This window comes from Limimaricola pyoseonensis, from assembly GCF_900102015.1.
Classification (GTDB): domain Bacteria; phylum Pseudomonadota; class Alphaproteobacteria; order Rhodobacterales; family Rhodobacteraceae; genus Limimaricola; species Limimaricola pyoseonensis.
The window spans coordinates 1-57,671 of sequence record NZ_FNAT01000012.1; the positions used below are offsets into that span (position 1 = coordinate 1).

The 57,671-nt window shown below is 69.2% G+C and carries 40 protein-coding genes (1 of these 40 running past the window's edge); 22 read left to right on the plus strand and 18 right to left on the minus strand.

The genetic code is table 11. From position 1 onward, the window contains the following. The coding region (locus tag BLT43_RS17355; protein WP_090114962.1) for an NAD-dependent epimerase/dehydratase family protein at window positions 1–699 on the plus strand (699 nt) is incomplete at its 5' end. Between the two features lie 24 nt (window positions 700–723). Here the strand turns inward: BLT43_RS17355 and BLT43_RS17360 are convergent. Beyond that, window positions 724–1,608 carry a recombinase family protein gene (locus BLT43_RS17360; RefSeq protein WP_090114963.1) on the minus strand — a complete coding sequence of 295 codons (885 nt, stop codon included), beginning with the start codon at window positions 1,606–1,608 and terminating at the stop codon, window positions 724–726. A gap of 296 nt (window positions 1,609–1,904) precedes the next feature. Here BLT43_RS17360 and BLT43_RS17365 point away from each other — a divergent pair, with 296 nt between their 5' ends. Next, window positions 1,905–3,032, plus strand: a complete 1,128-nt coding sequence (locus BLT43_RS17365) for a helix-turn-helix domain-containing protein (protein WP_165612655.1) — start codon at window positions 1,905–1,907, stop codon at window positions 3,030–3,032. A gap of 1,077 nt (window positions 3,033–4,109) precedes the next feature. Here BLT43_RS17365 and rfbA read toward each other — a convergent pair. The 4 genes from rfbA to rfbC are packed head-to-tail and all read right to left on the minus strand — an operon-like array spanning window position 4,110 to window position 7,499. After that, window positions 4,110–4,979, minus strand: coding sequence for a glucose-1-phosphate thymidylyltransferase RfbA (gene rfbA, locus BLT43_RS17370; protein ID WP_090114965.1), 870 nt, complete (start codon window positions 4,977–4,979; stop codon window positions 4,110–4,112). Beyond that, window positions 4,976–5,857, minus strand: coding sequence for a dTDP-4-dehydrorhamnose reductase (gene rfbD / locus BLT43_RS17375; protein ID WP_090114966.1), 882 nt, complete (start codon window positions 5,855–5,857; stop codon window positions 4,976–4,978). Before rfbD ends, rfbA begins: the two co-directional genes overlap by 4 nt. Further along, a complete protein-coding gene (rfbB, locus tag BLT43_RS17380; protein WP_090114967.1) occupies window positions 5,854–6,918 on the minus strand; it encodes a dTDP-glucose 4,6-dehydratase in 1,065 nt (354 codons plus the stop codon). The genes rfbD and rfbB overlap by 4 nt, the downstream gene beginning before the upstream one ends. Beyond that, complete coding sequence (rfbC, locus tag BLT43_RS17385) at window positions 6,915–7,499, minus strand: dTDP-4-dehydrorhamnose 3,5-epimerase (RefSeq protein ID WP_090114968.1); 585 nt, start codon at window positions 7,497–7,499, stop codon at window positions 6,915–6,917. Before rfbC ends, rfbB begins: the two co-directional genes overlap by 4 nt. A gap of 282 nt (window positions 7,500–7,781) precedes the next feature. Here rfbC and BLT43_RS17390 point away from each other — a divergent pair, with 282 nt between their 5' ends. Next, window positions 7,782–10,952, plus strand: coding sequence for a hypothetical protein (locus BLT43_RS17390; protein ID WP_090114969.1), 3,171 nt, complete (start codon window positions 7,782–7,784; stop codon window positions 10,950–10,952). After that, a complete protein-coding gene (locus BLT43_RS17395) occupies window positions 10,949–13,279 on the plus strand; it encodes a glycosyltransferase family 2 protein (protein WP_090114970.1) in 2,331 nt (776 codons plus the stop codon). The genes BLT43_RS17390 and BLT43_RS17395 overlap by 4 nt, the downstream gene beginning before the upstream one ends. A 36-nt stretch (window positions 13,280–13,315) precedes the next feature. Here BLT43_RS17395 and BLT43_RS17400 read toward each other — a convergent pair whose 3' ends face one another. Beyond that, the gene (locus BLT43_RS17400; RefSeq protein WP_165612656.1) at window positions 13,316–14,176 is read right to left on the minus strand and encodes a sulfotransferase family protein; all 861 of its coding nucleotides are present in this window, start codon (window positions 14,174–14,176) and stop codon (window positions 13,316–13,318) included. Then, window positions 14,173–15,135, minus strand: a complete 963-nt coding sequence (locus BLT43_RS17405) for a replication initiator protein A (RefSeq protein ID WP_242652344.1) — start codon at window positions 15,133–15,135, stop codon at window positions 14,173–14,175. Before BLT43_RS17405 ends, BLT43_RS17400 begins: the two co-directional genes overlap by 4 nt. Before the next feature lie 473 nt (window positions 15,136–15,608). Here BLT43_RS17405 and BLT43_RS17410 point away from each other — a divergent pair, with 473 nt between their 5' ends. From BLT43_RS17410 to BLT43_RS17430, 6 genes are all read left to right on the plus strand, one after another. Then, a complete protein-coding gene (locus tag BLT43_RS17410; RefSeq protein WP_165612657.1) occupies window positions 15,609–16,994 on the plus strand; it encodes an AAA family ATPase in 1,386 nt (461 codons plus the stop codon). 107 nt (window positions 16,995–17,101) lie between these two features. After that, window positions 17,102–18,139, plus strand: a complete 1,038-nt coding sequence (locus BLT43_RS17415; RefSeq protein ID WP_090114975.1) for a ParB/RepB/Spo0J family partition protein — start codon at window positions 17,102–17,104, stop codon at window positions 18,137–18,139. Beyond that, window positions 18,139–18,408, plus strand: a complete 270-nt coding sequence (locus tag BLT43_RS18990; RefSeq protein WP_131802687.1) for a hypothetical protein — start codon at window positions 18,139–18,141, stop codon at window positions 18,406–18,408. Before BLT43_RS17415 ends, BLT43_RS18990 begins: the two co-directional genes overlap by 1 nt. A 31-nt stretch (window positions 18,409–18,439) precedes the next feature. Then, window positions 18,440–20,959: a glycosyltransferase gene (locus BLT43_RS17420; protein WP_090114977.1), complete on the plus strand. Its 2,520-nt coding sequence runs from the start codon at window positions 18,440–18,442 to the stop codon at window positions 20,957–20,959. Continuing rightward, window positions 20,956–21,690, plus strand: coding sequence for a CatB-related O-acetyltransferase (locus BLT43_RS17425; RefSeq protein ID WP_165612658.1), 735 nt, complete (start codon window positions 20,956–20,958; stop codon window positions 21,688–21,690). Before BLT43_RS17420 ends, BLT43_RS17425 begins: the two co-directional genes overlap by 4 nt. Continuing rightward, on the plus strand, window positions 21,687–22,478 hold the full coding sequence (locus tag BLT43_RS17430) for a sulfotransferase family 2 domain-containing protein (RefSeq protein ID WP_090114978.1): 792 nt from the start codon (window positions 21,687–21,689) through the stop codon (window positions 22,476–22,478). Before BLT43_RS17425 ends, BLT43_RS17430 begins: the two co-directional genes overlap by 4 nt. 6 nt (window positions 22,479–22,484) lie before the next feature. On the opposite strand, the gene BLT43_RS17435 is transcribed toward BLT43_RS17430, so the two are convergent. Then, a complete protein-coding gene (locus tag BLT43_RS17435) occupies window positions 22,485–23,288 on the minus strand; it encodes an ABC transporter permease (RefSeq protein ID WP_090115020.1) in 804 nt (267 codons plus the stop codon). Window positions 23,289–23,561: 273 nt separating this feature from the next. Between BLT43_RS17435 and BLT43_RS19475 the strand changes: the two genes are divergently transcribed. Together BLT43_RS19475 and BLT43_RS17445 are read left to right on the plus strand one after the other, a co-directional pair. Beyond that, window positions 23,562–24,857, plus strand: coding sequence for a KpsE/RkpR family capsule polysaccharide export protein (locus BLT43_RS19475; protein ID WP_207497637.1), 1,296 nt, complete (start codon window positions 23,562–23,564; stop codon window positions 24,855–24,857). A gap of 5 nt (window positions 24,858–24,862) precedes the next feature. Continuing rightward, window positions 24,863–25,525, plus strand: a complete 663-nt coding sequence (locus BLT43_RS17445) for an ABC transporter ATP-binding protein (protein WP_090114980.1) — start codon at window positions 24,863–24,865, stop codon at window positions 25,523–25,525. 21 nt (window positions 25,526–25,546) lie between these two features. Here the strand turns inward: BLT43_RS17445 and BLT43_RS17450 are convergent, their stop codons facing one another. Beyond that, entirely contained in the window at window positions 25,547–26,485 is a 939-nt protein-coding gene (locus BLT43_RS17450) for a glycosyltransferase (RefSeq protein ID WP_165612659.1), read from the minus strand. A 192-nt stretch (window positions 26,486–26,677) separates the two neighbouring features. Between BLT43_RS17450 and BLT43_RS17455 the strand changes: the two genes are divergently transcribed. Together BLT43_RS17455 and BLT43_RS17460 are read left to right on the plus strand one after the other, a co-directional pair. Beyond that, window positions 26,678–29,284, plus strand: coding sequence for a DUF4214 domain-containing protein (locus BLT43_RS17455; protein WP_090114984.1), 2,607 nt, complete (start codon window positions 26,678–26,680; stop codon window positions 29,282–29,284). A 63-nt stretch (window positions 29,285–29,347) separates the two neighbouring features. Continuing rightward, window positions 29,348–31,450, plus strand: a complete 2,103-nt coding sequence (locus BLT43_RS17460) for a DUF4214 domain-containing protein (protein ID WP_090114986.1) — start codon at window positions 29,348–29,350, stop codon at window positions 31,448–31,450. A 65-nt stretch (window positions 31,451–31,515) separates the two neighbouring features. On the opposite strand, the gene BLT43_RS17465 is transcribed toward BLT43_RS17460, so the two are convergent. The 6 genes from BLT43_RS17465 to BLT43_RS17490 all read right to left on the minus strand — a co-directional run bounded on the left by BLT43_RS17465 (window position 31,516) and on the right by BLT43_RS17490 (window position 41,903). Further along, complete coding sequence (locus BLT43_RS17465) at window positions 31,516–32,928, minus strand: mannose-1-phosphate guanylyltransferase/mannose-6-phosphate isomerase (protein WP_090114988.1); 1,413 nt, start codon at window positions 32,926–32,928, stop codon at window positions 31,516–31,518. A 79-nt stretch (window positions 32,929–33,007) separates the two neighbouring features. Continuing rightward, window positions 33,008–33,997, minus strand: coding sequence for a sulfotransferase family 2 domain-containing protein (locus BLT43_RS17470; RefSeq protein ID WP_165612660.1), 990 nt, complete (start codon window positions 33,995–33,997; stop codon window positions 33,008–33,010). 1 nt (window position 33,998) lies between these two features. Beyond that, window positions 33,999–36,614, minus strand: a complete 2,616-nt coding sequence (locus tag BLT43_RS17475; protein ID WP_090114991.1) for a glycosyltransferase — start codon at window positions 36,612–36,614, stop codon at window positions 33,999–34,001. A 14-nt stretch (window positions 36,615–36,628) separates the two neighbouring features. After that, complete coding sequence (gene gmd / locus BLT43_RS17480; RefSeq protein ID WP_090114993.1) at window positions 36,629–37,642, minus strand: GDP-mannose 4,6-dehydratase; 1,014 nt, start codon at window positions 37,640–37,642, stop codon at window positions 36,629–36,631. 32 nt (window positions 37,643–37,674) lie between these two features. After that, window positions 37,675–38,646, minus strand: coding sequence for a hypothetical protein (locus BLT43_RS17485; RefSeq protein WP_090114995.1), 972 nt, complete (start codon window positions 38,644–38,646; stop codon window positions 37,675–37,677). Next, window positions 38,643–41,903, minus strand: coding sequence for a glycosyltransferase (locus BLT43_RS17490; RefSeq protein ID WP_165612661.1), 3,261 nt, complete (start codon window positions 41,901–41,903; stop codon window positions 38,643–38,645). The genes BLT43_RS17485 and BLT43_RS17490 overlap by 4 nt, the downstream gene beginning before the upstream one ends. 192 nt (window positions 41,904–42,095) lie before the next feature. Here BLT43_RS17490 and BLT43_RS18995 point away from each other — a divergent pair, with 192 nt between their 5' ends. Continuing rightward, window positions 42,096–44,486, plus strand: a complete 2,391-nt coding sequence (locus BLT43_RS18995; RefSeq protein WP_165612662.1) for a rhamnan synthesis F family protein — start codon at window positions 42,096–42,098, stop codon at window positions 44,484–44,486. Between the two features lie 16 nt (window positions 44,487–44,502). On the opposite strand, the gene BLT43_RS18795 is transcribed toward BLT43_RS18995, so the two are convergent. Beyond that, complete coding sequence (locus tag BLT43_RS18795; RefSeq protein WP_110559035.1) at window positions 44,503–45,027, minus strand: CAP domain-containing protein; 525 nt, start codon at window positions 45,025–45,027, stop codon at window positions 44,503–44,505. A 219-nt stretch (window positions 45,028–45,246) separates the two neighbouring features. On the opposite strand from BLT43_RS18795, the gene BLT43_RS18800 reads away from it, so the two are divergent. Both BLT43_RS18800 and BLT43_RS17505 read left to right on the plus strand, forming a co-directional pair. Continuing rightward, window positions 45,247–46,350, plus strand: coding sequence for a hypothetical protein (locus BLT43_RS18800; protein ID WP_110559036.1), 1,104 nt, complete (start codon window positions 45,247–45,249; stop codon window positions 46,348–46,350). 274 nt (window positions 46,351–46,624) lie between these two features. Continuing rightward, window positions 46,625–47,983: a polysaccharide biosynthesis/export family protein gene (locus BLT43_RS17505; protein WP_242652345.1), complete on the plus strand. Its 1,359-nt coding sequence runs from the start codon at window positions 46,625–46,627 to the stop codon at window positions 47,981–47,983. Between the two features lie 33 nt (window positions 47,984–48,016). Here BLT43_RS17505 and nusG read toward each other — a convergent pair whose 3' ends face one another. Both nusG and BLT43_RS17515 read right to left on the minus strand, forming a co-directional pair. Further along, window positions 48,017–48,523 (minus strand): transcription termination/antitermination protein NusG, encoded by a 507-nt coding sequence (gene nusG / locus BLT43_RS17510; RefSeq protein ID WP_090115000.1) that lies wholly within the window; start codon window positions 48,521–48,523, stop codon window positions 48,017–48,019. 186 nt (window positions 48,524–48,709) lie between these two features. Continuing rightward, on the minus strand, window positions 48,710–50,872 hold the full coding sequence (locus tag BLT43_RS17515; protein ID WP_090115002.1) for a GumC family protein: 2,163 nt from the start codon (window positions 50,870–50,872) through the stop codon (window positions 48,710–48,712). A gap of 426 nt (window positions 50,873–51,298) precedes the next feature. On the opposite strand from BLT43_RS17515, the gene BLT43_RS17520 reads away from it, so the two are divergent. The 5 genes from BLT43_RS17520 to BLT43_RS17530 form a co-directional block, all read left to right on the plus strand. Beyond that, window positions 51,299–51,634 carry a MarR family EPS-associated transcriptional regulator gene (locus BLT43_RS17520; RefSeq protein WP_242652346.1) on the plus strand — a complete coding sequence of 112 codons (336 nt, stop codon included), beginning with the start codon at window positions 51,299–51,301 and terminating at the stop codon, window positions 51,632–51,634. Between the two features lie 1,145 nt (window positions 51,635–52,779). Continuing rightward, window positions 52,780–53,634: a glycosyltransferase family 2 protein gene (locus BLT43_RS17525; RefSeq protein WP_090115004.1), complete on the plus strand. Its 855-nt coding sequence runs from the start codon at window positions 52,780–52,782 to the stop codon at window positions 53,632–53,634. Window positions 53,635–53,938: 304 nt separating this feature from the next. Beyond that, window positions 53,939–54,835: a nitroreductase family protein gene (locus tag BLT43_RS18805; protein ID WP_110559037.1), complete on the plus strand. Its 897-nt coding sequence runs from the start codon at window positions 53,939–53,941 to the stop codon at window positions 54,833–54,835. Between the two features lie 5 nt (window positions 54,836–54,840). Further along, a complete protein-coding gene (locus tag BLT43_RS19000; RefSeq protein WP_131802689.1) occupies window positions 54,841–55,950 on the plus strand; it encodes a hypothetical protein in 1,110 nt (369 codons plus the stop codon). Window positions 55,951–56,597: 647 nt separating this feature from the next. Continuing rightward, a protein-coding gene (locus BLT43_RS17530; protein WP_165612663.1) for a polysaccharide pyruvyl transferase family protein crosses the window boundary here: on the plus strand, window positions 56,598–57,671 show its 5' portion. The gene runs 45 nt beyond the window's last position; 1,074 of the gene's 1,119 nt are visible here — the first part of the coding sequence; the start codon lies at window positions 56,598–56,600; the stop codon falls past the right edge of the window.

Genomic DNA, 57,671 nt, shown 5'->3' on the forward strand with positions numbered 1-57,671 from the left:
ATCGGCAGCTTCCGCCTGATCGAGGCGTTGCGCGCCACGCCTTGCGCGCATCTGATGATGGCCTCGACCTCCTCGGCCTACGGCGCCGAGACCGAGATGCCCTACCGCGAGGACATGGCCGCGAACTGGCCCGTCTCGTTCTACGCCGCGACCAAGAAGGCGGGTGAGGCGATGGCGCACAGCTACGCCCATCTCTACGGCATCCCGACCACCATGTTCCGCTTCTTCACGGTCTACGGGCCGTGGGGGCGGCCGGACATGGCGCTGTTCAAGTTCACCCGCGCGATCCTCGCGGGCGAGCCGATCGATCTCTACAACCATGGCCGGATGCGGCGCGATTTCACCTATGTCGAGGATCTCGTCGAGGGGTTGCTCAGGCTCTCGGGCCGCCCGCCCGAGGGCCCCGGTGCGCGCGGCCCGGCGATCGCCGGCGACAGCCTGTCGCCGGTCGCGCCGTGGCGGGTGGTCAACATCGGCCATGGCGCGCCGCAGGTGCTGGGCGATTTCGTCGCGGCGATCGAGGCGGCCACGGGGCGTGCCGCGATCCGCAACCTGATGGAGATCCAGCCCGGCGACGTGCCCGCGACATGGGCCGACACGCGCCTGCAGGAGGCGCTGATCGGCAAGCTGCCGAAGACGCCGCTGGCCGAGGGCGTGGCGAATTTCGTGGCGTGGTATCGCGACCACTACCGCGTCTGAGGTCTGCAAATAGTAGGCATCAGGTTACTCCAGTAACCCCGCCTGCCGCGCCCGCTCCAGCAGGTGTGCGACCGACGAGATCGCCCATTTCGAACGCCCCCTCGGCGTCGGCTCGCGCATCGCCTCGAGCCGCGCCGCGATCTCCCTCAGGGACATGTCGGGCGCCGCGCGCCTGATGCCGGCGACGATCGCCAGGAGCCGGTCGTCGCGCGGCGCCCGCGGCGCGCGGTCGAGCGCCGAAGCCTCCAGCAGCCCGTCCTTCACGAAGCGCGCGCTGGCGCGGCGCAGCCGCTCGACGGTCCAGGGCGCCGCCTCGGGGTGCCGGCTGTTGACGATCCGCACCACGTCCTCCCAGGGCAGGCGCGGCCGGAACTGCCGCACCGCGGGCAGCCAGTGCCGCGCCTCGTCGTTGAGCTTGTCGAAATAGCCGCGGTCGCGCGCGCGGCTGACCTTGGCGATGGCCGCCGGATCGCGGGCGCGCAGGCCCGGATTGCCGCCGACGCGGCCCTCCCTGCGCGCCGAGGCGAGCCCCGCCAGCGTCCGCTCGCGGATCAGCGCGCGCTCGAACTCCGCCGTGGCGCCGAGGATCTGCAGCGTGAACTTGCCCTGCGGCGAGGTGGTGTCGATCGGGTCGCCGAGCGAGCGGAAATGCGCGTCCCTCGCCTCGAGCGTCTCGATCACCTCCAGAAGATGCGACAGCGAGCGCGCCAGCCGGTCGATCCGCACCGTGACCAGCACGTCGCCGGGGCGGATGCCGGCCACGAGCCGCGCCAGCACCGGCCGGGCGCGCCGGGCGCCCGAGGCGAACTCCTCGTGGATCTCGGCGCAGCCGGCGGCCTCGAGCGCGCGGCGCTGCGCGGCGGTGTCCTGGCTCTCGGTCGAGACGCGGGCATAGCCGATCAGGCGCATGGGTGGTGTCCAATACAGTCAGACGCGAGGATACGACCGTTTGCAAACGCCGGCAATCGCATGGAGACGCCCTGCGCCGTGCCGCCACCGGGCGGGCATCGCCTTGCCGGCAAGGGCGCGGGGGTGATGAGCGCGGGCCCGCGGCCACCGGTGCGGGGCGGAGAGGTCTGGACGATCATGGCGGCGCGGCCTGCCGGTTCTGACCGGGCGGCGAAAGATCGGGCTGGATGAAGCGAAACCACGTTCGCTTCACCTCGGCGCTGCATCCCCCTGCAAAACCGTGTAGGCCGCATGTCATGCCTCATGCCCCCGATCCGTCCCGCACCACCGCCCAGATGCTGCTGCGCGCCGAGGTGCTCGCCGCCCGGCTCGAGGCCACGGCGCGGGCCGAGCCGGAGCTGGGCCAGCTCTGGCGCGCCGAGCTGGCGCTGTCGGAGGCGGTGGCCAGCGCCGGGCTCGAGGGCGTCCGGGTCTCTGAGGCGCATCTGCTGCCGCGCGTCGCGTCGAATGGCGGGCAGGCGCCCGAGCCCGGCGGCGCGGAGCTGGCGCTCGGCCTGATGCGGGCGCTGAAGGCGCCGGGCGACCCGCTGGCCGAGCCGGTGGCGGTGCTGCGCCGCTTCGAGCGGCTCGCCGGCTCGGCCCCGGACCCGGAGGCCGAGCGCCCGGACGACGCCGCGCTCGCCGCCCTCTTCGAGGGCCTGCGCCCCGGCGACATGCCGATCCTGGGCGCGGCGAGGGTGGCGGCGGGCTATGGCCGGCTGACCCGCCGCGCGAGCCCCGCGGTCGAGCGGCTGCTGTTCATGGCGGTCGAAGGCCGTCTGCGCGGCACCCCCGGCGGTCCGGCCCCCGGGGCCGACCCGCTGCGCGGCCTCTCGGGCCGCGTCGACGCCGGCTGGATCTGCCCGCCGGCGCTGGCGCTGAGCCACCGCCGCTTTCGCCCCTGGTCGCCGGGCGGCGCCGCGGGCCTTACCGCCCTGGCCGAGGGGCTGAACGGCGTGCTCGAGGCCGAGACCGGGCGCATCGCGCTGTCGCGCGACTGGCTGCGGCGCGGGCTGGCGCTGGCCGGGACGCGGCGGCGCAGCACGCGGATGGCCGACGCCCTGCGCGCCTTCGCCCGCAGCCCGGTGCTGAGCTCGGGGCTTCTGGCCGAGGCGATCGGCGTGTCGCGGCGCGGCGCGCTGAACCTGATCGAGACGCTGGAGGCCGAGGGCCTGCTGCGCGAGATCACCCACCGCCGCAGCGCCCGGATCTGGGCCGTGCCGGGCATCGGCGCGCGGCTGGCCGCCCGGCCGGGACAGGACGCTTTCGCGCGGATGCGGCGGGCGGAGTCGGATGGGTATGCGGCGGAACTGGAGCGGAGCTTCGCCGATCTCGACAGGGCGCTGGCCCGGGCCGACCGCTGGTCGGGGTCGCCGGAGGCCTGAATGGGTTTGGCGGGCGGGCGGCAGCTCGGGGGACCTGTCACCCGGGTTGAACGGGCGACGGGCGGCCGGATCAACGGAAATGTGAGCGGCGCGGCCGCCTGGTTATTCGTGATCACATCGCTTGTGATCACATCCGCTGCGGGTCCTTCCCCGGGAAATCGGACAGCCGCGGGGGGCGCGGAGCGCGAATCTCCACGATTCCTAGCAAAGTCCATAGGTTAGACCGTGAGACTAGGGCAAATGCCTCAGTCTGCTAGGAATCTTGTCCGGGTATCAGGTCACGAGTGCTGACCTTTCCTCCCAAACCTGTCATAATTGTTGACCTATATGCGCCACCCCCGCGCGGAACGGGGCCGGGATCGAGAGGGTATCCGGGCGGTCCTCGCCGGGGTCGATCTGGCGTGCCTGACAGGGCCTATTCCAGTGGGATGTGAAAAGCGGCTGATCTAGTGTGATCTAGTGGCCTAAATTCACTCACTCGCTCAGATAAAGCATTGACCATAAAAGAGAAAATGGCTGCTGATCTAGTGATCTAGTGAACTAACCGATGGAGGACTTGAGGAAAAAGATGATAAGGTAGTTCAATGACTAAACTACACGAGCATCCTCCCAGACGGCTAGACAATAGGCGATTTCACTCAATCACCCGATCAGCGAGGGCGTAAGCCCCGGTAAGTATTGGGATTTCTTCCTGATCCACTGAATCCGGGGCCACTCGACCGGCAGCGCCGTTCGGTGTGCAGCGAGCCGTTTTTCACCACGATCCGTCACATTGCATGTGAAGTTTCAACCTGCGTTGGAGTTTTCAACATGCGTGTGACTCCATTTCGTACCGCGAACGGCCTCAACTCCCGTGTGAAACAACGTCACACGCACGTTGAAACCTTCGTAAGTCGGCTTCACACGAGAGTTGAAAACGTGGGCTCACGAGCCAAAAAAAAACGGCCCCCGAAGGAGCCGTTTTCGTCGTCAGTCGAGCATATCGTCGAGGTCATCTGGCGGGTCCGCTTCGACCTATCACGGCACACCTGACCGCATCCGAAGACCGGCGGTGGGCCGAAACGACCCGCTCCCCGCTCAAAGCCCCCTCAGATACGCCCCGTAGCCGTTCTTCCCGAACACCTCCGCCCGCGCCATCAGGCTCTCGCGGTCGATCCAGCCCAAGCTGTAGGCGATCTCGTCCGGGCTGCCGGTCTGCAGACCCTGCCGCTTCTCGAGCGTGCGCACGAAGTTGCCGGCATCCAGAAGCGAGCCATGCGTGCCAGTGTCGAGCCAGGCGTAGCCGCGGCCCATGGTCTCGACCCTGAGCAGGCCCTGGTCGAGATAGCTCTCGAGCAGCGTGGTGATCTCCAGCTCGCCGCGTGCCGAAGGCTTCACCGCGCGGGCGCGCTCGGGGGCGGAGGCGTCGAGGAAGTAGAGGCCGGTCACGGCGTAGTTCGACGGCGGGACCTCGGGCTTCTCGATGATCGCCTTCGCCCGGCCCTCGGCGTCGAAATCGACCACGCCGTACCGCTCGGGGTCGGCGACGTGGTAGCCGAAGACCGTGCCGCCCTCGGTCCGCGCATCGGCCGCCGCCAGCATCTCGGGCAACCCGTGGCCGAAGAAGATGTTGTCGCCCAGCACCATCGCCGAGGGGCTGCCTGCGAGGAAGTCCTCGGCCAGGATGTAGGCCTGCGCGAGGCCGTCCGGGCTCGGCTGCTCGATATAGGTGAGCGAGATGCCCCACTGGCTGCCGTCGCCCATGAGGCGGCGGAACTGGTCCTGGTCCTCGGGCGTGGTGATCACCGCGATCTCGCGGATGCCGGCCAGCATCAGCGCCGAGAGCGGGTAGTAGATCATCGGCTTGTCGTAGACCGGCAGCAGCTGCTTCGAGACGCCCATGGTGATCGGGTAGAGCCGGGTGCCGGAGCCCCCGGCGAGGATGATGCCCTTGCGGCCTGCGGTCATGTCGTACGGTCCAGTTCGGTGAGGATGCGGTCGAGGCCGGCCCGCCAGTCGGGCCGGGCGATGCCGAAGGCGGCCTCGGTGGCGCGGCAGTCGAGCCGCGAATTGCGCGGGCGCGGCGCCGGCGTCGGGTAGGCGCTGCTGGGAATGTCTTCGATCGCGCAGTCGCGGCCGCCCCGGGGCATGATTTCGCGCGCGAAGCCGGCCCAGCTCGTGTCCGGCGCGCCGGAGAAATGGTAGACGCCGCTCTTCGCCGGGTCGGCGGCGAGCGCCTCGGCGATGGTCACGCAGGCTTGCGCGATCGCGTCCGCCGGGGTCGGGCCGCCGACCTGGTCGGCGACGACGTTGAGCGCGTCGCGCTCGGCGCCGAGCCGCAGCATGGTCTTCACGAAGTTCGCGCCATGCGCCGAGAACACCCACGAGGTGCGCAGCACCGCCCAGCCGGCGGGGTTGCCGGCCCGCGCCACCCCCTCCTCGCCCGCGAGCTTGGTCCGCCCATAGGCGCCGAGCGGCGCCGTGGGCGCATCGGGGGCGAAGGGCGCCTCGCCCGCGCCGTCGAAGACGTAGTCGGTCGAGATGTGGACGAAGGGCAGACCGGCCTCCGCCGCCGCCCGCGCCAGCGCGGCGGGGGCTTCGGCGTTGAGCCGGTGCGCCGCCGCCTCCTCGGTTTCGGCCGCGTCCACCGCGGTCCAGGCGGCGGCGTTGATCACCGCATGCGGCCAGCCGGTCGCGGCCTCGCGCGCGAGGATCTTGGCCGCGCCCTCGGGGTCCGACAGGTCGGCGCTCTCGCGGCCCATGCAGCGGATCTCGTGGCCCTGCCCGTCGAGCCGGGCAAGCTCCGTCGCCACCTGCCCCGAGCGGCCGAAGACCAGCACCCTCATCGCGCCACCGCCTTCTGCCCGGTCCCCAGTCTCTGACCCACGCCCTCGCGCGCCTGCAGCGGCCGCCACCAGTCCTCGTTGGCGAGGTACCACTCGACCGTGCGGCGCAGCCCCTGCTCGACCGTCACCGAGGGCCGCCAGCCCAGCTCGGCGCGGATGCGCGCGGGGTCGATCGCGTAGCGCGCGTCATGGCCGGGCCGGTCGGCGACGAAGGCGATCTGGTCGGCATAGGCGCCGCTCTGCTTCGGGCGCAGCTCGTCGAGGATGCCGCAGAGCGTGCGCACCAGATCGAGATTGGTCCGCTCGTTCTCGCCACCGATGTTGTAACTGCGCCCGACGCGGCCCTTCTCCAGAACGGTCAGCAGCGCGTCGGCGTGATCCTCGACATAGAGCCAGTCGCGGATGTTCTGGCCCTCGCCGTAGATCGGGAGTTCCTTCCCGGCGAGCGCGTTCAGGATCACCACCGGGATCAGCTTCTCGGGGAAGTGATACGGCCCGTAATTGTTCGAGCAGTTGGTGAGCAGGACGGGCAGCCCGTAGGTCTCGTGCCAGGCCCGCACCAGGTGGTCCGAGGCCGCCTTCGAGGCCGAGTAGGGCGAGCGCGGGTCGTAGGGCGTCTCCTCGGTGAACTTGACCTCCGGGTCGGCCGGCAGCGAGCCGAACACCTCGTCGGTCGAGACGTGGTGGAAGCGGAAAGCCTCGGGCCGGCCTTGGGTTTCCCACCAGGCCCGCGCCGCCTCGAGCAGGTGGTAGGTGCCGTTCACGTTGGTCTCGACGAAGGCGCCCGGCCCGTCGATCGAGCGGTCGACATGGCTCTCGGCCGCGAGGTGCAGCACCGCGTCGGGCCGGTGCGCGGCGAAGATCCGGTCGAGCGCGGCGCGGTCGCGGATATCGGCCTGCTCAAAAGCGTAGAGCGGGCTGTCCGCCACCGGCGCCACGTTGTCGAGGCAGGCGGCGTAGGTCAGCGCGTCGAGATTGACGACCGCGTGCCCGCGCGACACGGCGAGCCGCACCACGGCCGAGCCGATGAACCCGGCACCGCCGGTGACGAGAAGCTTCATGCCCGGTCCTCCCAGGGCAGCGGCCCCTCATAGGCAAAGGGGCTGTCGATCTGCGACAGACGCGGCGCGGCGGCGTCCTTGTCCGACAGCACCGGCGCGCCGGACAGCGGCCAGTCGATGCCGAGATCCGGGTCGTCCCAGGCGATCCCCGCATCGCAGTCGGGCGCGTAGTAGTCCGAGCATTTGTAGACGATCTCGGTGTCGGGCTCGAGCGTGACGAAGCCATGCGCGAAGCCCTCGGGCACCAGCAGCTGGTGGCCGTTCTCGAAGCTCAACTCCACCCCGACCCAACGGCCGAAGCTGGGCGAGCCGCGCCGGATGTCGACCGCCACGTCGTAGAGCCGCCCGCGCCCGCAGCGCACCAGCTTGGCCTGCGCATGCGGCGGGCTCTGGAAATGCAGGCCGCGCAGCGTGCCGGTCTGGGCCGAGAGCGAATGGTTGTCCTGCACGAAGTCCAGCGCCATGCCGGCCTCGGCCATGCGCCGCTGGCTCCAGCTTTCCGAGAAGAACCCGCGCGCGTCGCCGAAGCGGCGCGGTGTCAGCAGCACGACGCCCGGCAAGCCGGTTTCGGCGATCTCCATCCGTCCCTCCATGTTCGATCCGGTGCAGCGATAGCAGGCGGAAAGGGAATGGGCCACAGCCCTCGGCAACCGCCGGGGGATCTCGCGGCGCGGACCGGCGCCCGCCGCGCCGGCCCCGCCACCCCGCCCGTTTCCGCCTTCAATCCCATCCCCGGGCATGACATCCATTGGGGTGCGATCCCCGCGCCGCCACCACCGAAGGATGTCCATGGCCCGCCTTGTCATTCCAGCGCGCATCCGCCGGCGTCGCCGCGGGCTTCGGCCATGACCGCGGGGCCTGACATGCCGTACGCCGCCATCGGCCCGCCCGCGACGGTCCGGCTCGTCTCCTGCCTCGGCGTCGAGCTCGACCTCGAGATGCTGCCGCATTTCCTGCGCCACTACGCGGAGATCGGCATCGCCCCCGAAGCCATGCATTTCTCGCTGCATGCCGAGACGGCGCAGTCGCCGCGGCTGGCCGAGGCCGAGCGGATCCTCGCGGAGTTCGGCGCCGCGGAGCCCGCGCGCTGGATCGACACCTATACCAGCGACGCGATGTGGGAGGAGCGGCGCCGCCTGCAGCGCGCCGTCGCCGCGCCGGGCGACTGGATCGTCAATTCCGACATCGACGAGCACTACCTCTTCCCGGCGCCGCTGGCCGAGGTGATCGCGCATTGCGACAAGGTCGGCGCCAACTGCGTGCAGGGCGTGCAGATCGACCGCTTCGCCCCGGAGGGCGCGCTCGCCGCCGTCGCGCCCGAGCCCGCGCTGGCCGAGCAGTTCCCGGTCTCGGGCGAGGCCTCCTTCCACGTCTTCCGGGCCGGCAAGCATTACGGCATCTCTGGCACGACCAAGCTGATGCTGCACCGCGCCGAGGTGCTGCCGCGCCGCGGCGGCCACAACCCCGAGGGCCTCACCGCCAATTCGCGCCAGGCCGAAAGCGACGGCCCGCGCTTCCTGCTCGGCCGGCCGCTGCACACGCTGCCGCGGCTCGCCGACCCGGCCTTCCGCTTCGCCTTCCCGTTCCAGAGCCTGCATTTCAAGTGGACCGCCAGCCGGCTGCCCACCGTCGCGCGGCGGGTCGAGACACCGGGCTCGAGCCCGGCCGAGGCCGAGAACGGCGAAAAGGTCCAGGCCTACCTGACCGAGCATGGCCGGATGCCGCTCGACAAGGTCGTGCTGCGCGGGGCCAAGGCCCCCGACACGGCCGGCTGGCGCGACACCATGCGGGACTTCCGCGAGAAGACCGCGCCGGCGGAGGCCGCCCCGGCCGAGAGCGCGCCCGACCCGGCGCCGCTGCTCCTCTCCTGCATCGGCGTCGACGGCCCCTGCGACGGCGACCTGCCGCTGCTGCGGCACTGGCTCGACCACTACGCAAAGCTCGGCATCCCCGCCGCGCGGGTCCATGTCATCCTCAACGCCGAAATCGCGGGCAGCCCGAACCTCGCCCGCGCCCGCGCGACCCTCGCCGCGGCCGGCTGCGCCGCGCCCGAGCTCTGGATCGGCCCCTATACCAGCGGCGAGATGTGGCGGCGCCGGCGGGCGCTGCAACGGCTGGTCGCCGGGCCGCAGGACTGGATCGTCAACGCCGACGCAGACGAGTTCCACGACTACCCCGCGCCGCTGGCGGAGGTGATCGCGCTCTGCACCGAGAGAGGCGCGCGCCACGTGCAGGGCCCGTTCGTCGACCGCGTGGCCGGGGACGGCACGCTGCGGGCCGTCGCGCCCGACACCCCCCTGCAGGAGCAGTTCCCGCGCGCCGTGGAGGCCGGGCTCTCGATCGGCAAGCGCCCGGGCGTCGACGACGCCACCGGCACCGTCAAGCTGATGCTGCACCGCGCCGACATCCTGCCCTCGCTCGGCGGGCACGCGGCCGAGGGCGCGCCGCCGGAAACCGGTCTCTACGGCCTGCCGCTGATGCGCTTCCCGCGGATCAAGTCGCCCGGCTGGCGCGCCTCGCTGCCGTTCCGGGTGCATCACTTCAAGTGGACCGCCGGGCTGAAGGCACGGCTCGAGGCGCGCCGCGCCGCGCCGGGGGCGAGCCCGGCGGGCTCGCTCTATGGCGGCCGGATCATCGAGGGGCTCGCACGCGGCGACGGCCGCCTGCCGCTCGACGCCATCGCCCCCGCGCCCGAGCGGGACGCCGCGCAGGACTGGCGCCCCCGCATCGACGAGCTCGCCCGGCTCGGCGAGACCCTGCGCCCCGCCCGCGCGCGCGCCGGCCGGCTGCGCGCCGCGCGCGGGAGCCTTGCCGCGCACACGGCCCAAGGCTGGCGGGTGCGGCAGCTCACCTTCGGCAGCGGCGCCGGCCGCTTCCACGCCCACAGCTACTACGACATCCCCGTCCTGACCCGCGACGCGCGCCGCGTCGCGGCCCACCGCATGGGGTTCGAGGGGCGCTGGATGACGCCCGACGACCCGGTCGAGATCGGCCTCGTCGACGTCGAGCGCGGCGGCTTCGCGCCGATCGGCACCAGCCGCGCCTGGAGCTGGCAGCAGGGGCCGATGGCGCAGTGGCTGCCCGATGACCGCCACCTCGTCTGGAACGACCGCCAGCGCGACGGCGCCACGCCGGCGCCCGAAGGCGACGCCTTCGTCGCGCGGCTGCACGACACCGGGACCGGCACCACCCGCACCCTGCCCCGGCCGGTCTACGCGCTCACCCCCTCGGGGACGGGCGCGCTGTCGCTCAACATGGCGCGGCTCGACCATGCCCGGCCCGGCTACGGCTACACCGGCGGGCGCGGCGCGAAGATCGGCAGCAACGCCTGCGCCGATGACGGGGTCTGGTACATGGATCTCGCCGAGGGCGGCGCGCCGCCCCGGCTGGTGCTGTCGCTGGCGCGCGCCGCGGAATTCCTGGCCGAGCGGCTGCCCGAGCCCGAGCGCGCGGCGCATCGCGCCGGCCGGCACGCCTACTGGTTCAACCACGCCAAGGTCTCGCCCGACGGGCGGCGCTTCACCGTCAAGCTGCGCTGGCGCGGCGCGGGCTTCGAAGGCGGCTGGACCGGCCTGCAGGGGGTGAGCCTGACCTGCGGGCTCGACGGCGAAGACCTCGCGCTGGTGGCGCGCGGCACCAGCCACGTGATGTGGCACGACGCCGAGCGGCTCTATTTCTGGCACCAGGCCGAAAACGCCTTCGTGACAATGCGCGACGCCGTGCCCGAGGCCGAGGACCGCGAAGAGCCCTTCCCGGACCTCATCACCGGCAACGTCCATATCCGTCATATCCCCGACGCGCCGCATCTCGCTGTCTACGACACGCCCTATGCCGAGGAGATCGACGTGATCCTGCTCGACCAGAAGAGCGGCGACACCACCCGTCTCGCCCGCTTCGGCGGCCACGCGCCGCCCAAGGGCGCGTTCCGCTGCGACCTGCACCCCGTGCCGTCGCCGGACGGCGGGCGCATCATCGTCACCTCGCTGAGCGATGGCGGCCGCCAGCTCTACGTGCTCGAGAAGGCGGCGGCGTGACGCGGCCCCGGCTGATCATGACGCTTCTGGTGCGCGACGAGGCCGACATCGTCGCCGACAACGTCGCGTGGCACCTGTCGCAGGGCGTCGACCACGTCATCGCCACCGACAACGGCTCGACCGACGGCACGCGCGAGGCGCTGGCGCGCTTCGCGCGCGAGGGCGTTCTGACCCTGCTCGACGAGCCCTCGACGGACTACCTGCAGGACGCCTGGCAGACCCGCATGGCGCTGATGGCGCGCGACGAGATGGGCGCCGACTGGGTCTTCTGCAACGACGCCGACGAGTTCTGGCGCTCGCCCTCGGGCGACCTGCACGACGCCCTGCCCGACCCGTCCGAGCCCGCGCGGATGCTGGTCTGCCAGCGCCGCAACATGATCGCCCCGCGCGACGCGCTCGGGGGGCATGGCGCAAGACACTGGTCCGAGACGCTGACCCTGCGCCCCGTCGCGCCGCCGCCGCTGCCCCGGCCCGCCGACACGCTTTCCGGGCTGCGCGACCTGCGGCTCGACGCGCCCTATTTCGAGCACGCCGTGCCGCCGAAGCTGCTGCTGCCCACCCGCAACCTGCGCGCGGTCGCGCGCGGCGCGCACAAGGCCGACTACGAGGGCGAGGCCCCCGGCCGCGCCGACGCGCCTATCGAGATCCTGCATTTCCCGGTCCGTTCGCGCGCCGAGTTCGCGGCCTCGGTGCACCGGATCGGCGGCGCGATGCGCCGCGTGCCCGACCCGAAGGTGTCGTGGAAATACCGCCGCTGGCTGCAGATGGCCGAGGAGTCGGGCTCGATCTGGCCCGCCTTCCGCGAGGCGCTGCCCGACCGCCGGCAGGTCCGCGCCGGGCTGGCCTCTGGCCGGCTGATGCAGGACCGCACCTTCGCCCATGCCCTGCGGCGGCTGCCGCACTCCCCCTCATCGACCCCGGCCGCCCGGACCCGCGAGGAGCCCGCCATGACCCCTGCCCTGCCAGAGACCGTCCCGCCCAAGCCGCCCCGGCACGAGGGCGGCCGGCTGACGCTGGTGACCGGCCCCGACGCCCACGCCGTCGCCACCTGCGCCGGGCTGCTCGAACGCCGCGGCGCCGCGGCCCCGCGCGCGCAGGACCACGAGGCTCTCGCGGCGCTGCACGAGGCGATGCTGGCCGAGACGGGCTGCGCGCCGCACGACCCGAAGCCCGCCCCGGCGGACGCGACCGCGCGCGCCGCGGGCTTCGACGACACGCTGCACGAAACGCTGCTGGCCGCCTATGACGACCTCGACGCCGCGGTGCTGGGCGACGCCCGGCTTTGCCGCCTGCTGCCCCGCTGGCAGGCCATGGCGCAGGGCCGCGACATCGGGCTCGGCCTCGTCCTCGTCGTGCCCGACCCGCTCACCACCGCCGCCGATATCCGCGCCGCCACCGGCCTGCCCGAGGCCACCGGCCTCGTCGTCTGGGCCGCGCGCCTGATCGACGCCGAACGGCACAGCCGCGACCTGCCGCGCCACGTGGTGCTCGAAGCCGACGTTCTGGACGACTGGGCCGGCACCGCCGCGGCGATCGAGGCCGCCCTCGCCCCCGGCTGGCTCCCCGCCCACCGCGCCGAAGGTCCGGAGATCGACGCCTTCCTCGCGGGCCGCGGACGCGCAGCCCCCGCGACCGAGGCCGCGCTGATCGCCTCGCCCCGCGTCCCCGACCTCGTGCGCGAGACGCTCGAGGCGATGCAGGCCCTCGCCGCCGGGGCCGAGCCCGCCGCGCTGGCGCCCGAGTTCGACCGGATCGGCGCCGATCTCGACGCCGCCGCCCGCCTGCTAGGCCCCGCGCTCGACGACCTTCTCGACCGGCAGTCCCGCTGGCACCCCCGCCTCGCGCGGGCCGAGCGCACGGCCGAGATCGCCGAGCGCCGGGCCGAGGACGCGGCGGCCGAGATCCGCTGGCTGCGACAGGCGCTCAAGCGCGAATGGCTGCACCGCCACGAGGCCGAGGAGCGCCGCGCCGCCCAAGCCGAGCAACCCGCCCGCCGGGCCGACATCCGCGCCCTGCCCCGCCAGTTGAAGGCACGGCTGAAGGAGCATCTGCAGATCGCGATGCTGCGCGCCGCGCCCGAATTCGACGCCGACTGGTACCGCCGCCGCTACCCCGACGTCGCGGCGCAGAAGGTCGATCCGGCGCGCCACTACCTGCGCCACGGCGCGCGCGAGGGCCGCCATCCCGGCCCGGGCTTCGACACGCGGCGCTACTACGACGCCTATCCCGGCGTCCGAAAGGCCGGGCAGAACGCGCTGCTGCATTACCGCCGCCACGGCCGCAAGGAAGGCCGCAAGGCCTTCCCGGTGGAGCCGCGCCCCGCCTGAACTGCCTCTCCTGAACCGGGCAGTCAGGATGAGTGGTCAGGCCGGGCCCGGCCCCTCCGCGTCGAGCGCGGCGCGCATGTCGTCGAGCCGCGCCAGGTCCGCCGCCGCGAATTCCCCCTGCCGGAACCGCTCGAGGATCCAGCAGGTGTCGATCACATGGCCCGGCAGCGCGTCCGAGCGCAGCATCTCCCGCAGGCCCGAGCGGTGGCGGTGCAGCCCGCCCGAGACGAAGGCGTCGATCCCGGCCTCGGCCTGCGCGTCCGGCCGCAGCATCGGCAGGCCCAGCCCGTCCCGCAGATGCGCCACCTGCCCGCGCCAGTCGCGCATCAGCCCCTCGTAGCTCGTGAAGGCGCGCGGGCTCCCGCGCGTCGCGGCCTCCGCCTCCAGCACGTGGCGCATCCAGATCCGCAGCCCCGCCTCGAGCGGGATGCCGTCGCGCCCCAGCAGCGACTGCGCCACCTCGAGCGGGTCGCGGCAGGTGTGCACATAGGCCACCGGGTACCCCGCCGCCCCGAGCGCCCCGGCCCAGAAGCGCGTGAGCAGGCAGATCCGCGGATCCTTGAGGACGGGGCGCGCGGCGCCTGCGAACTCCTGCCCGAGGGTCTCGGCGGCGAGCCGCGCGAACTCCGAGCGCGCGAGCCGGTCGAGAGCGCGCCGGTCGATCGCCTCGAGCCCGCGCCAGTCGGTGCCGAGCGACGCCAGGATGCGGTCGTTCAGCCGCATCACATGGGTGGATTCGAAATACCCCTTCGGGTTGGCCTGCGTGTCGGGCATCAGCGTGCGCGGCAGGTCGCAGCCCAGCTTCGCGAGGATCCCCGCCAGCAGCGAGGTGCCGGACCGGTGCGGGCCGAGCACGACGATCGCGGTCCTGCCCTCGCCCGGCCCCGCCGGGCTCACTTCGCCACCCGCCCCTCGAGCCAGACCCGGAAGGCCCGCTCCGGCGCCGTCAGCCGCGGCCTGCCGCTGCTGACCCACCAGCCCAGCCATTCCGCCTCGAGCGCGTAGATGTCGTGACCCGGCGCGATCTCGCGCGCCCGCTCCAGCGCCTCGGGCGGCAGCGGCGAGGGGCCGGGGTCGAGGATGCGCCGCCGGCCAATCCGGATCACGTCGTCGGGCTCCTCCGAGAGCACGTAGTCCGGCAGGCCGTCGGCCGCGATCATCTTGCGGATCGCGGCGCGGAACACCCGCACCGGGGCGTCCGAGCCCGCCTTCTGGTGCAGCATCGCCACGCTCACCCGCCAGTCGCGCTGGCTGCCGCAATGCTTGCGCGCCAGCTCGTAGACCCGCCGCTCCAGCGGCTTCCTGAGGTCGAAATAGGCCGGGCTCAGCGTCAGCACCGAGCGCGCCAGCACCGCCCGGTAGAGCCATTCCGACAGCGTCACGCTGACCGAGACCATCCGCCCCCCGCGCGAGCGGCGCACGATCTCCCAGCTCTCGATCAGCCCGAAGCCGGAGGTGGTCTCGTAATCGCCAGAGACGATGTTGGTGGTGATCCGCGTGCCCGCCAGCCGCTCGAACGCCTCGCGCAGCCGGGCATAGCCGTCGCCGCTGGTGTCGCGCCGAGTGGCCACCAGCAGGTCGTGCGCCCGCAGCCTGAGCGTGCGGCAGACCTCGCGGCCCGCGTTCACCGCCGCCACCAGCTGGCTGATGCAGTAGATCAGGATGTCCTTGTCGTGGATCGTCGCCCGGCCCTTGACCGAGGGCGTGACGGTGATCTCCGAGCCGTTGTGCTCGTAGCGCCGGATCGCCCGGTCGGGCCGGGTCGAGAGCGAGAACATCGGGTGTTCCATCGAGGCGAGGTCATCCTTGAGGCTCGGCTCGAAGATGTCGCACAGGAAGAACTCGGCCGTGCTCACACCGCCGCCTTCCGCGCCCCGGGGCCCTCGTCGCTCATCGTCACCATCCGCTCTGCCGGGCCTTGCCGGTCCGGTCGCCTCACCGTCCCCGCTTATTGGCAACGGGGTTTCGGTGACGCCACCCTAGGTTTGTCCACAGCCCGCGTCCAGCATGGCGTGGTTTCGCAACGTGGTTTCAGTGACGCCCATTCGTGGTTCCAGATTCACTTCAACGTGGTTTCAGTGACACCCACCCCCGAAAAAGCCCTGTTTCCTCGTGCCGGATCAACGGCTTGGGCGACGGGCGGGAAGGCGTAACATATATCTAACAATATTTAACAAGGGCCGGGATCGGTTCTGCCTGTGGATAAGTGGCGCAAACCGGCCACGCGGGGCGCCCGTTTGCTGAGAAAATCCGCGAATCTCCACTCTTCCCTTCCATGTGCCGTGTTTTCGGGTATGGATCGGGAAAAGCAGTACATTCGGGGGATGAGATGCGTCGCGAACCTTTGCCGCCCTATTTCCGCATCGATCCGGACGCGGCGGCGGCCGAGCTGGGCGCGCCCACGGACACTGCGGGTTTCGCATCGATCGCGCAAGCCTGCGCCGCCGGCCGCGCCGACCTCGCCTCGCGCGGGCTCGAGGAGAACGGCAGCCGCCAGCTGCGCCCCTTCTCGACCTGGGAGATCACCCGCTACCTGATCCCGGTCGCGCCCGCGCATTTCCGCCGCGTGCTGCGCGCCAACCCCGATCTGCCGCAGGGCCGCTCCGAGACCGAGGGCGGCGCCAAGTGGTTCAGCCTCGACGAGGTGCTGCGGCTGCGCGCGCATTTCGGCGCCGAGGGCTCCAAGGCCAAGCCCTACCTCCCCTACCGCCCCGAGGGGCTGCCCGCGAAGATGGTCGCGGTCGCCAACTTCAAGGGCGGTGTCGGCAAGACCTCGACCGCGGCGCATCTGGCGATGTCGGCCGCGCTCGACGGCTACAAGGTGCTGGTGCTCGACCTCGACAGCCAGGGCTCGATGACCTCGATCTTCGGCGGCCGCGTCGCCGACGAATGGCAGACCGTCTACCCGCTGCTCGCCCGCCACTACGCCGCGCATCTGCGCGCCGAGAACCAGCGCCGGGTCGATCGCGGCGAGGCGCCGCAGCCGCTCGACGACACGCTGGCCGAGGCGCTGAAGCTGAAGGCGGGCGATCTGGTGCAGAAGACGCACTGGCCCAACATCGACCTGATCGGCGCGCAGCTGAACCTCTACTGGGCCGAGTTCCAGGTGCCGGTCTGGCGCATGTCCGGGCGCGGCTGGAAGCTCTGGGACGCGCTGACCGACACGCTCGAGGAGGACGGTCTGCTCGACCAGTACGACCTCGTCTTCATCGACACGCCCCCCGCGCTCGGCTACCTCACGATCAACGGCCTCGCCGCCGCCGACATCCTGCTTGTCCCGCTCGGGGCCTCGTTCCTCGAGTTCGACTCCACGGGCCGCTTCTTCGACATGCTGCACACCACCTTCGCCTCGATCGAGGAGGGCGAGAACCTCGCCGCCCGCGCGCTGGGGCGGCCCGAGACGGCGTTCCAGTGGGACGCGGTGCGCGCGCTCGTCACCCGCTACGACGCCAGCCAGCAGGGCGAGCTGGCCGCCTTGATGCAGGCCTATCTCGGCCGCACCATGAGCCCGCACCGGCAGGACTTCACCGCGCTGATCGGCCAGGCCGGCGAGCAGGTGCAGGGCATCTACGAGGCCGATTATCGCGACTTCAACCGCGAGACCTACGCCCGCGGCCGCGAGACCTTCGACGAGACCTATGCCGCGCTGAAGAAGCTGCTGGTCGGCATCTGGCGGCGCGAGGAGATCGAGGCGCAGTCGAGCGCGGCACAGTGAAGCGTTGCGCGAAATGTTTCGCAGCGAAACGGCTGCGCGCGCCCGGTTCGCCCGATATTGACCCGATCCGGGTCTGATCGGCCCCCCATCACCCCGAGGAGAAGCTCATGGCCAAGCGCAAGCGTCTGACCCCGGCCGCCCCCGAAAGCTTCGGCGCCGCAGCCGCGCCCGAGACCAAGGGCATGTTCCTCGACGCGCCGGTCGGCCTGGTGCCGCGCGGCCGCGCCGCCCCGATCGCCGACATCGCCGCCGACACGGCGCGCGAGGCGGCGCTCGACGAGCTGTCGCGCCACTGGGTCGAGGCGCGGCGCGAGGGCAAGCTGGTGATCGCGCTGCCGCTCGAGAAGATCCGGCTCGACCACATCGAGCGCGACCGCATGGGCCAGGACCCCGAGGAGGCCGAGGCGCTGCGCGAGAGCCTGCGCCGGCGCGGCCAGCAGACCCCGATCGAGGTGGTCGAGCTGCCGGGCGGCGATTACGGGCTGATCTCGGGCTGGCGCCGCTGCCGGGCGCTGGCGGACCTGCACGCCGAGACCGGCGAGGAGCGCTTCGCCACGGTGCAGGCACTGCTGCGCCAGCCCGAGGAGACGCCCGACGCCTATGTGGCGATGGTCGAGGAAAACGAGATCCGCTCCAATCTCAGCCATTACGAGCGCGCCCGCATCGTCGTCCGTGCCACCGAGGCCGGCGTCTTCGACGACACCCGCGCCGCGCTCTCGGCGCTCTTCGCCTCGGCCCCCCGCGCGCGCCGCTCGAAGATCGGCTCCTTCGTGCCGCTGGTGCAGGCGCTCGACGACGTGCTGCGCTTTCCCACCGCGATGAGCGAGCGGGTCGGGCTGGAGCTGTCGCAGGCGCTGCGCGAGCGCCCCGCCTTCGCCAAGCGGCTGTCGGGCCGGCTCGCCGCCCGCCCGCCGGAGGATGCCGAGGCCGAGCGCCGCGCCATCCTGTCGGCGCTGGCCGCCGAGGCGGCGGCGGCGCGCGAGCCGAGGTCCGAGCCCGCCCGCGAGGTGCTGGGCGACTGGTCCGGCCTGCGGCTCTACCGCGACCGGCCGGGCCGGCTCAGCCTCGAGGGCGAGGCGCTGACGCCCGAGCTCGAGGCCGATCTGCGTGACTGGCTCGCCGCGCGCCGGTCGGGGACGGCCTGATGTTTCGCTGCGAAACAATCCGCCCGGTCCGCCCGGTGTTTCGCAGCGAAACATTTTCGCCCCGAGGGATCGACGCGGCGATCGAAACCCCGGACGGAACTCCGTTCGGCCTGATGCCGCCGGCGTCACTGTTTCGCAGCGAAACATTTCCATCCGCACGGATCGGCACCCGGGCCAGCGCCGCGACCGGCACGATGCCGCCGGCGCGGTTGTTTCGCAGCGAAACATCGGCGGGGGCCACGCTTGCGTCCGCGGCTCGCGCCACCTAAGCGGATCCGGGGTCGGGACAGGGAATACGCGGTGCTTCTTCTTCGCTTCTACAGGATCTTCGAGCGCTATGCCGACGAGACGGCGGTGTTGCGCCGCCCCAGCCGCGCGCTCGAGGCGCAGGGCGCCCGGCTGGGCGAGATCACCCGCATCGAGGTCCGGCGCAACCGGCTGCATGTCGAGGGCTGGGCCGAGGCCTCGCGCATCGGGCTGAGCCTCGGCCACGCCACCGCCTGGACCGCGCCGGAACTGCCCCGCCCCGGCAGCGCCGAGCGCGGCTTCAGCATCGACATCCCTTTCGTGCCGGGCACGCCCGCGCTGGTGGTCGAGCGCGGGACCGAGCGCTTCGAGATCGCCTTGCCTGCTTTTGGCCCTATGGTACGTTTCTGGGCCCGGCACCGGCTCTGGCCCGGTTTCGCGCTGGTGCTCGTCAGCCTCGCCCCGGCGATCTGGGCCTGGAAGCGGCATGGCGACCTCACCGCCCGCGAGACGGTCAAGGAGCGGCTCAACATCGTGCCGCGCCCCGATGGCGCCGAGATGGCGGCGCGGCTTTTCTCCGACGGCCCCCGCCCGGCGCCGCGCCACCGCGCCGCGACGCTGGTCATGCCGGTCTACAACGCCCGCGAGCTGCTGATGGAGGCGCTCGACCGGGTCGAGCGTCACACCGATCTCGACTGGCGGCTGGTGCTGATCGAGGACGCCTCGCCCGATCCCGAGATCCGGCCGCTGCTGCGCCGCTGGTGCGCTGACCCCGCCCGCGCCGAGCGGGTGACGCTGATCGAGAACGAGAGCAATCTCGGCTTCATCGGTTCGGTCAACCGCGGCTTCGAGCTCGCGCGGCGCTGGCCCGACGACCCGGTGGTGCTGCTCAACACCGACGCGCTGGTGCCGTCGAACTGGCTGTCGCGCCTGCTCGCGCCGCTCGACGACGACGGCGTCGCCTCGGTCACGCCGATGTCGAACGACGCCGAGATCTTCACCGCCCCCGCCATCTGCCGGCGCCACGACCTGGCCCCCGGCCTCGCCGACCGGCTCGACGCCGCGATCGCCCGTCTCGACGCCGACGCGCTCAACGCCGAAGGCCCGACCGGGGTCGGCTTCTGCATGGCGATGGCGCCGCGCTTCGTTGCGAAACTCCCCGGTTTCGACCCTGTCTTCGGCCGCGGCTATGCCGAGGAGAACGACTGGTGCCAGAAGGCCGTCGCGCTTGGCGGCCGCCATGTCGCGGCCCCCAACCTCTTCGTCGAGCATCGCGGCGGCCAGTCCTTCGGCTCGGCCGAGAAGCTGAAGCTGATCGAGCGCAACCTGCAGGAACTGGCCCGCCGCCATCCCGGCTACGGCGCGGCGGTGCAGGAGTATATCCGCGAAGACCCGCTGACCACCGCGCGCCTCGCCACCGGCCTCGCCTGGGCCGGGCTGGCGCAGGAGGCACCGGTGCCGGTCTACCTCGCCCACGCGATGGGCGGCGGCGCCGAGCACGACCTGCAGCGGCGCATCGCGGCAGAGACGAAATCGGGCCGTTCGGCCGTGGTGCTGCGCGTCGGTCTGCCGCGCCGTTTCGCGCTGGAACTGCACGCGCCGCAGGGCATCACCCGCGGCCGCACTGCCGACGAGGGCCTGCTCGCCGACCTGCTCGGCCTGCTGCCGCGCCGCCGGGTGGTCTATTCCTGCGGCGTCGGCGCGCGCGACGCCGCCGCCCTGCCCGATCTGCTGCTGCGGATCTCGGGCCGCGGCGAGGCGGCCCTGCCGGGCGGGCCGCAGCCGGTCGAGCTGATGATGCACGACTTCTTCCCGGTCAGCCCCTCCTACACGCTGCTCGGCGGTGACGGGCATTACCACGGCGTGCCGCGCGGCGACGGCCCGCTGGCCGAGGACAAGGCGCATCGCTACGAGCGGCCGGGCGGCGTGGTGCTGCCCTTGGCCGAGTGGCAGGCCCGCTGGGGCGCGCTCATTGCCGCCGCCGAGCGTGTCGTGACCTTCGCGGGCTCCGGCCGCGACATCGTCGCCGCGGCCTACCCCGAGGCGGCGGATCGCATCGCCGTGGTGCCGCACGACACCCACGTCCTGCCGCCGCGCATCGCGCCGGGCGGCGGCGAGAACGGCCCGGTGATCGGCGTGCTCGGCAATATCGGCTACCATAAAGGGGCGGCGGTGCTGCGCGACCTGTCGCGGCAGATGTCTCGCAGCGAAACCGGCCGCATCGTGGTGATCGGCCAGATGGACCCGGCCTACCCGCTCACCCGGCCCTCGCGGGTGCATGGCAGCTACGAGCTGCGCGACCTGCCCGGCCTCGTGGCGCGCTACGGCATCGAGTGCTGGCTGATCCCCTCGGTCTGGCCCGAGACCTTCTCCTTCACCACCCATGAAACGTTGGCCACCGGCCTGCCGGTCTACGCGTTCGACCTCGGCGCGCAGGGCGAGGCGGTCGCCCGCGCCGTGGCGCAGGGTGCGCCGGGCGGGGTGCTGCCTTTGCCCCGACCTGGGGAGATGTCTAAGGATCTTGGCAGGCTGGCAAGGGACATCGCCGCGCGGGGCAGGCGGGTCGCAAGTTGAAGAACGAGAAATTCTCCATCAGGAAACTGCGCGAACGCGGGATAGACGTCGCGCATCGGGGCGGCTGGCGGGCGCGGGTCTCGCTGCCGGTCCACAGCCGGATCGAGGCCCCGGCCGGGCTGAAGCGGACGCAGTACGAGCATTCCCTGCATCTCGGCGCCTTCTCCTACCAGGTGTCGGGGTACTGTTTCGCCGCGCGGATCGGACGCTACTGCTCGTTCGGGGAGAACGTGCAGATCGGCCGGCAGGACCACGCGATGCACCTGATCTCGACCAGTCCCGCCTTCTACGCGCATGGCAAGCTGTTCGATGTGGGACGGGAGTTTGCCGGCGCGGAGGAGTACGAAACCTACGGATTCGAGCATTCCGAGCCGCCGACCCGGGCGCAGATCACCAGGATCGGCAACGATGTCTGGATCGGGCACGGCGCCTATATCAAGGCCGGCCTGACGATCGGCAACGGCGTGGTCGTGGCCGCGCACTCGGTGGTAACCAAGCCCGTTCCCGCCTACTCCGTCGTCGCTGGCAATCCCGCGGTTATCAAGAAACGCCGCCTGCCGGAGAAGCTGATCCCCGAGATGATCAACAGCCGTTGGTGGCGCTATGCGCCTTGGCAGCTGACCCATCTGTCGATCTCGGACCCGGTCGCGTTTCTTACGGGCATTGCCGAGCTCGATGAGGCGCAGGCCTACAAGCCGGACGTGATCGATCTCACCAAGGAGCTGCCGTGACCGTCGTCGTCTTCCTCCATGTTCCCAAGACCGCCGGGCAGACCATCCATCACCAGCTCGCCGCGGCGGTCGGGCGCGACAAGGTCTCGCCCATCCGCACCCACACGCAGGCCGGAAGGGAAAGCCAGCTGCCGCCGGGCTATCGGCTGCATTCGGGGCATATCGACTGGACCGATCTCGAGACGCTGCCTCAGGATCGCTTCGTCTTCACGGTGCTGCGCGATCCGCGTGAACGGATCGCCTCGTTCTACTTCTTTCTTCGTCGCGAGGCCGAGCGGGCCGCCCCCGGGACCCCGGCCGATCGCCTGCGCGCCAAGGATTGGTCGACCGACGACTATTTCTTCGGCGGCGATGCGGGCTGGCAGAATTTTGTCAGGGACCATTACGACAACTTCTACTGCTCCTACTTCGCCAGCCGCCGCATGCGGGGCCGTGGCACGCTGTCCGGCCTTTCGCCGGAAGAGGTGGTGCGGCGGGCCCGCGCCGGGCTGGACGGGCTCGATGGTATCTATTGGATCGATGGCCTCGCCGCGCTCGAGGCCGACATGCGGCGCCTCGGGCTGCCCGTGAAGGTAGTTGGCAGACGGAGCAACGCAGGGGCACTGCCCGAGAACCAAATGCGATGGCCGAAACTGCTCGACATGTTCGAGACCGATACCGCCCGGCGGCGGGTCGAGGATTTCGTCGACCGCGACATCAAGCTTTTGGCATCGGTTCCCCGCCCTGTCGTTGGGCCCGCGCCGGGATGGCGGTCTCGGTTTCTGGCCGGATTGAAAATCCGGTCCTGAAACGGCTCAGCGGTCCAGAAGCTCGGCGTGGAAGCGCCACAGCAGCAGCAGACCCAGCGCCAGGCAGGTCAGCGACACGCCCACCACGAAGGTCACCGAGACATAGGTGGCGTCGTAGGTGCTGTAGAAGCCGCGCCGCATCAGGCCCAGCACGTGGATCAGCGGGTTGAACCAGAGATAGTCGCTGTAGGGCTCGGGGATGGCTTCGAACAGGAAGAACACGCCCGAGACGATGAAGGCCGGCCGCATCAGGATCGACCAGACCTGCTGGAAGATGTTGGAGCGGCTGAACAGGTAGCAGTTCAGCGTGCCGATCCCGAGGCTGAGCAGCCCGGTCAGCGCGAAGGCCTCGATGATGACCGGCAGGTTCAGCGTCAGCCGCGTGTCGAAGATCAGGATGCAGCCGCCCAGCACGATGTAGGCCACCATCAACTGGGTCATGAAGTTCAGTGCGAAACGTGCCAGCAGCGCGTCGAGATAGGTGACGGTCGGGTAGGCCAGGAGCTGGCGCGAGTAGTTCAGCGCGCCCGCCACCGTGCCCTGCACGCCGGTGAAGATCAGGAAAGGCACCATGCCGGTGGCGTAGAACACCGCGAAGTTGGTGCCGAGCGGCGGCGAGCGGAAGGCCGCGGCGAAGACCAGCGTCAGCAGCGCGATGCCCGCGACCGGCTCCAGCACCGCCCAGAGATAGCCGCCGGGCGAGCGGCCGTAGCGGGTCGACATCTCGCGCAGGATCAGCGCCATGATCGCGCGCATCGAGGCGAAGCGCCGCCGCGGCATGCGCGGCCGGGCGAGGGGCAGGGAGGACATGTCCGGGCCGGGCTCCATGCACTGGTGGTCAGGGACTTCGGCTTGTATTAGCATCGCCCGAAGGCCACAAACACCCCGGAGGCCGCGGTGAGCGACGCAGCGAAACAGACGCCGCAGGAGCAGGCTCCGGGGGCGCAGACCGCCGGGCCGACGACCGGCCAGGCAACAGGCCAGGCAGCCGGCCAGACAACCGGGCAGACGCCGGCATCCGCGCCGAAGCTGGCGGCCGTGTCCGAGCGGCCGCAGCCGCCGCAGGGACAGGAGCAGACCGCGATGACGGCGCAGCCGCAGCCCAGCCGCCCCGCACCGGCGGAAACCCCCAATCCCAATCCCGGCCCCGCCGCCAAGCCGGGCCAGCCGGCGCCGAAGCCCCCGGGGCAGGCTCCGGGCCAAACACCGGGCCAGCCGCCCGCCGCCAAGCCGGGGGGCGCGAACGAGCGGCTGAGAAAGCCGGTCCGCCCCGCCTTCCGGCGCTGGCGGCACGTGCTGGTGGGGCTGAGTTTCCTCGCCTGCGTGGCGCTGCCCTCGGCCGGGGTCGGCACCTATCTGTGGACCGTCGCCGCCGACCAGTTCGCCTCGCGCACCGGCTTCTCGGTGCGGCGCGAGGAATCGAGCCCGGCGGCCGAGCTTCTGGGCGGGCTGACGAGCCTGTCGGGCTCGAGCTCGACCGACACCGACATTCTCTACGAATACATCCAGAGCCAGCGGCTGGTGGCCGACATCGACGCGCAGATCGACCTACACGCGATCTGGTCGAAGCCCGATTACGACCCTGTCTTCACCATCGAGCCCGACGCCTCGATCGAGAAGCTGCTGGCCTACTGGAAGGACATGGTGCGCATCTCCTACAGCTCGAGCACCGGGCTGATCGAGGTCGAGGTGCGCGCCTTCACGGCCCAAGATGCCACGCTGGTCGCGCAGACCCTGTTCGACGAGAGCGCGGAGATGATCAACCAGCTCAGCGACATCGCCCGCGAGGACGCGATCCGCTACGCCCGCGAGGAGCTGGACGAGAGCGTCGAGCAGGTGCGCGAGGCCCGAGAGGCGCTGACGCTGTTTCGCAACCAGAACCAGATCGTCGACCCGGAGATCGATCTCAAGAGCCAGAGCGGCGTGCTCAGCACGCTCGAGGCGCAGCAGGCCGAGACGCTGATCGAGATCGACCTTCTGCGCGACACCGTGCAGGAAAGCGACCCGCGGCTCGAGCAGGCGCGGCGCAGGCTGGCGGTGATCGAGGAGCGGATCGCGGCCGAGCGGCGCAAGCTCGGCTTCGAGGGCAACGAGCGCGAGGGCACGATCTTCGCCGACATCGTCGGCGAGTACGAGCGGCTGGTGGTCGACCGCGAATTCGCCGAGCAGGCCTATGTCTCGGCCCGCGCCGCCTACGACACCGCCCGCGCCGAGGCGCGGCGCAAGACCCGCTACCTCGCCGCCTACATGGAGCCGACCCAAGCCGAGACCGCCGAGTATCCGCGCCGCTTCACCCTGCTGGCGCTGATCTCGCTGTTTCTGTTCCTCGTCTGGTCGGTGGCGGTGCTGGTGATCTACTCGGTCAAGGACCGCCGCTGAGCGCCATGATCCGCTTCGAGCACCTGTCCAAGACCTTCTCTCTCGAGGGCAAGCGCAAGGTGGTGGCCGAGGACATCAACGTCACCTTCCCGACGGGGCGTGCGGTGGCGCTCTTGGGCCGCAACGGCGCCGGCAAGTCGACCCTGCTGAAGATGATCGCCGGCACCACGCAGCCGACCTCGGGGCGGATCGTCTCGACCGGGACGATCTCCTGGCCGGTGGGCTTCGCGGGCTCGTTCCACCCCGAGCTGTCGGGCGCGCAGAACTGCCGCTTCATCGGCCGGATCTACGGCGTCGACACCGACGAGCTGATCGCCTTCGTGCGCGAGTTCGCCGAGCTGGGCGTGCATTTCAACCTGCCGCTCAAGACCTATTCCTCGGGGATGCGCTCGCGTCTGGCCTTCGGCGTGTCGATGGGCGTGGCCTTCGACACCTATCTGGTCGACGAGATCACCGCCGTGGGCGACCAGGCCTTCAAGGCGCGCAGCGACCGGCTGTTCAAGCAGCGGATGCAGACCGCGGGCGCGGTGGTGGTGTCGCATTCGATGGGCCAGATCCGCGAGCTGTGCGACGCGGCGGCGGTGCTGGAGAACGGCAAGCTGCTCTATTTCGAGGATGTCGGCGAAGGCATCAAGCGCCACGAGCACAACATGAAGCGCGGCGCCTGACCCGTTTCGCTGCGAAACATCTCAGAACCGGCCGAGCCCGGCGGCGAGGTAGAGGCAGGCGCTGGTCAGCCGGCTCTGCCGGTGCACGCCGGCCCGCGCCAGCGCCAGCGCCCGCAGCGGGCCGCGCCGCCGCCGCGCGGCCCTGACACGGGCGAGGATGGCGCGGTTCTCCTCGGTCAGCAGCGGCTCGGTCCGCGCCAGCGCGTCGAGATTGGCCTCGACCCAGTCCGAGAAGTCGCGCCGCATCACCAGCCGCGCCCGCGCCCACGAGGCGCGCAGCCCGCGATGCGCGCCCATCTGGTTGGCGCCGTGCTGGCGGTAGAGCGCGACCTCCTCGGGGTCGACCACCACCGCGCCGCCGGCGCCGGCGACCAGCAGGTAGAGCCACCAGTCGTGATGCTCGGGGCCCGCCGTCACGCCGGAGCGGCGCACCAGGTCGACCGCGCCGGGGCTGAGCACGCTGCTGTGGCCGCTCACCACGTTCTGCGCCAGCGCGTTGGCGAAGCTGGGCGCATGGCGCGGCGGCCGGGTGCGGCCGATCGGGCGCAGATCCTCGTCGGTGTAGACGCTCTGCGCGCCGTAGAGCGTGACCGGCCCGCCGCGCGCGAGGCCCGTCAGTGCGCGGGCGAGCTTCTCGGGCCGCCAGACATCGTCTTGGTCCGACAGCGCGACGGGGCCCTCGGGCAGCTCGGGGTGCGCGAGCAGCGACAGGAAGTTCGCCGCCGGGCCGCGGCGCGGGCCTTCGACCAGACGCACCGCGTGCCGGCCGGATTGCGCCTTGGCAAAGCGGGCGACGATCTCGCGCGTCGCGTCGGTCGAGCCGTCATCGCTCACCCACAAATCCCAGGCGGCGTGGCTCTGGGCGAGGTAGGAATCGAGCTGCTCGGGCAGGTGGCGCGCGCCGTTGTAGCTGGCGAGAAGGATGGTGATCCGCGGCGCGGTGGGGTCTGTGACGGTCACGAGGGGCCGATCTTCGAGGCTGAGGCTGCGGACACTGTTCCCGCGAAACGGCGGCGAGCGCAAACCGGTCGCGCGGTCCCGGAGATGCCGGGGCCGGGTCTTGCAACCTTTCGTTAAGTTTTACCTTTGCAGGCTCAACCTCAGGGTCCGGCCGGCGGGCGGCGGGCGCAAGCAGGGAGGGGCGGAGGGACCGTGCCGGAGATCGCGTTCGTGCTGTCGCGCGCCGACGGGCCGGTCGGGCAGATGGCCGGGCTGTCGGACCTGCTCTGGCGCGCGGGCGAGGGGCGGCTCTACGCCGTGGCGCCGGGCGGGGTGTCGCTGCGCGACGGCGATCTGCGGCTTCTGGCGGTGGCGGGTGGCGCGGCCTCGGAGGGGCTCGCGGCGCCGCGGCGGCTTCTGGAGGTGGATCTCGGCGGTGCGCCGGCGCTCTTGGCGCCGGGGCGGCTCGGCGCGGACCTGGAGTTCTTCCGGCCGCGCGGCGACGCGCTGTCGGGCCGGGGCGGGCTGCGGCTCGACGAGGGCGGCGCGCAGGCGATCACCGCGCTGGCGGTGACGGGCGACCTCTACGTGACCGCGTCCCGGCAGGTGCCGGGGCTCACGGCCTGGCGGCGCGTGGGCGACCGGCTCGAGCCGGTCTCGCAGGTGCTGCTGCCGGCGAGCCCCGACACGGTGCTCGACCTCGCGCTGCATTCGGGGGCCGGCGGCCTGCGCGTGGTGGCGAGCCTGCCGGGCGCGGGCGGGCTGGCCGAGGTGCCGATCTCGCCCGGCGGCCTGTTCGGCGCGGCGCGCAGGCTCGATGCGCGCGACGGGCTCTATCTCAACCGCCCCGCCGATCTCGAGACGCTGCGCGTGGCGGGGACCGAGTACCTGCTGGCCGCCGCGCCGGGCAGCTCCTCGCTCGCGGTGCTGGCGCGCGACGCGGGCGGCGCGCTGCGGATCACCGACCATGTCGGCGACGACCGGGCGACGCGCTTTGCCGGGATCTCGGTGCTCGAGGCGATCGCGATCGGGGGGCAGGGCTACGTCGTGGCCGGCGGGCGCGACGACGGCGTCAGCCTGATGACGCTGCTGCCGGGCGGGCGGCTGCTGCATCTCGACACCCTCGCCGACGACACGCGGATGCATCTGGGCGACCCGGCGGCGCTGGCGCTGGGGGCGGGCGGCGCGGGGATCGATGTCTTCGTCGCCGGGGAGGCGGCGACGCAGGCGGGCACGGGGCTGACCCGGCTCAGGGTCGATCTCGGGCCGATCGGCCGGACGCTGGCGCTGGGGCCGGGCGACGACCGGGTCAGCGGCGGGGTAGGGCGCGACCAGTTCCATGGCGGCGCGGGCGACGACGTGCTCTCGGGCGGCGGCGGCGCCGACGTGCTGGTCGATGGGCCGGGGCAGGACGTGCTGTCGGGCGGGGCGGGGGCGGATGTCTTCGTGCTGCTGGCCGATGGCGAGGCCGACCGCATCGCCGATTTCGAGATCGGCACCGACCGGATCGACCTGTCGGGCTGGGGGCGTCTCTATACGGTCGAGGCGCTCGACATCACCCGCCGGCCCGACGGCGCCGAGATCCGCTTCGGGGACGAGGTGCTGCGGGTCGCGACCTCGGACGGGCGCGGCTTCGGGGCGGGCGATCTCGGGGCGGCGGATCTGTTCGACCTGTGGCATCTCGAGCTGGCGCCGCTGCCGGAGACCGGGCTGCGGCGCGAGGGGGGGGCGGGGCCGGATTACCTCGACGGGCGGGGCGGCGACGACCTGCTTCTGGGCGAGGCCATGGACCCGGCCTTCGACGCGGCCTCGGGGCGGGTGTTCCGGCTCTACCAGGCGGCGCTCGACCGCGCGCCGGACCTGCGGGGGCTGATGGCCTGGAGCGGGCGGCTGCTCGACGGCGAGCGCGGGCTTTTGGACATCGCGGCGGGCTTCACCCGCTCGCGCGAGTTCGCGCAGCGCTACGGCGCGACCGACAGCGGGGACTACGTCACGCTGCTTTACGCCAACGTGCTGGGCCGCGCGCCCGACCCGGGCGGCTTCGCCAACTGGACCGGGCAGATCGACAGCGGCGCGCGCAGCCGCGAGCAGGTGCTGATCGGCTTTTCCGAAAGCGCCGAGATGATCGCGCGCAGCGAAGCCGGGGCGCTGGTCTTCTCGCGCGCGGGGCTGCAGGCGCAGATGAGCGACGAGGTGTTCCGGCTCTACCTCTCGACGCTGGGGCGGCTGCCCGACCCGGGCGGGATGCTGGGCTGGACCGGGCGGCTGGCGCAGAGCCCCGAGCTGGAGCCGGTGGTGCGCGGCTTCACCCAGAGCCGCGAGTTCCGGCAGGTCTACGGCGCGGTCTCGGACGGCGACTTCGTGGCGCTGCTCTACGAGAACGTGCTGGGCCGCGCGCCCGACGCGGCGGGCTACGCGGCCTGGACCGCGCGGCTGGCCGGCGGCTGGAGCCGCGAGACGGTGGTGCTGGGCTTCTCGCAGAGCCCGGAGTTCATCCGCGACAGCGCGCCGCGTCTCGAGGCGTGGATGCGCGGGGAGGGGCCGGACGACCGGCTCGACGGCGGCGGCGGCGACAACCTGCTGATGGGCGGGATCGGCGCCGACGTGTTTTTGTTCCATCACGATGACGCGGGTCGGCATGAAGTTGCCGACCCCGAGCCCTGGGACAGTTTCAGCTTCGAAGGCTTCGGTTATGTTGGGCCCAGGCAGGTCCGCGCGCGGACCTTCCTGCGGGACGGGGACCTGGTCTTCGAGGATCAGGGGGTGCGGGTGATCCTGCCGGGGCTCGCCGGCCTCACGGATGACATGATCCTGCTCTAGCGCCGTGCCGGAAGCCGCCGACGCCACACCAGAGCCCGTCCACGGGCCGAGCAGAGAGCAGTTATGTCCAGTATTCCCCCCGGGCCCAGTGCCTTCGAGCTCGAGATGCTCGACCTCGTCAACCGCAGCCGGATCGACCCGGAGGGCATGGCCGCGTGGCTGCGCGCCGCCGTGCCCGGCGATGACGGGATGAAGGATGCGGTGCGCTTCTTCGGCACCGATCTCGAGGCCTTCACGCGCGCCATGTCGGGCTACGACGCGGTGGCGCCGCTGGCCTGGAACGGCGCCCTCGCCACCGCCGCGGAGGCGCATACGCGGCTTTTGATCGAGCACGACACGCAGTCGCACCGGGTCCATGACGACAATGGCAACCCGCTCGAGCCGGCGCTGCGCGGCCGGGTCGAGGCGGCGGGCTACGACGACTGGAGCCGGATCAGCGAGAACGTCTATTCCTACACCCAGTCGCCGCTGCACGGCCATGCGGGCTTCGTGATCGACTGGGGCTTCGACGCCGAGGATTACGACGGCGGCAGCCGCCGCTTGGACTGGAAGACCCGCGGCGACGGCATGCAGGACCCGGCCGGGCACCGGGTCAACATCCTCGACGCGAGGGTCTCGGAGCTGGGGGTCGCGGCGCTGGAGGCGCCGAAGGGCAAGGCCGTCGGGCCCTGGGTGGTGACCCAGAACTTCGGCGACCGGCGCGACGCCGAGGCGCAGCTTCTGGGCGTGGTGATCCGCGACGCCGATGGCGACGGCCATTACGACCGCGGCGAGGGGCTGGGCGGCGTCACGATCACCGCCACCGGCGCGGGCGGCCGCTTCAGCACCACCAGCTGGGAGTCGGGCGGCTACCAGATGGTGCTGCCGGAAGGGCAGTGGACGGTCAGCTTCTCGGGCGGCGGGCTCGGCGGCACGGCGCGCTACGAGGTCGCGATGGGGGCCGAGAACCGCAAGCTCGACGGCTTCGCCGCCGATGCCGGCGTGGTGGTGACGCGGCTCGTCGGCACCGCCGGCGCCGACCTGCTGGAGGGCAGCGACGGCGTGGACCAGGTGCTGATCGGCCGCGGCGGCGCCGACCGGCTGCTGGCCGGCAATGGCGACGACCTGCTGATCGGCGACGGCTTCTCGCCCGACCTCGCCTCCGACCTCGCCGCGAAGGTGTTCCGGCTCTACCGCGCCACGCTCGACCGCGACCCGGATGCGGGCGGGATGCGCGGCTGGGCCGGCAAGCTCTTCGAGGGCGAGGCGACGCTGCCTAGCGTGGTGCAGGGCTTCACCGGCTCGGCCGAGTTCCGCGCCACCTACGGCGCGCTGTCGAACGGCGCCTTCGTCGAGATGCTCTACAACAACGTGCTGGACCGCGCCTCGGATGCCGGCGGCAAGGCCAACTGGGTCGGCCGGCTGGAGGCGGGGGCGAGCCGGTCCGAGGTCGTTCTGGGCTTTTCCGAGAGCGCCGAGCACCAGAACCGGACCGCCGCCGCGGCCGAGAGCTTTGCCGCGCGCCATTCCGAGGCCGGCTGGACCGACGACGTCTACCGGCTCTACGGCGCCGCGCTCGACCGCGAGCCCGACATGGCGGGCCTGCGCAACTGGTCGGCGCGGCTGGCCGACGGCCTGTCGCGCGAGGCGGCGGCGGCGGGCTTCACGAACAGCGCCGAGTTCTCCGCCCGCTTCGGCGCGCCCGACAATGGCGGCTTCGTCGACCTGCTCTACCGCAACGTTCTGGGCCGCGAGGCCGACGCCCAGGGCCGGGCGAACTGGATCGAGCGGCTCGAGGCCGGCGCCAGCCGGGCCGAGCTGCTGAACGGCTTCGCCCATTCGCGCGAACATGTCCTCTCCACCGCCGAGGCGCTGAAGGACTACATGCGCGCGGGCGGCGATGACGACTGGCTGGCGGGCGGGGCGGGCGACAACCGGCTGGCCGGCGGCGCGGGCGCGGATGTCTTCGCCTTCACGGCCGGGCAGGCCGGCGTGAACGAGGTGCTCGACTTCGAGGCCTGGGACACGATCCGGCTCGAGGGCTTCGGCCATGCCTCGGCCGAGGCTGCCCGCGCCGCCTTCCGGCAGGCGGGCGACGACCTGCTCTACGAGGCGGAGGGGGTGACGATCCGGCTGCGCGACACGATGCTCGCGTCGTTGGAGGCCCAGGCGATCGAGATCGCCTGAGGCGCGGGCCAAATGAGGATCGGCGGCGGCCCCCGGTCGGGGGCCGCGTCATTCGCCATTTCGGCTCAGCTGCGGGCGTAGACGTCCTCGTAGCGGATGATGTCGTCCTCGCCGAGATAGGAGCCGGTCTGCACCTCGATCAGCACCATCGGCACCTTGCCGGGGTTCTCCATGCGGTGCACGGCGCCGAGCGGGATGTAGACGGACTCGTTCTCGGTCACGAGCTTCACCTCGTCGTCGATCGTGACCCGTGCCGTGCCCTGCACCACGATCCAGTGCTCGGAGCGGTGCACGTGGCTTTGCAGGCTCAGCGCCGCGCCCGGGTGGACGTGGATGCGCTTGACCTGGAAGCGGTCCGCGAGCACCAGCGTCTCGAACCAGCCCCAGGGGCGGTGGTCGACCGGCAGCTGCGTCGCCTGCTTGGCGCCGCGCGCCTTGAGCGCCTGCACCGCCGCCTTGACGTTCTGGCTCTCCGACATGTCGGCGACCATCACCGCGTCGCGCATCGCCACGGCGACGACGTTCTTCAACCCGATGCCCACCAGCTCGACCTCGCCGGCCTCGGAGCGCAGGAGCGAGTTCTCGCAGTCGAAGGCGGTGGCGTGCTCGGAGATGGCGTTGCCGGCGGCGTCGCGCGGCGATTCCTGCCAGACCGACTCCCAGCTGCCGAGGTCGGACCAGTGGTCGTCGAAGCGCACCACGCTGACGTTGCTGGCCTTTTCCATCACCGCGTAGTCGATCGAGTCCTCGGGCACGCGGGCCCAGAGATCGGGGTCGATGCGGGTGAAGTTCAGATCCTCGCGCCCGGCCTCGAGCGCGGCCGAGACGGTCTGGAACACCTCGGGCGCGTGTTCGCGGAAGGCGGCGATCAGGGTCTCGGCCGAGGCGAGGAACACGCCGGCGTTCCACAGGTTGCGCGCGTCGGCGAACAGCTCGGCCGCGCGGGCGGCGTCGGGCTTCTCGATGAAGCGGGTGAGCTCGTGCACGCCCTCATGGGTGAGCGCGCCCGCCTCGAGCCAGCCATAGCCGGTCTCGGGCCGCGAGGGCGCGATGCCGAAGGTGACGATCCGCCCCTCGCGCGCGGCGACCGCGCCGGCCTGCACCGCGGCGCGGAAGGCGTCCGGGTCGGCCACGGCGTGGTCCGACGGCACCAGCAGGATCAGCGCCTCGGGGTCGCGCCGCGCCGCGCAGAGCGCCGCGGCGATCGCCGCGGGCGCGGTGTTGCGGCCCTCGGGCTCGATCAGGATGCCCGAGGGCGTCACGCCCACGTCGTCGAGTTGCTCGCTGACGATGAAGCGGAAGGCGTCGCCGGTGATCACCAGCGGATCGGCGAAGCCCGCGCCGGTGAAGCGCCGCGCCGAGGCCTGGAACAGGCTGTCCTCGCCGAGGATCTCGGCGAACTGCTTGGGGTAGCTCTTGCGCGAGAGCGGCCACAGGCGGGTGCCGGAGCCGCCGCAGAGCAGGACGGGGGTGATCATGCAGTGAGTTCCTTTTCAACGGATCCGGAGAGGGGCTCGCGGATGTCGTGAGAAGAATGGATGGCGGTCCCCCCGCGGCTTACGAGACAGGGTCTTGAAGGGCCGGGGCGGGCGCGAAGCGGGCCCGCGCGGCCTCGAAGACCGTGCGGTCGTGCACGACGAGCTCCTCCATTCGTGCCAGCGTGTCCTCGGAGGGCACCTGCTTCTCGATCCGGCGCATGCCGGGATCGTTCTGCATCAGGCCCTCGAGGGTCTGCTTGCGCTCGATCCGGTCGACCGGCGGCTGGCCCAGCACCCGCGCCAGCCGCGCCACCGAGGCGTCGTAATCGTCCATGAAGCCGATGAAGTCGAACTTCTCGAGGTTGCGCAGGGCCTGGTCGCGCATCTCCACGATGCCGGGGCGGCGGGCATCCGACCCGCCCTGCCAGGCATGCGGCACCTGCGGCACGTCCGAGAAATGCCGCGCGATCGAGTTGTCGACCCCGGCATGGGCGCGCACATCGGGGTGGGCGAAATAGGCGTCGATGTCGAGCTCGACCGCCCAGCGGGCCAGCCCGAGATTGTTCTTGCGGACGAATTCGGGCCGATGGGCGCGGTGGAAGTGGTAGAGCGAGATCAGCCGCTCGCGCGGGTCGCGCAGGAAGGAGATCATCCGCCGCCGCCCCGGGATGAGGCAGGTGGAATAGTAGTCGTAATGGCCCGAGAACACCTTGTAGCGGGTCATCGAGGCGGCCGAGAGGTTGTGCAGGCCGTTGAACCGCTCCGGGTGGACGACCCCCGCCCCGTACCAGGCGCTCAGCAGCGCGTGCAGGGTCGTGCCGCCGCATTTGGGGATGTGCAGGTAGACCACGCGCTCGGCCTCGGCGGGGCCCATCGCGGCGCCGGCGTCGCGGGCCGGCTGGCCGTGGCGCCGCTGGTATTCCTTCGAGCCGAGGATGATGCGCAGGACCTGCTCGACGCCCATGTTCGCCTGGGTCTGCAGCGCGACCGGATCGGGCCGCCGCCCCAGGAGGGCCCTGTAGAGCAGCTCGATCTGTTCGGGGGTCGCGGTGTCGGTGGAACTCGCCATGTCAGCTCTCTCTTGCCAGATCCGCAAGGATCTCGCGCAGCCGGCCGCCATAGCGCCCGGCGATCGCCGGGGCCGAGAAGTTCTTGCGGATGTAGCCATAGGCCGCCTCGGCCTTGGCCGCGCGCGCCTGCGGGTCGTCGAAGGCTGCGCGCATCTGGCGCGCCGCGTCCTCGACCGAGGGCTCGGCCCAGACCGAGCCGGGGCGCACGAAGATGTAGTCGCCCGGGCGCAGCTCGCTCTCCTCGTAATCGACCAGCCAGGCGGTCTCCTCCGAGCAGAAATCCATGTTGCCGGAATAGGCGGTGCAGATCACCGGCACCTTCAGCGCCATCGCCTCGATCATGCCGAAGCCCCAGCCCTCGGACTTGTGCAGCGAGATGTAGCAGTCCGAGCCGGCCTTGAGCTGCAGCAGGTCGCGGTAGCTCAGCGTCTCGTTCATGATCACGATGCGCGGGTCGCCGGCGATGATCGCGTCGACGCGGTCCCACAGGTTGACCTGCACCGGGTCGAACACGCTGTCGCGGTTCTGGGTCTTCACCACCAGCCGCGCCTCGGGCACGCCCTCGAAGGCCTTCTGGAAGGCCTTGAGCACCGAGACCGGGTTCTTGCGCTGCACGAAGGAGAAGCTGTCGAAGGCGACGAGGCAGACATAGTGGCTCTCGTCGAAGCGGAAGCGGCGGTTGACGAAGGCGCGCGCCGCCTCGCGGGTGATGTCGGGATGCTCCTCGTAGCACATGCCGACATTGACCACCGGCTTGCCCTTGGCGTCGGGCTTGTACATCTCGACGCCGTACTCGGTCGAGACCCAGATCTCGTCGAGAAGCTCCATGCCGAGGTAGTGGCAATAGGCGGGCTTGTCGAGTTCCCAGAAGAAGTAGCCGATGTTGTAGGCGCCCGAGAACACGTCGGGCTGGTAGGCATAGGCCAGCGGCGTGGATTCCGCGTTGAGGTGGATCAGGTTGATCTTGGCCGGGCCGTAATCCTCGATCAGCGTCTCGGAGCTGAAGCCCTCGGGCGCGGGGTTGTCGAGGTCGAAATCGACGCCGCGCACGCTCAGCTCGGTTTCGCGCAGGATCGCGGCCGAGAGCCGGGTCGCCTGCCCGAGGCCGGAGGCCTTGGCCAGCGGCCCGATCAGCTGCACGTCGACCTCCTCGCGCCCCGGATCGGGGACGGGCAGGGCGGCGGCCTCGTAGCGGTGGCCCGCCGGGTCGCGGGTCAGGAAGGAATAGCTGTCGAGGTCGAAGAATTTGCGGCGCAGCATCGCGGCGTAGCGCTCGCGCGGCAGGGCCAGCGTCGCGGGCGTTGCCGGCTCGGCCCCGTCATCCTCATCGGCTTCGCGCGCCTCGGCCTCGGCGCCGGCCTGCAGGAGCCCGTTGACGAAGGCCTCGAAATCCGAGCCGCCGCCGGGGTTTTCCGGGTTGGGGGCGAGAAGCGCGCTCATCTGCCCGCGCGGCACGTAGCGCAGCAGGTCGGGGCGCTTGGCCGCGTGCAGCATCAGGCTCAGCATCAGGGTCTTGCGGCCCTCGGCCGAGCCGGGATCGAGGAATTGCAGCTTCGGGCTGTCGAGGAAGTAGCGCTCGGTGAAGTAGCTCAGCGGGAAGGCGTCGAGCCGCCGCGAGGGGTGCACGCCGCGCAGCGCGTCGGCGTAGCGGTCGGGCACCAGGCAGTCCTCGAGGTTGAGATGCATGACGTCCTGATGCGCCCACCAGAACAGCACGTCGAGAAAGGCGTTGCGGTCGTTGAGGTTGAGCTTGCCCATCAGGTCGGGCCGGGCCGAGAGGCGCCACCAGATGACGCGGCTGAGCGCGTGGTTCTGCCCGCCCATGACCAGCGGCGCGTTCAGGTAGTCGATCTGCTCGGCCGAGAGCGGGGTGCGGCGCTTTTCCTGGCCGCGATAGGCGGTGAGGTACCAGTAGAGGAAGCGGTCGCCGTTCTCGAGGCCCTTCTCCACCGCGTAATGCTCGTCCATCCGGTAGCGGTAGCGCACGTAGTCGAGATAGGCGGGCTGGCCGCTTTCGGGGATGTCGGGGATCAGCCGCGCCTTGGTGAACATGGTGGCGTGGCGCGACAGCGCCGGCTGCGCGACCGGCGGCAGCGGCTCGGCGGCGGCGGGCGTCTCCTGCGCGAGCTCGAGCAGCGCCGCCAGCTCGGTCCTGAGCGCGAAGCGGCAGCGGGTGACGAGGTCGGCGCCGAGGCCGGGATTGCTGGCGTCGGGGGTCAGCTCGATCTTGCCCAGCTCGACCGCGCCGGCCCCTTCGGTGCGGACGCTGACCTTGCCGCCGGCGGCGGCGATCTTCTGGTAGAGCGCGTCGGTCAGGCCGAACTGGAAGCCGCAGGCCGCGTCGCCGCCGGTGGCGGCGCGCACGTCCTCGCGGATCGCGTCGGCGACGCCGGCATCGAGCAGCGTGTCACCGGCATAGATGGCGACCGGCACCCGGCCCTTCTTGCTCTCGCGGTGGATGACCCAGCCGCGGATCACGCCCTCGTCCGACAGCCCGTCCACGTTGCCGCGGAACGCGCCGCGATACTGGTGGCCGTTGAGGTCGAGCGGGCCCTTGATCGCGCGGCGGGCGGCCGAGCGCAGTTTTCTGGTCAGCGGGATGCCGGCGGGGCTCATGCGGACCGGCCCCGTCAGGAGAGCGCGTCGTAGTCGGAGCGGGCCATCATCTCGGCCAGCTGCCGGATGTCGACCTTGGGCGCCCAGCCCAGCGTCTCGCGCGCCTTGCTGGCGTCGCCGATCAGCAGGTCGACCTCGGCGGGGCGGAAGAACTTCTCGTTGATCTCGACGATCCGCTTGCCGGTCTTGTGGTCGGTCGCGGTCTCGTTGACGCCCTCGCCCTCCCAGACCAGCTCCATGCCCAGCACGCCCGCGGCGTGGCTGACGAAGTCGCGGATCGTGGTGGTGACGCCGGTGGCCAGCACGTAGTCGTCGGCCTCGTCCTGCTGCAGCATCCGCCACATGCCCTCGACATAGTCGCCGGCGAAGCCCCAGTCGCGCTGCGCGTCCATGTTGCCGAGCTGGATCGCGTCGGTGCCGCCATGCGCGAGGCGCGCCAGGCCCAGCGTGATCTTGCGGGTGACGAATTCCTTGCCGCGCAGCGGGCTCTCATGGTTGAACAGGATGCCCGAGGAGGCGTGCATCCCGAAGCTCTCGCGGTAGTTCATGGTGATGTAGTGGCCGTAGACCTTGGCCACGCCATAGGGCGAGCGCGGGTAGAGCGGGGTGGTCTCGCGCTGCGGCACCTCCTGCACGAGGCCGAACATCTCGGAGGTCGAGGCCTGGTAGAAGCGGCAGTCCGGGCGCAGCGTGCGCAGCGTGTCGAGGACCCGGATCACGCCCATGCCGTCGACATCGGCGGTGTAGATCGGCAGGTCCCACGAGGTGCCGACGAAGCTCTGGGCCGCGAGGTTGTAGAACTCGTCCATCGCGACGTCGCGGATCACGCGGAAGATGTTGTTCTGCTCGGAGAGGTCGAACTCGTGCAGATGCACCTTGCCGGTGATGCCGAGGATGTCGAGCCGGGTGGTCTCGGGGTGCGAGATCCGCCGCACGCCGCCATGCACCTCGTAGCCCTTCTCGAGCAGCAGCTTGGCCAGGTAGGCGCCGTCCTGGCCCGTGATGCCGGTGATGAATGCGGTTTTCATGTGACGTGAAGCCCCTCGTTTCCCTTGCGGGATTACCTATTCGGGGGGGTGAGCGAACGCAACGCGCTTGTGATCGCGGCGAATCCGCGTCCCTGCGGCCCCGGCGCGGCACTTGGCGCGGCGGGCGGGGATTTCGCTTGGGATATGGAGGGGTTGGAGATGCGCCAGAGCTGCAGGCCGAGCGGGCGCGGATCTTCGCTCATCCCCAGCGCCTGTGGCGAAGCGGCATCGTGGAAGCCGAAAACCAGCTCCCGGTCGCGGAAAGGGGCGGCGGGGGGCAGCGCGATCTCGAGCCGGACCTCCGGCCCGGGCAGGGCGGTGGGGGCGAGCAGGCGCCGGCCGTCGCAGTGGATCTCGACCCGCAGGGGCGGGTGGCCCTCGGGGCGGGGCAGCGCCCGGCCCTCGAGCAGCAACCGCGCCTCATTGCAGAGATGGCCGGGCAGGCGCAGCCGGGCGCGGTCGCCGATCGACCAGGCCCCGCCCTCGGCGTCGGGCGGCGCCCAGCCGTCCTGCAGGATCTCCGCCCCCGCCGCTTCGGCGGCCAGGTCGAGCGGGAGGGAGAGGGCCGGCCGGCCGGGCGCCAGCGCCAGCAGCCGCAGGCCGAGCAGGCGCTCGTCGGGCGAGTGGCCGCGCCGAAGCGGGCTGTCGATGGCGTCGAGCGCGAAGCGGATGGCGCTGAAGGCCGCGCCTTCGGCATGGCGGGGGGTCCGCAGCGGCAGCGAGAGCGGCGCCTCGCTCGTGACCGCGACGGCGATGTCGGGGTGGCCGGGGCTCGTGACGCGCAACTGGCGCGGCCGGTCCGGCGTGGCGCCGAAGACCGACAGCCGCACCGGCAGAGACACCGGCTCGGGCCAGCGGGCGGCCTCGACCTCGAGCAGCGCCTGCGGGTGGCGCGACCAGATCGGCTCGGGCCCGGCATGCCAGCCGCGGCCGAGCCGCAGGCCGGGTGCCGGCTCGGGGCGCGGCAGGGGGGCGTCGAACAGGCCGCGCGCGGCGTTTCTCATGCTGCGGGCTCCTGCTTGCCGTCTGCGTCGCCGGGGATGAAGGCGATGTCGGTCAGGGCGAGGCCGGCGAGGGTGTCGCAGGCGCCCAGGCCCAGATCGGCCGGGGTCATCAGCGATGTGAGCGCGATCTCCAGCACGGCGGGGGCGAGGCCGGCGAGGTCGGCCTCGCCGAGCGGCAGCACCAGCCGGCGGGGCTGGTCGTCGCTCCAGGCCTGTTCGGCCAGGTGCCGGCCGTTCCAGCGGATCACCGCGCCGCTCGGCCGTTCGGCGGTGGCGACGGGGCGCAGCCCGATCTCGAGCCGCCCGGCGGGGCAGCCCGGCAGCAGCGGCAGGCGCAGCGCGACGCGGTCGCGCGTCGTGCCGACGCCCCAGGGGGCCGCATGGGCGAGGCCGGCGGCGATGGCGGCGCGGTGGCTCTCGATCGCGAAGTCGATCTCTAGGCCCTGCGCGCCCTCGCTCCAGAGCCCCGGTTGGTCGAGATGCGACAGCGGGTTGGAGATGTCCGGGTCGAGCAGGGTGGCCGAGACCAGCGCGAGGCCGAGCACGCCGGGCGGCGTGGCGGCTTCCGGGGTCCCGGATGCAGGGGCGGGGGCCACGGGGAAGTCGAGGGCAAGGTCCAGTGCGCCGTCCGGCCCGGCTTCGGGCACGCCAAGCAGCAGCTCGCGCGGGAAGTCCTCGGGCCCGGCCGGGGCGTCGTGCAGCACGGTGTCGCCGAGACGCAGGCGCAGGCGCTGCCGCCGGTCGAGCCAGGGCGGCGGCGCGAGCTTCAGAAGCAGCAGGCGGGCCGCGCCTTCTGCGGGCGCCGTGCCGATCCGCAGGCCGGCTTGCGGGGCCGCCATCCAGCGCATCTCGCCCGAGGCGGGGTGCCAGCCGGATTTGAAGCCGAGCCGCAGCGGCGGCGCGGCGGGGCCGGCGGCGGCCGTGAGGCCGGGGGCGAGCGGGCGGTGGGTCGCGATCGGGCGGGGGGCGGCGAGCACGTCGCAAAGGGTCCGGGCGTGGCCGTCCCAGTCCCGCCTCTGGCCGGGGCGCAGACCCTCGCGCAGGTCGCCGGGCCGCGCGGCGCGCTCGGCCAGCTGCGAGATCCGCTCGGCCCAGCCGGGGATGTCGTCGGGGTCGAGCCGCTCCTCGGCAGCCGCCGCGCCGTCGCGGAAGGCGGGGATGTCGCTGGCCAGATGCGGCGTGCCGCGGCGCAGGCTCTCGGTCACGGGCCAGTCCCAGCCCTCGTCGAGCGCGGGGCAGAGGCTGAACAGGCAGTTTTCATAGAGCCAGTCGCGATCGGCGGGGGTGGTGCCGTCCAGCAGGTGGACGCGCCCGGCGAGGCGCGGGTCGCCGGCGATCTGCCGGGCCAGGTCGGGGTCGGACAGCCGGCCCGGCAGCACGAGATGCAGGTCGGGGTGCCGGTCCTCGTTGGCGAAGCGCGACCAGACGCGCTGCAGCAGGTGCAGGTTGCGCCGCGCCGCGACCGGCCCGTCGACCAGCACGAAGCGCCGCTTGGCGAGGCGTTCGGCGATGGCGGAAGCGGGGGCGGCGGGCCGGGGCGGGGCGGGCTCGGTTTCGCGCTCTGCCATCCCGCTCAGCACGGTGACGTCGAGCGGCGCGCCGGCGCGGTCGGCCTCGACCAGCGCGGCGTCGCGGGCGCAATGCGGCGACAGCACCGCGAGGTGGTCGAGGCAGGCGAAGAGCCGGTGGGCACGCGGCCGGAGGGCGGCGGCGTGCTCGGCGGGGAAGAGCGCGGGCCGCGCATGGGCGGCGAGGTCGGGCACGACGGCGGCGAGGCCGGCGCCCGAGCGGGTTTTCAGATCCTCGAGATCGCGCAGATAGGCGTCGCTCTCCTGCCAGGCCTCGCCGGTGACGAGCAGCGTCTCGTCGGGGTCGAGCCGGGCCGGCTCCGGCGCACCGTCGCGCCCGGCCTGCGCGAGGTGGCGCGCGGCCTGGGCGGGGCTGGCGAAGGCGGCCGGCATCTCGGCGAAGCGGCGATGGGCGGGATGCCAGGCGACCAGGCGCGGCGGTTCGGGGCTGCGCAGGAAGGCCGCGACGAGCGCGGGCTGCGGGCTCTCCGGCCCGGCCCGGTCGAGGCCGGTGACGTCGAGCACGAGCTTCGGCGCCGCGCGGGGGGTGGGCTGGCATGGGGCCGGAAGCGGGTCCGCGGCGGCGGCGGTGGCGTAGGCGCGCGCGGTCGCCTCGGCATGGGCGGCCCAGCCGTGTTCGCGCGCGACCATCCGCGCCAGCTCCGGGCCGCGCGAGGCGTCGGCGGCCAGCGTCTCGGCCAGCGCGGCGCGGATGCTGCCCTCGTCGCCGGGGTCGCAGTAGCGCGCGAGATCGCCGAAATACTCGCGCTCGGAAGAGCGGTCCGACAGCACGAGGTCGGTGCCCGCCGCCGCCGCCTCGAGCGCGGCGAGCGAGGCGCCCTCGGCCCAGCTCGGCAGCGCGAAGGCCCGCGCGCCGGCAAGCGCCGAGCGCATCATCTCGCCGCCATGCGGCACCCGGCCGGTCATGACGAGGTCGGGGCCGCCCTCGGCCCGGAGCTGCGCGGCATAGGCGGAGCTGCCGGCATGGCCCATCAGCACCAGCCGGGCCGGCAGGTCGCGCATCGCGCGCGCCAGCCGCAGCTGGTTCTTGCGCTCCTCGATCCGGGCGATGCAGAGCACGTAGTCGCGCGGGCCGGGACGGTCCTGCAGCCATGTCGCGCGGAACAGCTCCGGCTCGCCGCCCTGCCAGAGCGCCGCGTCGACCGGGTTGCGCAGCAGGCTTGCGCGCGCGTCGGGCACGCGGGCGCCGATCTCCTCGAGGCCTGCGCGCTCGCGCGCGCTCAGGAACACCACGTGATCGGCGAGCGCGATCATCTCGCGCAGCATGGCGTGGTAGCCGGGCGTGATCTCGTGCAGCCGGCCCCGGCCCTGCAAATAGCGCCGCATCGCGCCCCGCGCGGCGGGGTCGGGGGCGTCGGCCCAGAGCGGCATCTCGGAGAAGTCGAGATAGATCGGCGAGAACACGATCCGTTTGCCCGCCCGCCGCAGCCGGCGCAGCATGCGCAGCGCGTTCTCGGGCGGCCAGACGTTGAAGAGATGCACGACGTCCTCGGGGATCCGCGCGATCGGCTGGTCGGGCGTGAGATGCGCGGCCGTGGCCGCGACACCTGCGTCGCGCAGCGCCTGCGCGGTGCGCGGCACCCGCACGCTCGGGCCGCCTTGGGTGGTGTCCTCGGCGCCATGCGTCAGCAGGCGGACGGGTCGGTCGAAGGGCGGCTGCGGCGTCACGGGCGCCTCGCCGCGTGGGGACCGCTGGAAATCCGGGGCGATGTCGCGGCCATGTGCTCTCCCACGGATAAGGCGGGACGACGGGCCCCCATGGGGAAGTGTCATACACGCAAAGCGGGATCAAGCGCAGCGAGGCGGGCGGCGGAACTGGTCATTCCACCGGTGCGGCACTATGGCTGTCGGATGCGGTTGTTGCAGCGATATCGCGCCGGGCGTGTGCGCCGGGCGGAGGCCGAGGCGATCCGGCGCAGTGCGCATTTCGACGCCCTCTGGTATCTCGGCCGCTGCCCCGAGGCCGCCGCCTCCGGCCTCGACCCGGCGCTGCATTACCTGCTGCACGGCGCGGCGGCGGGCCACGATCCGGGGCCGGGATTCAACGCCAGGGGCTACCTCTCGGCCCATCCCGACGTCGCCCGCGCCGGGATGAACCCGCTCGTGCATTACGAGCGGTTCGGGCGGGCCGAGGGGCGCGAGGTGCCGCTGCGCCATGCCTCGTCGGGCGCGGATTACGCGATCATCCTGCACGCCTATCACCTCGATCTTCTCGACGAGCTGAAGCGCCGGCTCGCCGTCTTCCCCGACGGTGTCGATCTCTACGTCACCTACCCGAAGAACTCGCCCCGCCATTCCGAGGCCGAGATCCGCGCGGCCTTTCCGCGCGCTGTCCCGATCGCGGTCGAGAATGCCGGGCAGGATGTCGGCGCCTTCGTCCAGGCGATGGAGCGGATCGACATCGGCTCCTACGCCTTCTTCTGCAAGCTGCACACCAAGGGCGGCGACAAGCTGCCCGAGCTGTGGCGCGCGGCGCTGTTCGACGGGGTCGCGGGCTCGCCCGAACGGGTGGCGCAGTACGAGAGGCTGTTTCGCGACACGCCCGGGCCGATGATCGGCGGCGCGCGGGAGCTGTATCTGTGCGGCGCGGCTTCCCTGATGGAGAACGCGCCGCGGCTCGAGGCGCTGGCCCGCGCGGCGGGGCTGCGGGCCGATCCGGCCGCGGATGACTGGGGCTTCTTCGCGGGCACGGTGTTCTGGATCTCGGCGCCGCTGGTCGCGCGGCTGATGGAGGTGCTGCGCGGCACCGACTTCACCGTCGAGGAGGTCCGGCGCGACGGGCAGCTCGCGCATGCGGTCGAGCGGTTCTTCGGGCTGCTGCCCTGCGCGCTCGGGGGGCAGGTGGCGCTGGCCTCAAGCGTCGATGCCGAAGCCGGGGTGACGCTGGTCTCCGGGCTGCCGGAGGAGGCCCCGCGCGATTACCGGCCGATGCGGGAGACCCTGCGCGACATCGGCAACCGCAGGGCCGCGCTGCGGGTCGAGCGCCGGCGGGCCGCCACCGTGGATTCAGGCCCTGTGCAAGGCGATTACGCCGTTCTGACGCCCACCGGCGACCGGCCCGTGGCCTTCAACCGCTGCATCGACATGGTGCTGGCCCAGACGGTCCGGCCGCGCGAATGGATCGTCGTCGACGACGGGGTCCTGCCGCTCACCGAGCAGATGCGGCTGCCGGGCTGGGTGACCTATGTGCGGCGCGAGGCGCGGCCGGACGATGCGCCGCATACGCTGAGCCACAACATCCTGGCGGGGCTGGAGCACATCTCGGCCGAGCGTGTCCTCATCATGGAGGACGACGACTGGTATTCGCCGCGCTACGCCGCGTTCCTGCTGCCCTATCTCGACGATCACGACATGGCGGGGCTGAACCGGATCCGCTACCACCACCTGCGCGGCTCGGCCTGGAAGGAGGGCTTTCCGCCCGCCCACACCGCCTTCGCGCAGACCGGGTTCCGGATGGGCCACGCCTCGGCGCATCTCGCCGCGGTCTGCCGCACCGGCCGGGCCGAGATCCGCGAGAAGGGCCTCGTCGACCGGCACTGGTGGCAGAGCTTCGAGGGGCGCAAGATCCTGGTGGGCGAGCATCCGCGCCTGCATGCCGGTCTGAAGGGCGGCTTCGGCCGGCCGGGGTTGGCCTCGGGGCACGGGCGCCACGAGCCCGACTACATCCCGGACCCGGACGGCGCGGAGCTGGCCTCCTACATGGGGGATGATGCGCGCCATTACCGCCGCTGGCGCAAGGCGTTCCGCAAGCCCTACGCGCTGTGCACCGCGCTCGACCATCCCGGCGCGGCGCTGCCGCGGCTGCCCGAGGGGCTCGAGGATTTCGACCTCTACGTCTTCGCCGGGAGCGAGGCGGGGGTGCCCGAGGGCTGGACCGTCATCCCCTTCGACGCGGCCGAGGCCGGCCGGCCGGGGGCGCGGCGCAAGCCGAAGATCATGCCGCACCTGTACCTGCCGGATTACGAGTGGAGCCTCTGGGCCGATGCCGGGGCGCTGGGGCGCGGCGGGCTTGGCGGGCTCGGGGCCGAGATCCCGCGGCTGATCGAGCGCGAGACGGAAGCGGCGCTGCTGGCCGGGGATGTGCGGCTGGAGCGGCCCGGCCACGGGTTCTGGCGCCGGCCCGGCCTGTCCGACCCCGAGCTGCTGGTCCGGCGGCACAACAGCCCGGACGTCGCCCGGCTCATGGCGGCGTGGTGGGGCGAGGTGCTGGACGGCGCGCCCGCGCGCGCCGCGGCGGGGGCCGCCTCCTGACGCCCCCCGGCGCGGGTTATTTCTCGGCGCCGACCATCAGCACCCAGTTGGCGCCGACCCGGCCGAGGCCGAAATCCTCGGCCCGCTCGTCGAGCATGTTCTCGCGGTGGCCGTCCGAGTTCATCCAGGCGTCGACCACGCTTTCGTCGGACGGGTAGCCGCGGGCGAGGTTCTCGGCGATGAAGCTGTAGTCGTAGCCGGCCTCCCGCGCCCGGTCGCCGGGGGTGGAGCCGTCGGGGCCGGTGTGGCTGAGCGGGCCGCTCTGGCCGATCAGGTCGGCGTAGTCGCGCGAGGCGCGGTTGAGCTTGGCGTTCTCCTCGAGCGTGCGGGTGCCGTTGTCGGTGCGGACCTCGTTCAGCACGAGGGCGAAGTCGCCATAGCCCATCGGCCCGTCCGGGGTCTCGCGCAGCTGCGGGATCGGGTCGGGGTCCCAGGGGCCGAAATCGACCGGCGTGCCGTCGGGAAGATAGGCATCCGCACCGCCGCCGCAGGCCGTGAGAAGCTGCAGGGCCGGCAGGGCGAGCAAGGTGAGATGGCGCATGTCGGTCTCGTCCCATGGTTGAGGATCGGGGCGTGCTAGCAGGAGTTTGTGGAAATTTGGTGGCCGTCTCCGCCCCCGGGCCCCGGGGGGCGGAAAACCGCCGGCCCCGGCGCGGCACGGGCGGCGGATTGAGCAGATGCCGGCGCGGCACAACCACAGCGGATTGGACGGCTGGGCTTCGCGCGATATGCAGGGCGGTGTCAGGACAGGGAGCGGGCCATGCAGTCGAGGCGGAGCGCCGGCCGGAAGAAGGCCCCGGGGAGGGCCGGGGCGTGGCGGCGGCTGGGCCGCGCGGCACTCGCCGCGGTTGCGCTTTTCGGCGGGGTCGCGGTGCAGCCCGCCGCGGCGGAGCGGCCGCTCACCTTCCAGGGCGTGCGGCTGAGCGGCTCGGAGCGGCTGGCGCTGTTCGGGCTGACCCGCCCCGGCCAGCCGCCCGCCGCCCGCAGGCTGGCCCGGGGCATCGCCGCGGGGATGGGGCACGAGGCGGGCTTCGGCACGGTGGTGCGCCAGAGCGTCGATATCGACCCGATCCTGCGCTACGACGACAACCTCAACGGCGGGCTGCGCAATGACAGCTTCACGCTGTTCGGCCTCGAATTCGTGGTCGACGAGGCGCAGGTGGCGCAGGCCGGGCTGCTGCTGGGGGCGGGCGCGCGCTCGGCCACGCGGGTGGCGCTTGGCGGCCGGAGCGCGCTCGTGACGGATCTCGACCTGTGGGGCGGCGTCGCGCCGGGAACGGGCCTGACCAAGGCCGGCACGGGCGGCCGCGCCTGCCTGACGCGCCGGGTCGACTTCGCCAACCACCTGCGCGGCTGCGGCGGCGCCTCGATCGAGCGGTTCGACCTCGGCGAGAGCGAGGCGGTCTTCGCCGATGCCGACTGGTTCCGCCTGTTCGGGCTGGGCCCGTCGCTGCACGAGGCGCGGCTGGGGATCGGGACGACCCGGTTCGACGCCGATGACGGCCCCTACGACCAGGCCGCCTGGTCCGCCGGGCTGGTCTCGGCCTGGCCCGCGGGCGTGGCGACCGCCTTCGATCTGCGCCGGGGCGAGGCGGTGCCGGGGCAGCATGTCGTCACCACCGCGCTTTCGGCCGAGCTGACGGCGCTGGTGGCGTCGCGGCCGACCCGGTTCCGGCTCGGCTGGCGGCAAAGCGAGGGCGGCCTGTTCTTCGGCACGCCGCGCACCGACGAGACCTGGCGCGTCGCGCTGAGCCGGCCGCTCGGGGCCCGCCTCGCGGTCTCGGCGGGCTACGAGGTGACGCAATCCTCGGTCGATTTCTTCGAGGACGAGGATTTCGACCTCTCGGTGCAGATCGACTTCTGATCCTCCCTCGGGCGGCCCGCGCGATCCTCCTTGGGTTGCGGTGCGACATTGTTGCCATGCCCGGTGGGCCGATCATGGCCGTCGCGTGGCCCGATGCGGTCACTCGTGTTGACGAATGTGGCCAACCCGGCGATCTGCTGGTCGGGAACATCTATCGAAGCGGCCGGCAAGACCGGACCCGGACGCGGCGGCTCGGGATCGAGTCCCCCCGGGAAAAACAGGGCCGCAGCACGGGCCGCCACGGAGCGGCCAGGGGAACGAGGGACGACGAGCCATGACCACCCGGAAGATCTTCGCGGCGCTGATGCTGGGCTCGGCGCTCACCCTCGGCGGCTGCGGCGTCACCTACAACACGCAGACCGTGAAGCAGCAGGCCGCCGGCGCCGAGGTGCAGGTGGTGCCGCTTACCGCGCAGAACCTCAAGGCCGCCAACGCCGCGCCCTACACGCCACGCAGCCTGCCGGCGGTGTTCTACCAGGCCGCTGGCGGCGGCGGCCTGCGGGGTCTGGGCGCGCTGCCGAGCGCACCGACGCTGCCCGAGCTCAGCCCGCAGCCGCTCGAGCTGCGGGTGCCGCCGGCCTTCGAGGCGCAGCCCTACGAGATCGGCATCGGCGACGTGGTGCTCCTGGCCTACAAGAGCACCGCCTCGACGGTCGAGCAGCTCTCGGGGCTCTTGGCCGCGCAGAACCAGCGGCAGGGCTACACCGTGCGCGACGACGGCGCGATCGCCATCCCCGACATCGGCGAGATCTCGATCGCCGGGATGACGCTCGAGGAGGCGGAGGCGGCGGTGTTCGACGCGCTGGTGCGGCAGGGGATCGACCCGGCCTTCAGCCTCGAGGTTGCCGAGTTCAACTCCAAGCGCGTCGCGGTCGGCGGCGCGGTGGCGCAGGCGCGGCTGGTGCCGGTCACGCTCAACCGGCTGGAGCTGGGCGAGGCGCTGACCGCCGCCGGCGGCATCACGCTGCGCGACCAGGACTACGCCTCGATCCGGCTCTACCGCGACGGCACGCTCTACCAGATCCCGGTCGAGACCTTCTTCGCCCGGCCCGAGCTGCAGAACGTGCCGCTGCGGGCGGGCGACTCGATCTATGTCGACACCAATTACGACCTCGACCGGGCGCTGCAGTTCTACGAGCAGCAGCTCGAGGTGACGCAGCTGCGCAGCTCCTCGCGGCTGCAGGCGCTGAACGAACTGACCGCAGAGATCGAGCTGCGCCGCGCCGCGCTGGCCGAGCAGCGGGCGAATTTCGAGGCGCGCAGCGATCTCGATGCCGAGGGGCGCGACCATGTCTACCTCGCCGGCGAGGTGAGCCAGCAGAGCCGTTTCCCGCTGCCCTATGGCCGGCAGGCCTCGCTCGCCGACGTGATCTACACCAATGGCGGGATCTCGGCGGCGACGGGCGACCCGACCGAGATCTACGTGCTGCGCGGCGCGGGCGAAGGCGAGGCGGTCACCGCCTGGCATCTCGACGCCGGCAACGCCGCGGCGCTGACGCTGGCGACCCGCTTCGAGATGCGGCCCAATGACGTGGTCTTCGTCGAGGCGCAGCCGATCACCAAGTGGAACCGCGCGCTGCAGCAGGCGCTGCCGACGCTGATCAACACCGCCGCCGCCGGCGTCTCGAACTGAGGGCCGGGCCCCCGGCGCGCGGGCGCCCGGCCCTCAGCCGGCGCGCCTGAGATCCTCGGGCCTAAGCATCACCCGTGTTTCCCGGCCCATGAGCTCGAGCAGCACCCAGATGCGCTGCTCGGGCGCCAGCGCCTCGACCCGGCTGACGAAGCCTGCCAGCGGGCCGTGGGTCACCTCGACCCTCTCGCCGATCTCGAAGGCCTCGGGGGCCGCGGCCGGGCGGATCACCCCCTCCTCGTCGCACCTGTCGCGCAGCGCTTCGATCAGCGCCCCGGGCACCGGCCGCGGCCCGGCCTCGTCGAGCGCCACCAGCCGGCTGACGCCGCGGGTGTTGTTCACCGCCCGCCAGTCGCCGCGGGCCAGGGAGACGAAGAAGTAGCCGGGAAAGAGCGGCGTCTGGACGCGCTGCGGCTTGTTGCGCAGCGTCCGGGTCAGCTCCTGTAGCGGGCAGAAGACGTCGAAGCCCTGCCGCCCGAGATTCTGCCGGGCCAGCCGCAGGCCGTTGGGCTTGAGCTGGGCGATGTACCAGTGTCTGTCCACGTGAGGGGGGTCCGCGTCGGCTGTGGGGCGTCTGCCGGCGGCCTATCCGAGAACGGGCGGCAACCCAAGCGGGCTCGCGCTCCGGATGGCGGAATGGCGCCCGGGCGCCGCTGCAATCTCTTCAGGAGATGATCCTCCGCGCCGGAGCGGCATCGCCGCCGGCGCGGAGGAGGTCGACCGGTCCGGTCAGGCGTCGTAGTAGCCCTGCCCGTAGCTGGCATAGGCGCCGTGACGGCCGCCATAGCCGTAGCGCTTCATGCCCTTGGGATCGATCTGCGACAGCGCCAGGCCGGTGACCTCGGCGCCGACGGTGCGGAACTGCTTGAGGCCCTCGCTCACCTGCGCCCGCGGCGTGTGATCCCAGCGCACGGTGTAGATGATCGCGTCGGCCAGCGCGGCGATGATCCGGGTGTCGGGCACCACCAGCACCGGCGGCGTGTCGATCACGATGTAGTCGTAGCGCGTCCGCATCCGCTCCACGAAGGTCTTGAAGGCCTCCGACGAGAACAGGTCGGCGGCGTTGACGGTGGACTTTTCGCCCATCAGCACGTCGACGGGGTAGTTCTCCTGCCGGATCACCGCCTCCTCGATCGCCACCTTGTCGGTGAGCACCGACAGCAGCCCCGCCTTGGCGCCCTTCTCGAAATACTCGTTCAGCGTCCGGCGGCGGATGTCGCCCTCGATCAGCAGCACCGACTTGCCGAGCCCGGCGAGGTTGTGCGCCAGCGAGATCGCGGTGGTGGTCTTGCCCTCGCCCGGCACCGAGGAGGTCGACAGGATCACCTGCGGCGCCGCGTCGATCTTCGACAGCAGAACCGAGGTGCGCAGGTTGCGGATCGCCTCGGCTGCGGCCGAGGTCGGCTTGTCGTTGAGATAGGGGATCAGCTGGCCGCGCTTGCGGATCGGCATCTTCGGGATCTGGCCGAGCACGGTCTCGCCGGTTTGGCCCTCGAGATCCTCGGAGGTGCGGAAGCCCGAATGCGTCGCTTCGCGCAGAAGCACGATGCCGGCGCCCGCCATCAGGCCGAGGACCAGCGCGAGCGCCCCGATCCGGGCGGTGCGCGGCTCCACCTTCTCGCCCGGCGTCGCTATCGACAGCACGCGCGCATCAGCCTGATGCATTCCGCGTTGCACGGTGGTTTCCTTCAGACGGGCCAGGAACGTCTCGTAGAGCGTCTGCGTCGCCTGCGCCTCGCGCTCGAGTTGTTGCAGCTGGGCCAGCTCCTCGCCCTGCGCCTCGATCTGCGACTGCAGCCGGCCCAGCGACGTCTCGAGCGCCGTCACCTGCGACCGCGTGCGCTCCAGGTCGGACTCGGCCCGGGCGATGACGGTCTCGGCGCGGCGCTCGACCAGCTCGCCGGCGCCGCTCTCGCCATCCTCGAGGCGCGTCACCAGCTGGCGCAGCGTGCCGTCATTGGCGAGACGGCCGAGAGTGCCGAAATCGCTCGCCTCGAAGGCCGCGCGCAGTTCCTGCAGCCGCGCGACGTCGCGCGCGGCCTGGTCCTCGAGCTCCGAGAGCCGGTCGCGCACATCCTTGGCCTGCCGGTTGAGGCCTTCCAGCGCTTCCGGGCTGACCAGCTCGGATTCCGAGCGCAGCCGGGCGATCTGGTCCTCCTTCTGGCGCAGCTCCTCCTCAAGCGCGGTGACCCGCTCGGACAGCCAGGTGACGGCGTTCTCTGTGCCCTCGAACTTCACCGCGATCTGGTCCTCGATGTAGAGCTCGGCCAGCGTGTTCGCGACGCGCGCCGACTTGCGCGGATCTTCGGTCGTGGCACTGATGTTGAGGATGAAGGTGTCGCGCTGCACCGACGCGCCCAGCGTTTCACGCAGGCGGTCGACCGTGTCGATGAGAGCGGCTTTCTGGGTTTCGGCGGCGGGCAGGACAGTCTCTTCCCGGCCCAGAACCGGCGCGAGAAGCGAACCAAGCGAGAGCCCGTCATCCGGCCGCAGCTCGATATTGAACTCAGGGTCCTGCAGCAGATCGAGCTCGGCCACTAGTTTTTCGAGCAACCCACGCGAGCGGATCACCTCGACCTCGGTGTTCATGCTGGCGTCGTCGGTCGAGACCCCCGACATGACACTATCCAAGTCGACCATCTGAGGGGCCTGAACCTGTAGCGCCACCGAGGTGCTTGCCGAATATTTAGGAACTGCCACTTGGGTGGCATAGTAGACGCCCGCAGTCATTGCGGCGACCGCGCAAAGCATAATCAACCACTTACCGCGCCACAGCGTGCGCAGAAGAGCAACCAGATCGATCTCGTCCTCAGTTTCCGGCTTGGTCTGCACCTGTGCAGAGTTCACCGATGCTAACCGCGGTTTGCCGCGCTGTAGTGCCTGTCCTGCCATTGTCCGCCTTTCGACTGCCCGGAGCCGCCTGTCGTCTTGTCGTTTGCAGTGCCACGCCAAACTTTGCGGGTCCGGAGACGCCAGCCTGCGGCACTTCGGCCCCCTTGTAGCTAAAGTTCCTCCCGTCACAAGGATTGCTGCCATCCCGTGCGGCGGTTTCGCGCAGGCAATGTACACGTGTCACGTATTGCTCTGGGTTGATAGAAAGGCGATTCTCTGCGCTGCGGCCGCTGTCGCACAACACCAATTCTGCATCGGAGCAGTGCCGCTTCAAGGGGGCGCCACCATTCGCGGAAGATCCGCTAATCTCTGATTGCCCTACCACGCGGGGGTTGATAGGCGTTCACGCGTGAACGCTGGCATTCGATTATCTGGTCCAAATCCGAGCTCAGAGGCGAGCCTCGGTGCGGCAGCTATGGAGGCTCTGTGATCTCCGACGATCTGCGTTTCCGGTTGTTGCGACTTCTGGAAGAAAACCCCTCCTTGTCACAACGCCAGATCGCGGCGGAGCTTGGACTCAGTCTCGGGCGGGTGAACTACGTGCTGCGAGCTCTGATCGAAAAAGGCCAGATCAAGGCTCGTAACTTCCGAGTGTCACGTAACAAATTGCGTTACGCCTACCTACTTACACCCGGTGGAATCGAAGAGAAGGCGCGACTTACCTCGGGCTTCTTGCAGCGCAAGCTGGCCGAGCATGAGGCGCTGCAGTCGGAGATAGAGGCGCTTCAGCGCGAGATAAAGAGGATGGACGCGAGCAAATAAAGGTAAGTAGCGCTATCGTGTATTTTTCGTCAACGCCAAAGGTATCGCATGCGACTGATTTGCGTGCTTCGCTGGTGCCGCAATGGAAGGCGTGATCATCGAGCTAAAAGAAAGATCATGAAACCCGCTGAAGCCTGGGGACGAGAATGTATGCCTTATGTCCGGGTCTAAAATTTCATACTAAGTCAGAATGTGGTCGGCTTCGACAAGAACACAGAAAGATCGCGGCGATGTACCGATATCTAAACCCAGGCTCCTTAAATCCACAATCGAGGCGATGAAATGCGGCGGTGAGGCTTCACTTACGCCTTGTCGCGTGGACTTCGAGACGCAGGGGCGGTGCTCGCTGCAGTCCGTATCCCGAACTCAACGAGAGAATGGGCCTCGACCTACCGCTTAAAAAATGTTCAGGACGATAAGCTAAGCCATGGCAACTCGCTACCTCGCAAAGAGCAAAGTTTCTAGACCGGATAGGACACGAGCCACAGAGGCAGAAGCTAATTGACCCGACGGTCCCTGAGAAAAGTGAACATCTCAGGTAACAACTAGACGCCAAGCTACATGACCTCACCGACCACAAGGAAACGATAGCGCAGCGAGCGACCATCAGAACCGACAACGATGATATGGATAACGGAGTCATTTTTGCCGGGATGTCGAAGATAATCGGCGACAAAGCTGGAGGGCAAGAGTGCAATCCAAATGGGGCGGCTGGAGCGACGCGATTTTACTTGGGGTAGTGCAAAGACGTCGAGAGTACCGAACATCCGTGATCAGAACCGAACAGGATGGAAAATGTACTGGCGAATCCGCAAATACGCTGATTCAAGGCTCATGAACTCAGGCGGGAAAGCAAAAAATACAAAGATCGAAGTCAGCCAAGCCGAAGCGAAAATAAAAGTACGTAACGTTCTATGCGACCTGTGATGAAGTAAATAGAATACCCAATATTTTTTCTTGTAGCCACGCAGGATGTTGGGCACAGACTTACTTCAATAATTGCCAAGCGCGCAGGCCGGATTAAGGGGTCATTTAAATAGCGAAGCATAGAAGCACACGTCCCAGCCGCATTTGACCAAAAATTATCCAGATAAATAGGCGTGTTTATCGGGGGGGCTTGCAATAATGAATCGAGAAACGGAAAAATGATAACTGCTTCACTTGTGCTATATCACAATGATCCAGAAGAATACGGAAGGGCAATAAATTCATTCCTATCCTCAGTCCCGACGGGAGAGATCTGGGTTGTGGATAACTCTAGCAATCCTCTCGAAAACGCACTGTTCGACGATCCGCGCGTACATTATATCTATAACGGAGAGAATCTCGGATTTGGAAGGGCGCATAACAAAGCAATCTCGCAAATCCCTCCAAGCTCCTTTGCTCATTTGATTGTGAATCCCGACATTTACTTTGAGCGAAATGTTGTTCCAGAACTCGAGGCAGCTTTAAGCCGTAATCCAGAGGTCGGAGTAGTGATGCCGCGCATCTCCTACCCTGACGGTAGCTTACAACGTCTTACTAAACTACTACCAACACCGATGGATCTAATTTTCCGTCGGTTTCTGCCAAGCTCCTGGATGAAAAAGAAACTAAACAGTCGGTATGAGCTGCATGACCTGCCTGACGGGCAGGAGGCAGAGATCCCATCGCTCTCAGGCTGCTTCATCCTTGTGCGTACTGAAGCCTTGCGCCGAATTGGCGGTTTTGATGAGCGCTACTTTATGTATATGGAAGACGTAGATTTGGTCCGACGCATTGGAGATTTCTCAAAGACCCTATACGTGCCTTCAGTCACGGCAATACACAGCTATGCAAAGGGATCATATATAAATCCGAAACTTCTTAAGTTCCATATTGAATCAGCATGTAAGTATTTTATGAAGTGGGGGTGGTTTATTGATCGCCAAAGATCTCAACGCAATGCGGTTACTCTGGCCCGCATCGCTAATATCAACAACGAACGAAAAATTTGCAAGCATAGCGATTCTGGCACATGAAAGAAATATTGCGAGAGTCGCTGTTTCACTGCTTCGATAGTTCCGAAGGTAATGCCAAGGACATACAAAAAGTCATCGTGCAGAAGAGAAGATGGTAATGCACGCGTTATGATAAGCATAGCTAGATTGCTCCCTCTCCAGAATAGAAGGGAAGAGTGGAGCGAAGTCAGCATAGCAAAATGGAATGACCTGCCCGACCCAATAGAAAATCTTCAGGGGAGGGCTACGGTAGATCCCTACCCGAAAGAGTACTATCCAAGCCAGCTGGTCAATATTAGTCGGTATAGAAAATAGGAAAGTTCCGTTGCTCAAGCTAATAAAGAAGATGAGGCAGGCGAGCCTTCTGATCGGTTGCTTCGTGTACGACTTTCGAGTTTTCTTGAAAGGTTACGGTGGCCTCAAGCGAGTGGATAAGGAAGCGACCGAAAGTTGGCTGCTGCAAGACATCCACCGCATCGAAAAGGGCTTCACTCTACGTAATCCGAGATCAAATTACGGATGGGCGGTCCTCCGGAGACTTGATGGAAATATAAAACTGGCCAAACATAATGGGCAGCTGAGTAACGGAATAGAGCGTTACCTAGGTAGCGTTATGTCGGCCTACAGGGTCAAAAACGAAATTCCGGACGATTGTGCAGAACTTGCCCTGGCCGAAAGTCAAGACTCATACCACGCCAACCTACCTTATAGACCAAAAGACCTGATGGGGGCGTCATTCGATAAAATCATCGAGAAAAGACGGTCGGTAAGGCAGTTCGATCGAGAAACGAGCCTGCAAAATATTGAGCGGGCACTTGCCGCAGCACGAGGCACTCCAAGTGTATGCAACAGGCAGTACATAGGAACATCAGTTCTAACAGGCGATGAAATGTCCAAAGCCCTGGAGCTGCAGAATGGGAACGACTCTTTTCGTTCTGAGATAAAGCAAGTGCTAGTCGTGTATGCACGCTTGCGGTACCTAACATCGCCGTATGAACGATACCAAGGGTACATTGACGGCGGCATGTACTGCATGAATTTAATAAACTACCTAGCGTTCCTTGGGGTTGGGAGTTGTCCGTTGAACTGGTCAGCAACACCTAGGAACGATCAAAAACTGAAATCCCTAGGCGTCGTACCAAAGAACTCCTCAGTCGTAATGATGATTGCGATAGGTGAAGTCGACGATACCATCAGTACCGCTTCCTCTAGAAAGATCTGAGAACTGTGCGCGATACTCTCTCTAGTGTTCTGCCGAGAGCGGCTGGAGTCGCGGCAGTACCAGTCATTTTCAAGGCGTATAGTCTTGAGAGCGTAGCGATTTTTGAAATAATACTTGTTACATCTCAGTTAGTATTTATCTTGCTTTCAAGCGACCGGGTCAATTGGCGAACAACTCGCGGAGAGAGGGTTTTTCGCGGCTATTTTCTCGCTAACATATTGATAGTGCTTGGCGCTGTAATCACCTCAATAGTCGGTTCATCTCTTTTCATCTCAGCCATTTTGTGGCTGGTCGCCGCTAAACATAGTGTCGAGTACATCAAGGCAGATCTCTTCGCGCAAGGGCACATCAACCGCTACCAACTGGCAGATGGAGTGGTTCCGATTGCATTAATCGCTGGCCTGCTATCTCTAATTGGAAGCCAGGTCGAGCAGGCAATTATCGCAGCTGGAGTTGTCGTAACAGGACTCTTTTACGCTATCAGAGTACGCGAGGCATCCAACACTGTTCTGAATTTGACGGCAAGCTGGACGGAGCTAAAGGGTGATGTGCGAGGAACATGGAAAATGGTTCTAAACTCGCTTACTCTCAATCTGTCGTTCATGGGTGATCGCTATGTTCTTTATGCATTCTCGAGCCCCGAGTTTCTGGCCGTGTACGCAGTATACAGCAGAGGGACATTTGCAATGAGAGCATTTCTCGCCCCCCAGTACGAACGATTTCGGCGAGGCTTTCTCGCGAAGCAGGCTCTTCGACCAACTGTTTCAACCCGTGCAGTCTTTGCCGCCGTATTGCTTGCAGCAGTATTCCAAATAGCCTACCTAACAGTGACTTTTTCAAGCGGGCCAGCAAGTGTAGATGTTGGAGATTTCACTGCCTCGATGGTGTTCGGATTTGCGTTCTGGGTTAACTCGATACTTGGAGTTCCCTACATTGTTGAAAAAAGGAAGCTCTACCTGGTCATTTCCAGCTCCTTCTCAATATTATCGCTATTTATTGGCGCCTACTTCTTCGGCATTCATAGTGTCGCTAGCGTGTATGTAATGCTTACATTCGGAGTGTTCGTCAGCATCGTTACTCGCAGGAAGATGCTTGGCGCAGAGAAAGCTTCATAGGAGAGCAGAAAGTCCAGTTCGCCTCAGTGAGGTTCCGATGCGGCTGAATCATTTTCTCCTCGCCAGTCCAATTTAGTATCTTCCATCTAGTCTCCGCAGTGAGCCCGTTCTGATACTAAGATACGTTGGAACGTGGGAATAGATCATAGCTATTCGTAGCTGTGCTCCCAAGCGGCCACCCTTAGGTCTAAGTTTTCTGGGCTTGAGCGAAGCAAGCTCTGATGCCAAAAGGCCACGGAGCTAATTGGTTGAAAGGCAGCAGTAGCTAATATCATTCGCCCTCCATGGTGCCATTACTGCTGTGCAGGGACAGGCGAAAATGAGCAGCCATCGGCGCAACTTCCATGCGTAGACTGGTGGGAACTACCAGCAATGGCATTTAACAATCACGCCCTTCAGAAGTATGCCGCGGTGCCTTTATTCTTGAAGGTTTCAGACTGAGGGTGTGAATCCTAGTACTAGCAGCACATTCTGTGTAATCACGACAGCGTCAGCATAAATGCAGCTAATACGATCCACGAGTGGATCGTTCTTGGAAACTAGAACCCAAACCGATCAATCTCAACCGGCCCTGAATGACCTACCCAAGGATCTGAGGGGATTTAGAGATAGTCAAGGCTCAAGGTGAAAGACGAACGCAAATGAAAATGAATACGAGCAAGAGGATCGGAATTCTCACATTGCCGCTGGAGAAGAATACCGGCGGCATTCTTCAGGCTTATGCTTTACAATCGTATATTGAGCTACAGGGCGTTCCTGCGGAAGTAATTAACTACAGAAGCTGGAAGCATAGCAAGCAGTATCGAAGATTTAAGCAGGCCGCTATCGGCATAGCATTGCTTGCACGTACGAGGCGCGTTGGGACTCGAGGTGTGGCAGAGTCGTTCAAGGAAAATCAGAATTTTATAGATCAGTACGTCAATCTGACTGGGCCAATTTATACCAAGCGGAAACTGGAGAAAGTAATATCGCAGAGATATACACATGTTATTATTGGCAGCGACCAAGTTTGGCGACCAGACTACGCTCATAATGCCAGGGTCTACTTCGGAGACATGAAACTGGACGATGGCGTCAAAATATCAACATATGCTGCGTCGTTCGGACATCACTATCATCATAAATTGTTCTCCGATCCGAAAATAGTGAAGTCTGTAAAGAATTTGGAGCAAATTTCGGTAAGGGAGTCGCAAGGTGTATCGCTCTCGAAGCAGGTGTTCGATATTCAGGCACACCATGTGGTAGATCCCACGCTTCTATTGGGAGCGTCGAAGTACGAAGCCCTTTTGGCCAGCGATAACTCGTGCGAAGCGGTGCAGCCTAGAATCCTCAAGTATGTGCTAGACAACGAAGTGCTCGCGAGCCGAATTGAAAAAAAGTTCAGCGAGAAATTTGAAAACTCGATTAGCGAGACACTTCGGGGAACCCCAACTGGGGCGGTAAACTCAGAGGGCAGAAAGGTTTCTCCAGTTGACTGGCTGTCAGAGTTTCGGCGCGCAAGCTTTGTCGTGACCGACTCTTTTCACGGCATGATTTTCGCCTTCATTTTCAAGAAGAACTTCATAGTCCTAAAAAATAGGACGCGGGGAGCTGACCGTTTCGATTCATTTCTTGAGAAATGTGGTCTTCGTGATCGTCTGATCTCAGACTACTCTTCAGCTGAGGTAACGCGCCTCATTCACACGAGCATTGATTATGATAGTGCGGGTAACCGGATATCG

What these genes read in the sequence shown, in the direction of transcription:
- BLT43_RS17360 (WP_090114963.1), bottom strand. Translation starts at nt 1,608, where the DNA reads ATGCGCCTGATCGGCTATGCCCGCGTCTCGACCGAGAGCCAGGACACC.
- BLT43_RS17365 (WP_165612655.1), top strand. Translation starts at nt 1,905, where the DNA reads ATGCCTCATGCCCCCGATCCGTCCCGCACCACCGCCCAGATGCTGCTG.
- rfbA (WP_090114965.1), bottom strand. Translation starts at nt 4,979, where the DNA reads ATGACCGCAGGCCGCAAGGGCATCATCCTCGCCGGGGGCTCCGGCACC.
- rfbD (WP_090114966.1), bottom strand. Translation starts at nt 5,857, where the DNA reads ATGAGGGTGCTGGTCTTCGGCCGCTCGGGGCAGGTGGCGACGGAGCTT.
- rfbB (WP_090114967.1), bottom strand. Translation starts at nt 6,918, where the DNA reads ATGAAGCTTCTCGTCACCGGCGGTGCCGGGTTCATCGGCTCGGCCGTG.
- rfbC (WP_090114968.1), bottom strand. Translation starts at nt 7,499, where the DNA reads ATGGAGATCGCCGAAACCGGCTTGCCGGGCGTCGTGCTGCTGACACCG.
- BLT43_RS17390 (WP_090114969.1), top strand. Translation starts at nt 7,782, where the DNA reads ATGCCGTACGCCGCCATCGGCCCGCCCGCGACGGTCCGGCTCGTCTCC.
- BLT43_RS17410 (WP_165612657.1), top strand. Translation starts at nt 15,609, where the DNA reads ATGCGTCGCGAACCTTTGCCGCCCTATTTCCGCATCGATCCGGACGCG.
- BLT43_RS17415 (WP_090114975.1), top strand. Translation starts at nt 17,102, where the DNA reads ATGGCCAAGCGCAAGCGTCTGACCCCGGCCGCCCCCGAAAGCTTCGGC.
- BLT43_RS18990 (WP_131802687.1), top strand. Translation starts at nt 18,139, where the DNA reads ATGTTTCGCTGCGAAACAATCCGCCCGGTCCGCCCGGTGTTTCGCAGC.
- BLT43_RS17435 (WP_090115020.1), bottom strand. Translation starts at nt 23,288, where the DNA reads ATGTCCTCCCTGCCCCTCGCCCGGCCGCGCATGCCGCGGCGGCGCTTC.
- BLT43_RS19475 (WP_207497637.1), top strand. Translation starts at nt 23,562, where the DNA reads ATGACGGCGCAGCCGCAGCCCAGCCGCCCCGCACCGGCGGAAACCCCC.
- BLT43_RS17445 (WP_090114980.1), top strand. Translation starts at nt 24,863, where the DNA reads ATGATCCGCTTCGAGCACCTGTCCAAGACCTTCTCTCTCGAGGGCAAG.
- BLT43_RS17460 (WP_090114986.1), top strand. Translation starts at nt 29,348, where the DNA reads ATGTCCAGTATTCCCCCCGGGCCCAGTGCCTTCGAGCTCGAGATGCTC.
- BLT43_RS17465 (WP_090114988.1), bottom strand. Translation starts at nt 32,928, where the DNA reads ATGATCACCCCCGTCCTGCTCTGCGGCGGCTCCGGCACCCGCCTGTGG.
- BLT43_RS17470 (WP_165612660.1), bottom strand. Translation starts at nt 33,997, where the DNA reads ATGGCGAGTTCCACCGACACCGCGACCCCCGAACAGATCGAGCTGCTC.
- BLT43_RS17475 (WP_090114991.1), bottom strand. Translation starts at nt 36,614, where the DNA reads ATGAGCCCCGCCGGCATCCCGCTGACCAGAAAACTGCGCTCGGCCGCC.
- gmd (WP_090114993.1), bottom strand. Translation starts at nt 37,642, where the DNA reads ATGAAAACCGCATTCATCACCGGCATCACGGGCCAGGACGGCGCCTAC.
- BLT43_RS17485 (WP_090114995.1), bottom strand. Translation starts at nt 38,646, where the DNA reads ATGAGAAACGCCGCGCGCGGCCTGTTCGACGCCCCCCTGCCGCGCCCC.
- BLT43_RS18795 (WP_110559035.1), bottom strand. Translation starts at nt 45,027, where the DNA reads ATGCGCCATCTCACCTTGCTCGCCCTGCCGGCCCTGCAGCTTCTCACG.
- BLT43_RS18800 (WP_110559036.1), top strand. Translation starts at nt 45,247, where the DNA reads ATGCAGTCGAGGCGGAGCGCCGGCCGGAAGAAGGCCCCGGGGAGGGCC.
- BLT43_RS17505 (WP_242652345.1), top strand. Translation starts at nt 46,625, where the DNA reads ATGACCACCCGGAAGATCTTCGCGGCGCTGATGCTGGGCTCGGCGCTC.
- BLT43_RS17515 (WP_090115002.1), bottom strand. Translation starts at nt 50,872, where the DNA reads ATGGCAGGACAGGCACTACAGCGCGGCAAACCGCGGTTAGCATCGGTG.
- BLT43_RS17525 (WP_090115004.1), top strand. Translation starts at nt 52,780, where the DNA reads ATGATAACTGCTTCACTTGTGCTATATCACAATGATCCAGAAGAATAC.